General features: G+C 62.6%; 52 protein-coding genes (2 of these 52 running past the window's edge). 30 read left to right on the top strand and 22 right to left on the bottom strand.

From position 1 onward, the window contains the following. A protein-coding gene (locus AC57B1_RS29740) for an MFS transporter (protein WP_408294785.1) crosses the window boundary here: on the top strand, window positions 1-449 show its 3' portion. The gene continues 955 nt to the left of window position 1, outside the view; the window shows 449 of its 1,404 coding nt (coding positions 956-1,404); its start codon lies beyond the left edge, outside the window; the stop codon is at window positions 447-449. A 129-nt stretch (window positions 450-578) separates the two neighbouring features. Here the strand turns inward: AC57B1_RS29740 and AC57B1_RS29745 are convergent, their stop codons facing one another. From AC57B1_RS29745 to AC57B1_RS29770, 6 genes are all read right to left on the bottom strand, one after another. After that, window positions 579-2,285 carry a J domain-containing protein gene (locus AC57B1_RS29745; RefSeq protein ID WP_496419471.1) on the bottom strand — a complete coding sequence of 569 codons (1,707 nt, stop codon included), beginning with the start codon at window positions 2,283-2,285 and terminating at the stop codon, window positions 579-581. Between the two features lie 6 nt (window positions 2,286-2,291). Beyond that, window positions 2,292-4,001, bottom strand: a complete 1,710-nt coding sequence (locus tag AC57B1_RS29750; RefSeq protein WP_496419472.1) for an Hsp70 family protein — start codon at window positions 3,999-4,001, stop codon at window positions 2,292-2,294. Window positions 4,002-4,301: 300 nt separating this feature from the next. Continuing rightward, window positions 4,302-4,763, bottom strand: a complete 462-nt coding sequence (locus tag AC57B1_RS29755) for a GNAT family N-acetyltransferase (RefSeq protein WP_408350826.1) — start codon at window positions 4,761-4,763, stop codon at window positions 4,302-4,304. Between the two features lie 127 nt (window positions 4,764-4,890). After that, window positions 4,891-5,994, bottom strand: a complete 1,104-nt coding sequence (locus AC57B1_RS29760) for an NAD(P)/FAD-dependent oxidoreductase (RefSeq protein ID WP_496419473.1) — start codon at window positions 5,992-5,994, stop codon at window positions 4,891-4,893. Between the two features lie 135 nt (window positions 5,995-6,129). Further along, window positions 6,130-6,333 carry a DUF3562 domain-containing protein gene (locus AC57B1_RS29765; RefSeq protein WP_496419474.1) on the bottom strand — a complete coding sequence of 68 codons (204 nt, stop codon included), beginning with the start codon at window positions 6,331-6,333 and terminating at the stop codon, window positions 6,130-6,132. Between the two features lie 176 nt (window positions 6,334-6,509). Next, window positions 6,510-7,574, bottom strand: a complete 1,065-nt coding sequence (locus AC57B1_RS29770) for a DMT family transporter (protein WP_496419475.1) — start codon at window positions 7,572-7,574, stop codon at window positions 6,510-6,512. 160 nt (window positions 7,575-7,734) lie between these two features. On the opposite strand from AC57B1_RS29770, the gene AC57B1_RS29775 reads away from it, so the two are divergent. The 8 genes from AC57B1_RS29775 (at window position 7,735) to AC57B1_RS29810 (ending at window position 16,025) form a co-directional block, all read left to right on the top strand. Next, window positions 7,735-8,343: a lipocalin family protein gene (locus AC57B1_RS29775; RefSeq protein WP_496419476.1), complete on the top strand. Its 609-nt coding sequence runs from the start codon at window positions 7,735-7,737 to the stop codon at window positions 8,341-8,343. 70 nt (window positions 8,344-8,413) lie between these two features. Then, complete coding sequence (locus tag AC57B1_RS29780; protein WP_496419477.1) at window positions 8,414-9,190, top strand: DUF1295 domain-containing protein; 777 nt, start codon at window positions 8,414-8,416, stop codon at window positions 9,188-9,190. A gap of 69 nt (window positions 9,191-9,259) precedes the next feature. Continuing rightward, the gene (locus tag AC57B1_RS29785) at window positions 9,260-10,372 is read left to right on the top strand and encodes an SAM-dependent methyltransferase (RefSeq protein ID WP_496419478.1); all 1,113 of its coding nucleotides are present in this window, start codon (window positions 9,260-9,262) and stop codon (window positions 10,370-10,372) included. Window positions 10,373-10,669: 297 nt separating this feature from the next. After that, complete coding sequence (locus tag AC57B1_RS29790) at window positions 10,670-11,476, top strand: class I SAM-dependent methyltransferase (protein ID WP_496419479.1); 807 nt, start codon at window positions 10,670-10,672, stop codon at window positions 11,474-11,476. Between the two features lie 187 nt (window positions 11,477-11,663). Next, window positions 11,664-12,263, top strand: coding sequence for a cytochrome b (locus tag AC57B1_RS29795; protein WP_496419480.1), 600 nt, complete (start codon window positions 11,664-11,666; stop codon window positions 12,261-12,263). Window positions 12,264-12,311: 48 nt separating this feature from the next. Then, window positions 12,312-13,763 carry a glycosyltransferase family 2 protein gene (locus AC57B1_RS29800; protein WP_408350802.1) on the top strand — a complete coding sequence of 484 codons (1,452 nt, stop codon included), beginning with the start codon at window positions 12,312-12,314 and terminating at the stop codon, window positions 13,761-13,763. A 171-nt stretch (window positions 13,764-13,934) separates the two neighbouring features. Beyond that, the gene (locus AC57B1_RS29805; RefSeq protein WP_091805534.1) at window positions 13,935-15,155 is read left to right on the top strand and encodes a Rieske 2Fe-2S domain-containing protein; all 1,221 of its coding nucleotides are present in this window, start codon (window positions 13,935-13,937) and stop codon (window positions 15,153-15,155) included. Between the two features lie 453 nt (window positions 15,156-15,608). Then, window positions 15,609-16,025, top strand: a complete 417-nt coding sequence (locus AC57B1_RS29810) for a rubredoxin (RefSeq protein WP_408350799.1) — start codon at window positions 15,609-15,611, stop codon at window positions 16,023-16,025. Window positions 16,026-16,054: 29 nt separating this feature from the next. On the opposite strand, the gene AC57B1_RS29815 is transcribed toward AC57B1_RS29810, so the two are convergent. Next, entirely contained in the window at window positions 16,055-16,909 is an 855-nt protein-coding gene (locus tag AC57B1_RS29815; protein WP_496419481.1) for an oxidoreductase, read from the bottom strand. 175 nt (window positions 16,910-17,084) lie between these two features. Then, window positions 17,085-18,014, bottom strand: a complete 930-nt coding sequence (locus AC57B1_RS29820; RefSeq protein WP_091805544.1) for a LysR family transcriptional regulator — start codon at window positions 18,012-18,014, stop codon at window positions 17,085-17,087. Between the two features lie 112 nt (window positions 18,015-18,126). Between AC57B1_RS29820 and lysA the strand changes: the two genes are divergently transcribed. Continuing rightward, window positions 18,127-19,368 carry a diaminopimelate decarboxylase gene (gene lysA / locus AC57B1_RS29825; protein WP_496419482.1) on the top strand — a complete coding sequence of 414 codons (1,242 nt, stop codon included), beginning with the start codon at window positions 18,127-18,129 and terminating at the stop codon, window positions 19,366-19,368. A gap of 13 nt (window positions 19,369-19,381) precedes the next feature. Here the strand turns inward: lysA and AC57B1_RS29830 are convergent, their stop codons facing one another. Continuing rightward, window positions 19,382-20,302 carry a LysR substrate-binding domain-containing protein gene (locus AC57B1_RS29830; protein ID WP_408185903.1) on the bottom strand — a complete coding sequence of 307 codons (921 nt, stop codon included), beginning with the start codon at window positions 20,300-20,302 and terminating at the stop codon, window positions 19,382-19,384. A gap of 123 nt (window positions 20,303-20,425) precedes the next feature. Here AC57B1_RS29830 and AC57B1_RS29835 point away from each other — a divergent pair, with 123 nt between their 5' ends. Both AC57B1_RS29835 and AC57B1_RS29840 read left to right on the top strand, forming a co-directional pair. Then, window positions 20,426-21,193 (top strand): transporter substrate-binding domain-containing protein, encoded by a 768-nt coding sequence (locus tag AC57B1_RS29835; protein ID WP_496419483.1) that lies wholly within the window; start codon window positions 20,426-20,428, stop codon window positions 21,191-21,193. A 38-nt stretch (window positions 21,194-21,231) separates the two neighbouring features. After that, entirely contained in the window at window positions 21,232-22,347 is a 1,116-nt protein-coding gene (locus AC57B1_RS29840) for a succinylglutamate desuccinylase/aspartoacylase family protein (protein ID WP_408350787.1), read from the top strand. 43 nt (window positions 22,348-22,390) lie between these two features. Here the strand turns inward: AC57B1_RS29840 and AC57B1_RS29845 are convergent, their stop codons facing one another. From AC57B1_RS29845 to AC57B1_RS29855, 3 genes are all read right to left on the bottom strand, one after another. Then, window positions 22,391-22,660 carry a cupin domain-containing protein gene (locus AC57B1_RS29845; RefSeq protein WP_408294840.1) on the bottom strand — a complete coding sequence of 90 codons (270 nt, stop codon included), beginning with the start codon at window positions 22,658-22,660 and terminating at the stop codon, window positions 22,391-22,393. Window positions 22,661-22,806: 146 nt separating this feature from the next. After that, the gene (locus AC57B1_RS29850) at window positions 22,807-24,960 is read right to left on the bottom strand and encodes a phosphocholine-specific phospholipase C (RefSeq protein ID WP_496419484.1); all 2,154 of its coding nucleotides are present in this window, start codon (window positions 24,958-24,960) and stop codon (window positions 22,807-22,809) included. Between the two features lie 59 nt (window positions 24,961-25,019). Beyond that, window positions 25,020-25,358 carry a hypothetical protein gene (locus AC57B1_RS29855; protein ID WP_496419485.1) on the bottom strand — a complete coding sequence of 113 codons (339 nt, stop codon included), beginning with the start codon at window positions 25,356-25,358 and terminating at the stop codon, window positions 25,020-25,022. A gap of 211 nt (window positions 25,359-25,569) precedes the next feature. Between AC57B1_RS29855 and AC57B1_RS29860 the strand changes: the two genes are divergently transcribed. From AC57B1_RS29860 to AC57B1_RS29875, 4 genes are all read left to right on the top strand, one after another. Then, window positions 25,570-27,552, top strand: coding sequence for an amylo-alpha-1,6-glucosidase (locus AC57B1_RS29860; protein ID WP_496419486.1), 1,983 nt, complete (start codon window positions 25,570-25,572; stop codon window positions 27,550-27,552). 51 nt (window positions 27,553-27,603) lie between these two features. Further along, window positions 27,604-30,414, top strand: coding sequence for an MGH1-like glycoside hydrolase domain-containing protein (locus AC57B1_RS29865; RefSeq protein ID WP_496419487.1), 2,811 nt, complete (start codon window positions 27,604-27,606; stop codon window positions 30,412-30,414). A 160-nt stretch (window positions 30,415-30,574) separates the two neighbouring features. Further along, on the top strand, window positions 30,575-32,182 hold the full coding sequence (zwf, locus tag AC57B1_RS29870) for a glucose-6-phosphate dehydrogenase (protein ID WP_496419488.1): 1,608 nt from the start codon (window positions 30,575-30,577) through the stop codon (window positions 32,180-32,182). A 35-nt stretch (window positions 32,183-32,217) separates the two neighbouring features. Beyond that, the gene (locus tag AC57B1_RS29875; protein WP_496419489.1) at window positions 32,218-33,018 is read left to right on the top strand and encodes an ROK family protein; all 801 of its coding nucleotides are present in this window, start codon (window positions 32,218-32,220) and stop codon (window positions 33,016-33,018) included. Window positions 33,019-33,060: 42 nt separating this feature from the next. Here the strand turns inward: AC57B1_RS29875 and AC57B1_RS29880 are convergent, their stop codons facing one another. Then, on the bottom strand, window positions 33,061-34,056 hold the full coding sequence (locus AC57B1_RS29880) for an aldo/keto reductase (RefSeq protein ID WP_496419490.1): 996 nt from the start codon (window positions 34,054-34,056) through the stop codon (window positions 33,061-33,063). A 453-nt stretch (window positions 34,057-34,509) separates the two neighbouring features. Between AC57B1_RS29880 and AC57B1_RS29885 the strand changes: the two genes are divergently transcribed. The 6 genes from AC57B1_RS29885 (at window position 34,510) to AC57B1_RS29910 (ending at window position 44,622) form a co-directional block, all read left to right on the top strand. Next, the gene (locus tag AC57B1_RS29885; protein ID WP_496419491.1) at window positions 34,510-36,696 is read left to right on the top strand and encodes a TonB-dependent receptor; all 2,187 of its coding nucleotides are present in this window, start codon (window positions 34,510-34,512) and stop codon (window positions 36,694-36,696) included. Window positions 36,697-36,763: 67 nt separating this feature from the next. Further along, complete coding sequence (locus AC57B1_RS29890; RefSeq protein ID WP_496419492.1) at window positions 36,764-37,447, top strand: Fe2+-dependent dioxygenase; 684 nt, start codon at window positions 36,764-36,766, stop codon at window positions 37,445-37,447. Continuing rightward, on the top strand, window positions 37,444-38,166 hold the full coding sequence (locus AC57B1_RS29895) for a PepSY-associated TM helix domain-containing protein (protein WP_496419493.1): 723 nt from the start codon (window positions 37,444-37,446) through the stop codon (window positions 38,164-38,166). The genes AC57B1_RS29890 and AC57B1_RS29895 overlap by 4 nt, the downstream gene beginning before the upstream one ends. Window positions 38,167-38,482: 316 nt before the next feature. Beyond that, on the top strand, window positions 38,483-43,429 hold the full coding sequence (locus AC57B1_RS29900) for a response regulator (protein WP_496419494.1): 4,947 nt from the start codon (window positions 38,483-38,485) through the stop codon (window positions 43,427-43,429). A 121-nt stretch (window positions 43,430-43,550) separates the two neighbouring features. Continuing rightward, entirely contained in the window at window positions 43,551-44,240 is a 690-nt protein-coding gene (locus tag AC57B1_RS29905; protein WP_408294876.1) for a nitroreductase, read from the top strand. 70 nt (window positions 44,241-44,310) lie between these two features. Then, window positions 44,311-44,622, top strand: coding sequence for a high-potential iron-sulfur protein (locus AC57B1_RS29910; RefSeq protein ID WP_496419495.1), 312 nt, complete (start codon window positions 44,311-44,313; stop codon window positions 44,620-44,622). A 52-nt stretch (window positions 44,623-44,674) separates the two neighbouring features. Here AC57B1_RS29910 and AC57B1_RS29915 read toward each other — a convergent pair whose 3' ends face one another. Then, window positions 44,675-45,025, bottom strand: coding sequence for a DOPA 4,5-dioxygenase family protein (locus AC57B1_RS29915; RefSeq protein WP_496419496.1), 351 nt, complete (start codon window positions 45,023-45,025; stop codon window positions 44,675-44,677). 35 nt (window positions 45,026-45,060) lie between these two features. Beyond that, entirely contained in the window at window positions 45,061-45,534 is a 474-nt protein-coding gene (locus AC57B1_RS29920) for a GNAT family N-acetyltransferase (RefSeq protein WP_496419497.1), read from the bottom strand. 397 nt (window positions 45,535-45,931) lie between these two features. On the opposite strand from AC57B1_RS29920, the gene AC57B1_RS29925 reads away from it, so the two are divergent. The 7 genes from AC57B1_RS29925 to AC57B1_RS29955 all read left to right on the top strand — a co-directional run bounded on the left by AC57B1_RS29925 (window position 45,932) and on the right by AC57B1_RS29955 (window position 50,997). Then, window positions 45,932-46,267, top strand: a complete 336-nt coding sequence (locus tag AC57B1_RS29925) for a hypothetical protein (RefSeq protein WP_496419498.1) — start codon at window positions 45,932-45,934, stop codon at window positions 46,265-46,267. Window positions 46,268-46,381: 114 nt separating this feature from the next. Then, window positions 46,382-46,654 (top strand): DUF1488 family protein, encoded by a 273-nt coding sequence (locus AC57B1_RS29930; protein ID WP_091805600.1) that lies wholly within the window; start codon window positions 46,382-46,384, stop codon window positions 46,652-46,654. An 871-nt stretch (window positions 46,655-47,525) separates the two neighbouring features. Further along, window positions 47,526-47,999 carry a hypothetical protein gene (locus tag AC57B1_RS29935; protein ID WP_496419499.1) on the top strand — a complete coding sequence of 158 codons (474 nt, stop codon included), beginning with the start codon at window positions 47,526-47,528 and terminating at the stop codon, window positions 47,997-47,999. Window positions 48,000-48,269: 270 nt separating this feature from the next. Then, entirely contained in the window at window positions 48,270-48,623 is a 354-nt protein-coding gene (locus tag AC57B1_RS29940) for a YciI family protein (RefSeq protein WP_496419500.1), read from the top strand. A 148-nt stretch (window positions 48,624-48,771) separates the two neighbouring features. Further along, window positions 48,772-49,185 carry a YciI family protein gene (locus tag AC57B1_RS29945; RefSeq protein ID WP_408350738.1) on the top strand — a complete coding sequence of 138 codons (414 nt, stop codon included), beginning with the start codon at window positions 48,772-48,774 and terminating at the stop codon, window positions 49,183-49,185. A 126-nt stretch (window positions 49,186-49,311) separates the two neighbouring features. Continuing rightward, window positions 49,312-49,719 (top strand): VOC family protein, encoded by a 408-nt coding sequence (locus AC57B1_RS29950; RefSeq protein ID WP_091805612.1) that lies wholly within the window; start codon window positions 49,312-49,314, stop codon window positions 49,717-49,719. 3 nt (window positions 49,720-49,722) lie between these two features. Further along, the gene (locus AC57B1_RS29955) at window positions 49,723-50,997 is read left to right on the top strand and encodes an RNA polymerase sigma factor (protein ID WP_496419501.1); all 1,275 of its coding nucleotides are present in this window, start codon (window positions 49,723-49,725) and stop codon (window positions 50,995-50,997) included. A 36-nt stretch (window positions 50,998-51,033) separates the two neighbouring features. On the opposite strand, the gene AC57B1_RS29960 is transcribed toward AC57B1_RS29955, so the two are convergent. The 7 genes from AC57B1_RS29960 to AC57B1_RS29990 all read right to left on the bottom strand — a co-directional run bounded on the left by AC57B1_RS29960 (window position 51,034) and on the right by AC57B1_RS29990 (window position 56,712). Next, a complete protein-coding gene (locus AC57B1_RS29960) occupies window positions 51,034-51,726 on the bottom strand; it encodes a class I SAM-dependent methyltransferase (RefSeq protein WP_496419502.1) in 693 nt (230 codons plus the stop codon). Between the two features lie 188 nt (window positions 51,727-51,914). Beyond that, the gene (locus tag AC57B1_RS29965; protein ID WP_496419503.1) at window positions 51,915-52,532 is read right to left on the bottom strand and encodes a LysE family translocator; all 618 of its coding nucleotides are present in this window, start codon (window positions 52,530-52,532) and stop codon (window positions 51,915-51,917) included. Window positions 52,533-52,593: 61 nt separating this feature from the next. After that, window positions 52,594-53,172, bottom strand: coding sequence for a DUF4337 domain-containing protein (locus AC57B1_RS29970; RefSeq protein WP_091805624.1), 579 nt, complete (start codon window positions 53,170-53,172; stop codon window positions 52,594-52,596). Between the two features lie 192 nt (window positions 53,173-53,364). After that, the gene (locus AC57B1_RS29975) at window positions 53,365-53,541 is read right to left on the bottom strand and encodes a DUF1427 family protein (RefSeq protein ID WP_408185880.1); all 177 of its coding nucleotides are present in this window, start codon (window positions 53,539-53,541) and stop codon (window positions 53,365-53,367) included. 103 nt (window positions 53,542-53,644) lie between these two features. Next, a complete protein-coding gene (locus AC57B1_RS29980; RefSeq protein ID WP_496419504.1) occupies window positions 53,645-54,610 on the bottom strand; it encodes a quinone oxidoreductase family protein in 966 nt (321 codons plus the stop codon). A gap of 173 nt (window positions 54,611-54,783) precedes the next feature. Continuing rightward, a complete protein-coding gene (locus AC57B1_RS29985; protein WP_496419777.1) occupies window positions 54,784-55,644 on the bottom strand; it encodes an AraC family transcriptional regulator in 861 nt (286 codons plus the stop codon). A gap of 123 nt (window positions 55,645-55,767) precedes the next feature. Beyond that, window positions 55,768-56,712 carry an AEC family transporter gene (locus tag AC57B1_RS29990; RefSeq protein ID WP_496419505.1) on the bottom strand — a complete coding sequence of 315 codons (945 nt, stop codon included), beginning with the start codon at window positions 56,710-56,712 and terminating at the stop codon, window positions 55,768-55,770. Window positions 56,713-56,836: 124 nt separating this feature from the next. On the opposite strand from AC57B1_RS29990, the gene AC57B1_RS29995 reads away from it, so the two are divergent. Next, window positions 56,837-57,671: the 5' portion of a LysR family transcriptional regulator gene (locus tag AC57B1_RS29995; protein ID WP_408480858.1), read on the top strand. It continues 32 nt past the right edge of the window; only the first 835 of its 867 coding nucleotides appear in the window; the start codon lies at window positions 56,837-56,839; the stop codon falls past the right edge of the window.

Genomic DNA, 57,671 nt, shown 5'->3' on the forward strand with positions numbered 1-57,671 from the left:
TGGCGGCTTCGGTGCTCGGCGTGGTGGGGTCGCTGACTTGTGCGTTGCTGGTCGACAAGGTGGGGCGTAAGCCGATCATTAACCTGTCGTTCGTGGCATGCGCCATTTCATTGCTGCTGGCGGGTGTTTTCCACGATTCGTCGGTGTATGTGGTGGCCACGTTCTGTGCGCTTTCGCTGGGCTTCCTTGCATGCGGCTTCATCACGGCCTATGTGTACACGCCGGAACTTTATCCGACCAGCATCCGTGCGATGGGTTGCGGTGTCGGCGGCGCGTGGTTGAAGGTGGCGGCGATTTTTGCTCCCGCTATCGTGTCCAAGACGATGATCGGCGGCAATTTGCAGGTTGCGTTCTATATCCTCGCGGCCGTGCCGTTCCTCGCGGCGGTGGCGGTGCATTTTCTGGGTATTGAAACCAAGGGCAAGGTGCTGGAGCAGCTTGAGGCCTGAGGTGTGCCGATTCGAGTTTGCGGTGGGAATGAGTTTGGTGGGCGGTTGATGTTGTGTTACCGCGATAGCAGGAAGACGAAGGGCGCACTGGGTGGTGCGCCCTTTCGTTTTTGGGGTAGTTCCTTCCACCTACCCCACCCGCCGCCTGCACCCTTCAATCACCCACACACTCATCAACCCCGCGCCCACGCACGCGACGATATCCGGCTTATAAATCGCCAACGCCATCCACATGAGATTCGTATACCCGCGAAAAAACGACGGTATAGCCGCACGCAGATCGCTCCAACGCGTCGTCGCCAGTACGCCACCCGCCGCCGACATTACCGCAAACAAAGCCCACGCAAACTGTGTCGAGCGCGCTTCGCGCTGTACCAGCAACACGATCAACACTGCGAACCCGGCGAACCATACAGGCACACAAGCCCAAAACACAGGCGGCCGACGCCCAACCCATTCGCGCCATTCCGCCTGCGAAAACGAAATGAAGAACGCGAACAACACGCCGTGCGCATAAGGCATCAACCACGCATGCGAGTCCGTAGCGATCCAGTGGCCGGCAAAGCCCAGCGCCGTCGCACTGAAGGCCGCAAGTATCGCGAGTTCCTTGACAGGCGGCCACCCGTAAATCAACGCAGCCCAAATCGTGCAGACCCCTAGCGTGGCCATCGCGATCGAAGTCGATCTTCCGCTCCCGTCTTCGCACAGCGCAATGGTGGTCGCACCAAGCCACACAGGAACCCACCCATAGCGCAGCCAACCGATCGCGCGTAACGCCCGCAGTTTTTGTTGCTGGCCTTCGGACAGCAACACGGTGACGGCAGCGACCATCACCAAAGCAAGCATGAGTGTCGAAACAAGAATGCCCAATTGAGTCGGCGCCCACTGATCGAACCATCGGCCGCGACTGGAATTGAGCGAAGCGTCGGCAAACAGCAATCCGCACCACGCATTCAGCGCGAGCGCCGGACCAAGCAGGCGGCCCGCGCTAATGCGAAACTTGAGGCAGCGGCCCCAGAAATCGACCTTCTCGGCATCGAGCCTCAGCCGCACGACATTGGGATGGTAACGGCATAGCGCGATCAGCAGTTGCTCCATCTCGGCGCGCACGCCGGCACGAAGCAGCGCTCTGGCGCCGACCGTCATTTGAGGTATTGGCCCTTCGAGCAACGCCATCGCGTTGGGAAAGCGCAGGCGCAGCGCGTCATGGTCCTCGTCGGCGAACACGCGGTCGAGCGCGAGCGCCGCAATGGCCGCATTGCGCCGCCGCAGATGCGTCGCGTTGTCCCGCCAGCCGAGGACCGCACTTAGGTTCGTGCGCAACGTGGCCGGCGTGTCCTCGTTTAGACAATGGCACAGCGCCTGCCATTCGAGTTCGTCGCGTGTCGGAATGTTGATAACGCGGGCAAACAGATCTTGCAGCGTACGGCGCGACCCGAGGTCATCCGCGTGCGCGACGAAGTTTTGCCAGAGTTGGACTGCGGTTTCGAAAGCGTCCAGTTCGCGAGCGGCCTGACCTTCAGAGGTGTCGGCCGTAATGGACAGCATCGCGGGCACTTTTGTGGATATCTGCGTCGGTTCGGTCCACTCCGCGGTCGCGATGCCCTCCACATCCACCTGCGTGGGCGCCGTGGTCGATTCCTGTGCGGCCGTACCGCTCGCCATCTGCAACGCGGACTCATACGCATACCGCAAACGCTGAAACGCCTCGGCATCTTCGTCAGGACGCTGTTGCTTCAACAGCCGCGCATAGGCGCGACGCACCGCACGCTCGTCGGCATTCGACTCGATGCCGAGCACGTCCCAAGGCCAATGATTGTTCGCAATCGTGTTCATGGCCGCTCAATAGGTCACATGCACATCAAAGCGGTCGAGCAGCGCGCCCAGTTCGCCGCGCGCCTGCGCGATTTCATCGGCATTCTGATGCTCGATCAGCGCCTGGAAGCGAGCGATATGCGCGGCCAGATATTGCCGATGGTCGCCCAGCGTTTCTTCGTAGACACGGTCCGCGCGCGTCAACAACGTCCGGTTCTCGAGTTGGTCGCGTGGATGAATCTTCAGCGCGCTCAATGAAGCGAGGCGCTCGCGGATTTCTTCCGGTGTCATCACACCGGGGTTCTCTTCAATCACCATTGCGCGTTTCTTGCCGTCCGGAAACGCGGTGGCTTCCACTTCGAGCACACCGTTGATGTCGTAAGTGAAGCGCACATCCGCGCCTGCTTCGCCCGCTGGTTTGAGCGGCACTTCGAGCGTGAATTCGCCGAGCGATACGTTGTCCGCGGTCAGCCGCGCTTCGCCCTGAAACACCTTGAGGTTGAGTATCGGCTGACGGTCGCGCACGGTAAAGATGCGCTGCATGCGGCTCACCGGCACGATCGTATTGCGCTCGATGATCGGCAGAAAGTGACCCGGCACGAATTGGCCTGGACCGACTTGCATGGCCGTGTCGATGCCGAGGCTATACGGCGCGACATCGGTCAGCACCATTTCGTCGAGCCCGGCGTCGCGTCCAACGAGACCGGCCTGTACCGCAGCGCCGAGTGCGACCACCTCGTCTGGATTCAAATGTCCGGTGGGCAGGCGACCGAACATCTTCGAGACCAGCTTGCGGACCATCGGCATGCGCGAAGCACCACCCACGAGAATGATCTCGTCGAGCGCAGCCACGGCGATTTTCGAATCGCGCAAGGCGCGTTCCACCGGCTTACGCAGCCGTTCCAGCAAATGCTCGCAAGTGCGCTCCGCGGCGGCCGCGTCGAGTTGGAGCGTGTACTTGTGGTCACCGGCTGCGAGTTCGAGGGTGACGCTTTCAACGCCGCTCTGCGTAAGCTGACGCTTCGCACGTTCGGCCTGCTGATGCAGCCGCTGTGCGGCAACCGGCGTGAGCGATCTGACCTTGAGGCCGTTGCGCTGGCAAAACAGCTCGACCAGTGCCTCGGTGAAATCTTCACCGCCCAGAAAATTGTCGCCGGTGCTCGCGCGCACTTCCATCACGCCTTCGAAGAAGTCGAGCACGGAAACGTCGAAGGTGCCGCCGCCGAGATCGAAGATCAGAAACTTGCGCTCGCAATCGCGTTGATGAACGCCATACGCCAGCGAGGCCGCTGTCGGTTCGTTGACGAGACGCAGTACAGTGAGACCGGCCAGTTCCCCGGCGATGCGCGTGGCTTTGCGTTGTGCATCGCTGAAATAGGCGGGCACGGCGATCACCGCGTCGCTGATCGCTTCGCCGAGAAAAGCTTCGGCATCGGCCTTCAATGATTTGAGCACGAGAGAAGACAGCTCTTCGGGGCGCAGCGTTTGCGCGCCGAGCGACACGGTGCGGCTCGTGCCCATGTAGCGCTTGAAGTTTGCAGCGGTACGTTGCGGATGCGTATGCAGGCGATCGTGGGCGGGGCGGCCTATGAGGATCGAGCCGTCGTCGTCAATTGAAACGCACGAGGGCGTGAGCGTCTCGCCTAACGCGTTCGGGATGAGGACAGCGTGATTGTCGCGCCAGATTGCCGCGAGACTATGCGTGGTTCCAAGATCGATGCCGATGATCGAAGGCATGTACGGTTTCCGATTCGTTTGCGCCCCTCCGTGAGGAGACCGCCCAGGTTTTCGCTGATGCATTGCGTGGAGCCGGGTGTAGCTCCGTCCAATGGCGATAACGGCAGACCGCACGCAAACTTGAGCGGCGCGGACAAAAGGTCTCGGAGAGAATCGGATCGGGGGATGCGCTGCGCATGGCGGCCGGATGATCGGCCGGACATGCGAAAGCGGCGAGCCGTGCGTGGCACACGGCGTGGAGAGATGTACTCGCAGCGCGCTAGACGAGCGTGCTGCGCGATAGCGATCGCAACAGCGACATCACAGCGCTTTGCGATAAACCACGAAACCCGAGCGGTCCGCGACCTGGTCATACAGCTTCATCGCCGTCTGATTGGTTTCGTGTGTCTGCCAGTAAACGCGCTGCGAGCCATCGGCTTTGGCGCGTGCATATACCGCCTCGATCAACGCTCGGCCCACGCCTTTGCCGCGTTCGCTATCGAGCGTATAGAGGTCCTGCAGATAGCAGATGGGTCCCGCCATGGTCGTGTGACGGTGATACAGGAAATGCACGAGACCGAGCAACTGGCCGTTGCGTTCGGCGACCATGGCATGCATCGGCTCATAGCCGTCGAAGAAACGTGCCCAAGTGATTTTCGTGATTTCGCGCGGCAACGCTGTTTCCCCCGAGCGGCCATAGAACGCGTTGTAGGCGTCCCATAGCGGCAACCACGCGTCGAAATCGGCGGGTGCGACAGGGCGGATCTGAATCGGGCCTGACATGTTTGATTCCTCGCTAAGTGAAGACTCTCAAACCGTCAGCATAAGAAATTTGTCGCACCATTGTTAGCTCCACAAAGCGGCCAGAACTTGGAGCCACGCGCAGGTTGATCGCCTCCGCCATGGCGCGTTAGACCGTTTCCGCCTTGAGCCATCGCGTGAGCAACGCGTCGTCGCCGGTTTCCAGCGACTCAGCGATTCGGCGTCCTACCGCCGCGCCGAATTTATATCCGTGTCCGGAGCAAGCCGACACCACTAGCGTGTTGCCAATCCGCTTCGAAAAGAACCGCTTGTCCGCCGTGAAGGTGTACGCGCAGGTTTTTACTTCGGATACCGTATATTCGTCTATGCGGCTGAACGGCGGCGAAAACATCCGGCGCAAACGGTCGCCCTCGCCAGGCGCGGCAATGCGATTGGCGTCGGGGTCGAGCGCAAGCGTTTTATTGACACCCGCACCGAACTTCAGACCGACGCCGTCGATTGGCGGCAGCACATAGCCGTCATTCTTGCCGCCAATGTCGACGATCGCGGGTGCCGTCGACCATGCGTCCTCCAGATCCGCTGGCGGCTCCAGATAAGCGACGGTATTGCGATAAGTCATCAGGTTTTCGGCGAGCGCCGGGAACAGTTGCAACGTCCATGCGCCCGCGGCGACCACGAGCTTGTCGGCACGCACGAGAGTGTCGTCTTCGAGACGCACGGAAGCGGTGTGCGGATCGACCGCGAGCACCTTCGTTTGCATGCGAATATCGGCGCCGCGCATCTTGAGCCACGCTTTCATGTCGCGTGCAATACGTTCGCTGAACAGCGCACCACCGTCGCGATCGAAGTAAGCATAACGAAAGGTGTTGGGGTCGAGAAAAGGGAACCGCGCGGCGGCATCGCGTGGCTCAAGCCTTTCATACTCGAAATTCATGCGGTCGAGTCCGGCGCGGAACTGCTCGGCGCCGTCGCCCGCGAATTGTGAAATGCCGAGTACTCCGCAATTTGCATAGTGTGAAACGCCGAGGTCGTTCCACAGCAGGTCCCAGCTATCGAACGCCTCGTCGATGGTGTGCGCGTAGCCGTCCGTATCGCCGTAGGCACGGCGAATCATGCGATGCCGGTCGCCTGAAGCGGCGAGTGGATTGGGAATCGAGCCTTGCTCGATCAGTGTGATGTCGTGTCCCTGTTTTGAGAGCGACCACGCCGTGCTCAAGCCGGTAATGCCCGCGCCTACGATTGTTATCCGCATACCAACTCCCCCCAGTCAATGGTCCTGGGTCAGAGTCTAGCAGCGGGAAAAATAATCGGCGCGCGTCGCGTACATCCGCGCGCGAGTCTATTCAGACAAAACGTTCAGCGAGCAAGGTCTCCGCGCGCCGCTGTGTCAGTGTTTGCGGTCCGGGCTATGACGAAGCTGATTGCGGACTTTTTTCGCCGCAAAGAGCGGTACGTAATCGAATACACGCGCGTCCTGACGATAAACAGCCACGATGTCCGCGTACAGCTTCGAGACCGTTTCCGTTGGCGTGTCGGTTTCCTCGGCGATGCTTCTCACCAATTCGTCTACGTTGGGCTCGGGTTGAGACATGGGCTTCTCCAAGGATGCCAGGCAGGTTGGACGGACACAGCGCGCACAGCAGGAGTTTCATTAGAGGATGCGATGCACGGGCATGCCAATTGAATCGATCTATCACATGATTCAATTCACAGAGATTTTTGTCTTGCGGTGCAGCAAGTCACCGTGTGGCGCGGCTAGGCGGAAAATCAATGCGTATGCCGGTGGTGAATGTCCGGGAAATGCGCGTGCGCATGCGTGATCGGTGCATGTTGGTGCGGATGCGTGTGCGGCTCGGCGCCGTCCCACGCGAAGTCGTGCTCGTGCTGATGATGCGCGTCGTGCCGGTGACGGTGCGTATGTTCGAGCGGATCGTGAGTGTGAGGATGTTCGTGACGCTCGCGAATGTGCAGCCACACACCCAGCGTCATCAGCGCGGCGGCGATCCAGAACAGCGGCGGCGGCATTTCCGGCCAGAGCAGCCAAGACAAGGTCACGCCGAACAGCGGCGCGACGGAGAAGTAGGCGCCCGTTCGCGCCGTGCCGAGATTGCGCAACGCGACGACGAACAGCACGAGGCTGACGCCGTAGCCCGCAAAACCCGTGAGCATGGCGAGCGCGACGGTCGGCACGCTCGGCCATGCGGCACCGAGTACGAACGCGAGCGTCACGTTGACCGAACCGGCCACGAGCCCTTTTACGCAGGCGATGAACATGGCGTCGTGCGCCGACACCTTGCGCGTGAGGTTGTTGTCGACGGCCCAGCACGCGCACGCGCCAGCCAGCAGCAGCGTGCCGGGCGGCAGGCCCGCCGCGCCCGGCTGCCAGGAGAGCGCCACGCCGCCCGCGACGATCGCGGCCATGCCGAGGAACACCTGCACGTCGACATTTTCGCGAAACACGATCCAGGCGATCAGAGCGGTGAACACGCCTTCCAGATTGAGCAGCAGGGAACCGGTGGCGGCCGGCGTCGTTTTCAGGCCCAGCATCAATAAAGCGGGACCCACGACGCCGCCGGCCACGATCGCGCCGGCCAGCCACGGTACCTCGCGTAACGGGAAGCGGCTGTGGTCGGCCGGTTGCCCGGTGCGCCCGCCTTTGAGCCGGCGCGCCAGAATCAGGGCGGCAAGGCCCGCGCCGCTGCCGAGATAGAACAGCCCGGCAAGCAGGAACGGCGAGAGCGAGCCGAGCAGCGCTTTGGCGAGCGGGGTCGTCGCGCCGAACAGCGCTGCGGCGAGCAAGGCGGTAAACGCGGCATTGAAGCGGGAAGGCATGAGCGGGCGATTCAGGTAGGAGAGGGTGTTGCAGACACCTCAATGCTAACCGGATGGCGCGGCTTACGCTGCGCTGAACCGTCGTTTGGATGGAAACTCGCATCCATCCGGCCCCATCGAACGTAATACCTTTATATCCGCCACGTTCGAGGCCATTGCCATGCGCCGTGTTGTGCTTACCACCGTCGCCGCCGCTGCTGCGGCAGTTCTGCTGTTGTCGCTCGCGGGCTGCTCCAACGATCCGCCCAATCCCAACCCGCGCGCGAGCGAACCGCTCTCCACGGTGCCGGTCGACTTGCCGCGCTATATGGGCCGCTGGTACATCATCGCGAACATTCCCTATTTCGCCGAGCGCGACATGGTGGGGAGCCGCGCGGAATGGAAATTGCGCGACGACGGCAAGATTGAGGACTCGTACTACGGCCGCAAAAAGAGTTTCGACGCCGAGGAAAAGCACTATCAGTTTCTCGACACGCCCGTGCCGGGCAAAGACGGTGGCGAGTGGAGCGTGCAACTGTTCTGGCCGGTCCACGTGACGCAACTGACGCTCTATGTCGATCCGGACTATCGCTACACGATCCTCGGCTATCCCGGCAAAACCCTCGGCTGGATTTTTTCCCGCGAGCCGGACATGAGCGACGAAACGTATCGTGCCCTGCTTGGCCGGCTCGACGCGATGGGTTACGACACGTCGCGCTTCAGACGCGTGCCGCAGCGGCCGGATCAGTTGGGCAAAGCAGGCTTCGCCTCGCCGGGCGACAAGGACTAGCGGGCGCGCCGGACGCATCCGATCGCGCTTTCGAAGCGTATAACCCGCATCGCCTTTGAACGAGGAATCCATGCCAGCACTTGCCGCCGCCGTGATTGCCCTGATTGGGCTCGTCGTGATTTTCAGCGCGGTCTGGGCATGGCAGTTGAAAACCGAAAACGCCGGTATGGTCGATCCCATCTGGGCGTATTCGCTCGGTCTCGTGGCCGTGCTCTACGCGGTGCTCGGCACAGGCGACCCGGTCGCGCGCGCCCTGACCGCGCTAGGTGGGTTGATCTGGGGTGTTCGGCTCGGCACGCATCTGTGGAAGCGCAATGCCGGCAAGCCAGAAGACGCGCGCTATCGCCGCTTCCGCGAAGAATGGGGCGACAAGGCGGCGAGCAGGATGTTCTGGTTTTTCCAGTTGCAAGTCGTGATTTCGATGCTGCTTTCGATCGCGTTTCTGGTGCCGTCGTATCGCGGCACCGCGCCGGCCACGGGATGGATCGTACTGGCCGTGGTGTTGTGGATCGTCTCCGTGGCCGGCGAGGGTATAGCGGACCGCCAGTTGCGAGACTTCAAGGCCAATCTGGCGAATCGCCATACCGTGTGCCGCGTCGGCTTATGGCGTTACTCGCGTCATCCGAATTACTTCTTCGAATGCGTGCATTGGCTCGCGTATATCGCACTGTCGATTGGCACGCCGTGGGGCTGGTTCACGCTGCTGCCGCCGGTACTCATGGCGTTTCTATTGCTGAAGCTTTCCGGCATCCCGCTGCTCGAAGAAAGCATGGCAAAGCGGCGGCCCGGTTACGCCGATTACATGCGCACCACCAGCGCATTGATTCCGTGGCCGCCGCGGCATTGAATGCTCGCGCAGGGCGCCTGCACACCTTTCAAAATAAAAATCGCGAAACAACGATAGGGAGTCTGTTTCATGAGCCTTTCCACCACCGGTCACACCCTGCCGCCGTCACCCGCCGAGCCCGGCGATGGCTGGCTCATTCAGAGCTGCGAACGTGGCTGGCTGCCCGACGGCGTGATCCGTTTCGGCATGCGGCAGTTGATGCGCCAGCGCCTGCGCGACGAAGCGCTCAATAACGGCGAGGTGCGAGCGCAACGCCTCAACCGTCTGCTCGATGATCTGCGTGCGAGCCCGATCGCGATCGAAACGCAAGCCGCCAACACGCAGCATTACGAGGTCCCGGCTTCGTTCTTTCACGCGCATCTCGGGCCGCATCTGAAGTATTCGTGCTGCCTGTATCCGACCGGTAGCGAGACGCTTGCGCAAGCCGAGGCGGCCATGCTGCAACGCTACGCCGAGCGCGCGGAACTGGCCGACGGTCAGCGGATTCTCGATCTCGGCTGTGGCTGGGGTTCGTTGTCGTTATGGCTGGCGGCGCGCTATCCGAATTCGCGGATCGTCGCGCTATCGAACTCGCACGGGCAGCGCGCGTTCATTGAAGCACGCGCGGAGCAGGCGGGCTTGCGCAACCTCTCGGTGGTCACGGGCAACATTGTCGATTTCGAATTCAATGACGAACAGCTTGGCCGCGGCTTTGATCGCGTGGTGTCGATCGAGATGTTCGAGCACATGAAAAACTACGGCTTGCTGCTCGCGAAGATTGCGGGCTGGATGCGCGACGACGCCAAGCTGTTCGTGCACATCTTCGTACACCGCACGCTCGCGTATCACTTTCAGGTGCAGGACGGCAGCGACTGGATGTCGAAATATTTCTTCACCGGCGGCACCATGCCGTCCGAGGCGCTGCTGCTCAATTTCCAGGACGAGCTGCGCATGGAGCGGCAGTGGTGGGTGAGCGGCACGCATTACGAGCGCACGGCGAATCATTGGCTCGCCGCGCTCGACGCGGCACGTGACCGGGTAATGCCGATGCTCATCGATACCTACGGCGCGCGCGATGCGGCCGTGTGGCTGCAACGCTGGCGCATGTTCTATATGGCCGTGGCCGAGCTGTTCGGCTATGCAAACGGGAACGAGTGGGGCGTCGGTCACTATCGGTTTGTGAAGCGGTTTATGGAGCGTTGAGCAACGGCCGGCGAGGTTCTCCAACCCCCAAAGCGGGATACGGCGTGCCGGCCGCCTTTCATTGGGTTTGCGCGCGCGCCTTTCTGGGGGGCGCCATCTCGTAGAAGCAGCACTGACGATTTGTCGTGTTGCCGGAAACTGCGCAGCGATATGGGTATCCAATCAGAATCGATCCTGAAGTATCGACGCCCGATCTGATCGAATTGCATGGCAATGTCGGCGCAAATGTGCCGCAGCAACGACAATGGCGTTCTGTTCGCTTGCCTGTTGCCGCAACCCACCCGCCAGGAACTGCCGATGACCGCTCCGATTCCCTTCGTCCCCGACCGCTTCAAGACCAACGCCGCGCATTACCTGGCGGGGCGTCAACCGTATTCGCCGCGCTTGATTCGCCGCGTCGCTCAGTCCTGCGAGCTCGGCGGTTCGCACCGGCTGCTCGATCTCGGCTGCGGGCCGGGGCAGCTGTCGCTGGCGTTTTCCTCGTGGGTCGGTTCGGGTCTCGCGCTCGACCCCGAACCGGAAATGCTGCGCATCGCGGCAGGCCTGGGCGCTGGAATTGCTCCGAATATCGAATACCGCCAGGGCAGCTCTTATGACCTGTCGCCGGCATTCGGGCGCTTTCGGTTGGCTGTCATCGGCCGCGCGTTTCACTGGATGGACCGGCCCGACACGCTCGCGAGGCTGGACGCGCTGATTGAGCCGGAAGGCGCGCTCGCACTGTTCTCGACGGCGATGGTCACGGACGCGCCGATTGCCTGGCTCGCGCCCTATCAGGCGTTGCTCGAAGAATACGCGCAGAGCGACCCGGCACGCGTGCAGCGCAAGTCGGACGACTGGGAGAGTCACGACGCGGTGCTCGCAAAGTCGTCATTTTCGGCGCTGGAGCGCGTGTCGATTGTCGAAACACGGCGGACGTCGGTTGAATCGCTGATCGAGCGGCCCTTGTCGATGTCGAGTCTGTCGCGTGAGCGGCTCGGCGAGCGGCTGGACGAACTGCAAGCCCGCATCCGGCAGCTACTGGATGCGCATGCAACCAACGGCTGGGTCGAGGAGCGAATCGAGTCGATCGCGCTGATCGCACGGCGCGAGGCAACGCTCGGCTAGGCTGCAATGGCGGCTTTGCGCCGCGCGCGCGAAATAATCTGAAACATACTATTAAGCGTGTGGCGGAATAAAGCCGCACACTGGGGCGTTCTCCTACCGTGCTGCGGTGCCATGCGCCTGAATCCGCCTCGGCATGACGGGAATATCAAACAGCTTTCGCAGCAATGAATCTGCGGACGGAACAATCATGAACACGCACGCCGACTCTTTGACCGACTCGAGCGGCACGCCAGTGCCGTCCCGTTACACCCGCACGGCCATGGTGCTGCACTGGCTGATCGCGCTGCTGATGATCGGCAACGTGGTGCTCGGCCTGAGCGCGGATTCGCTGCCGGACGACTGGGTGCGCCCGGTGATCGACACCCACAAGTCGATCGGTATCACGGTGCTGGGTCTCGCGCTCATGCGCATCTTGTGGCGTGTGTCGCACAAGCCGCCGCCGTTGCCGCGCGAGTTTCCGTCGTGGGAGAAGATCGCCGCGCACGTCGCGCATTTTCTGCTGTATCTGCTGATGATTGCGCTGCCGCTGTCCGGCTGGCTGCACGATTCCGCATGGAAAGACGCGGCGACGCACCCCATGCGCCTGTTCAACCTGTTCCCCTGGCCGCGTATCGGCTATGTGATGAATCTCGATCCGACGCTCAAGGAAAGCTTGCACGACCGCTTCGGCGCGTTGCATACGTGGCTCGGCTACGCGCTCTATGCGCTGCTGGCAATGCATATCGGCGGGGCGTTGAAGCATCAGTGGATCGATCGCAAGTCGGTTCTGAAGCGCATGGTGCCGTAAGCGCCGCGTCCACTTATCAACCGCGGCACAGACTATCCGGCAGTCATTTTGAAGAAAACCCTGGAACAGGCTCTCGCGCTCGCGTCGCCGCGCATTGTGCCGCGTCGCTCGACGCCGTTGAGTACGTTCATTCACCTGAGCGTGGTCGTGCTGTGGCTGCTGCTGTTCGCGCGCGCCTTCTTTCTGCAGGGCGCGCTCGCGTGGTCGACGGGCATTGCCTATGTGGTGTACGACACCTTGCTGCTGGCGTTCGTCACCTGGAAGACGCTGCCCCTGTTGCGGCGTACGCCGCCGCTCGAGCCTGAGTTCGAGCGGCGCAGCTTGCCGAGCATGGGCGTGATCGTCGCGTCCCATAACGAAGCGGCGGTGCTGCCGGTGACGCTTGCCGCGCTGTTGCGGCAGACGCATGGGCCGGCGCAGATCGTCATTGCCGACGACGGCTCTACCGACTCGACGCGCGCGCTGCTGATCGAGCGCTTCGGCCTCACGGCGGCCGCTGACGGCGTGCTGAGCGCACCCAGCGCGCTGTATCCGAACCTGTTCTGGCTGCGCGTGCCGCACGGCGGCAAGGCGCGCGCGCTGAACGCCGCGATCACCGTGATGACCACGGAAACCGTCATGACGGTCGACGCCGACACCCTGCTCGACGACGACGCCACCTACGCCATGCGCGCCGCTTTCGCGAGCGAACCGAGGCTCGTCGCCGCTGCCGGCATTCTGGTGCCGGTATGCGGCAAGTCGGTGTCGGGGCGCGTGTTCGAGTGGTTCCAGACCTACGAGTACATGCGCAACTTCATCGCCCGTTTTGCGTGGATGCGCGCCGACAGCCTGCTGCTGATCTCGGGGGCCTTCGCGTCGTTCAGGCGCGACGCGCTGGTCGATGTGGGCGGCTTCGATCCGCAGTGCCTGGTTGAAGACTACGAACTGATTCACCGGCTGCGCCGCTATTCGGTCGACCACGGCCTCGACTGGGACGTGCGCGTGGTCGGCGAGGCGCATGCCCACACCGACGCACCGGACAATCTCGCCAGTTTTCTGCGTCAACGGCGCCGCTGGTTCGCGGGCTTCCTGCAAACGCAGTACTGGAACCGCGACATGACCGGCAATCCACGCTACGGCACGCTCGGTATGCTGATGCTGCCGGTCAAGGCGATCGACACCATGCAGCCGATCTACGGCTTGACCGCCTTTGCGCTGCTGCTCGCATTTCTGCTCGGTGGGCATGGCGCGATCGTCGTGTCGATCTTCAGCGTGATCGGCCTGAAAACGGCAATCGATCTCGCGTTCTATCTGTGGAGCATTCATCTGTATCGACGCTGGACCGGTGAGCGCACTGGCTCCAGTTTATGGATGGCGGTGTTCGCGGCGATTGCCGAGCCGTTCACGTTTCAACTGGTGCGGCACGTGGGCGCCACGCTCGGCTGGTTGCATTTCCTGCGTGGCGGTCGGTCGTGGGGCGTGCAGCGCCGCTCAGGGCTGGTGGCGCACGACGAGGGCTGACACGGTGCCTTTCTTCAAGGCGGTGTTCAGGGTGACGGGACGGTGCGCTTGCGCGGCAAGGCACGCGGTCCGCGAACCCATGTGGTGTCGGGTTCTAGTAGACTGGCGACGACGCCGCCCGCAACCTGCAGGGCGGCAACCTTCTATCCGCCCGTGCACGGAGACCCACCTATGCATGCTGTGCCCCCGCTAGAACAAGACACCGGCGATGCGACCGTCGATGTGTCGCCCCCCCAGACAGCATCGCAAAAAGCCGCTCACGCGCCCGGCCAGGCTGCCAACGACGCGCCGGTGCGCGATCTGCGCCGCGTCGGCATCCACCCAGACTACTGGTATCCGCTTGCGTGGTCGCATGAGGTGAAGCGGGGCAAGACGCATGGTGTCACGTTCGCGGGCGACCCGATCGTGCTGGCGCGCACGGAGGGCGGCAAGGTGTTCGCGCTCGAGGACCGCTGTGCGCATCGTCAGGTGCCATTGCATCAAGGCGTGGTGGATGGCGAATCGATTCGCTGCGGCTACCACGGCTGGACGTACGACTGCTCGGGCAAGTGCATCGACGTACCGTATCTGGGCCGCGACCGTCTGCCGAATGGCGTGCGCTCCTATCCGTGCCGCGAAGTCGAAGGCCTGATCTTCGTTTTCCCCGGCGACGCCGCTCTGGCCGAACAACGGCCCATGCCGGATCTCGGCTCGGTGTCGGACACGAAGTACAAGACGCGCCGTTTCGGCCGTCCGGTGAATTGCCATTACTCGTTCATGCACGAGAACCTGATGGACATGAACCATCAGTTTTTGCATCGCAAGCAGATGGGGCAGATGCGGGCGCGTTCGCTCGGCCGGCGCCGTGGCGAAGGCTGGGTCGAAGTCGATTACACCTTTGCGCGCATGGCCGGTCAGCAGCCGATCGGCGAAGCGATCGTGTTCGGCCAGAGCCGCAAAACCGGCGGCGACAACGACAAGGACGTGATGACGATCCGCACCGAATATCCGTATCAGACGCTGCAGATCCGCACGTCCGAGCAGACGTTGGTGATGAATCTATGGATCGTCTACGTGCCGCTCGATCGTGAGCAGCGTACCAACCGCACATTCGGGCTGCTGTCGATTCGCAAACCGGGCATTCCCGGCGTGCTGAATCTCGCGTGGCCGCTACTGGTGTGGTTCACCGAACGCATTTTCAAGGAAGACCGCGAAATCGTCGAAGCCGAACAGCGCGCCCATGACTCGCAAGGCGCGGACTGGAATCATGAGGTATTTCCGGTCATCAACGAACTGCGCGCGTTGCTGCGCGAGAGCGGCGCGCCGGATCAGGTCGTGGGCGCCGGCACGGGCGATACGGCGGTGATTCGCTTCTGGGATTCGCGTCAGGGCAGCCCGCTCGCGAAGAGCTGATAGGCCGGCCTCTTTGAAGCCGGACGCCTCGTGCCAGTGACGACATCGCGCGGATAATTCGTAAGAAAAACTTTCCCCTTCGTGGGGAATTAATCCATCTCCGGACGGTAGGGAATCCCGGGCGATCGAGCGGCGATAATGGCAGCTAATGCACGGCGGTTTGCGCTAATCGACATGCGCCGGCCGCGTACCCGTGTACCATTTCGCTTTTTCCGATCTTCAAGACTAGCCCGTGACTACGCAACACATCCCTACCGCAACCCGTAAATCCCTCACTCTGCTGCAATTGCTGGGCCTCATCGGCGCCGCCGGCCTGATCACCGCCATCGTGCTGAACCAGTTCGTCTAATCTCTGCGCGAAGTCTCGACGCAACGCTTCCGACCCCTGCCGGCACGTCCCGAAGAAAGTCTCTTTGGGGCGCGCTGCCGGCTTCATCGATATTCCGATTTGCCATGTACAAGAAGGGCGTAGCCGTAGAAATCCAGTTTTCCCCCGAGCGGCTCAACGACGGCGCCGGCGATCCCTACTGGATCGATCTGACGCAGGCCGAAGCAGAGCGGCTGCTCGAAAGCCTGCAGGCACGTCTCGCGGAAACCGGCGAGGGCACTGCCGCGCCGTTGGTGGTGAGCCTGGATGAAACGCCGGCGTCGCACGCGGCCGAAGCGCCGCAGGCGTCCGCCGACGGTGCGGCCTGCGCGGACGATTTCAAGCAGTGGGTCTGCGTGATCTGCGGCTGGGTCTATGACGAAGCGGCGGGCTTGCCGGACGAAGGCATTGCGCCGGGCACCCGCTGGGCGGACGTCCCGGCCGACTGGCGCTGCCCGCTTTGCGACGTGGGCAAGGAAGACTTCGCGCTGGTCGAGTTTTAACCCGGCCAACGGATAACTCGCGCGGCTGATTAACCCGCGCCCTCCGGAAAATCCGCGCCTGTCGTGGTGGCTTCCCATGCATCGAAATCGCCACGCATGAAGTCCAGCTTCTTGCGCGCCAGTTCGAGTGCGACTTTGCCGAGCAGCAAACGCAGCGGCGGTTTGTCCGACAGCGCGGCGTCGATGATTGCCTGCGCCGCGCGCACCGGGTCGCCCGCCTGCTTGCCGCTGCGCGCCTCGGTCTGCTTGCGGCGTTCGCCGGCCGTGGCCGCGTAGTCGTCGATCACTGTCGCCGACTGTTTGATCGACGGACCCGCCCAGTTGGTGCGGAACGGTCCGGGCTCGACGATCAACACGTCGATGCCGAGCGGTTTCACCTCCGTTGCCAGCGACTCGGAAAGACCCTCAACCGCGTATTTGGTGGCGTGGTAATAGCCCGTCGCGGCAAAGCTCGCAATGCCCCCAATCGACGACACATTGACGATCAAGCCGCTGTGCTGCTCACGCATGATCGGCAAGACGGCCTTGGTCATGTCGACCAGACCGAACACGTTGGTTTCGAACATGGCGCGGACTTCGTCGTCTTCGCCTTCCTCGATCGCGGCCAGATAACCATAGCCCGCGTTGTTGACGAGCGCATCGACGCGGCCAAAACGTTGCCTGGTTTGCGTGACCACGTCTTCGATCTGCTTGGGGTTCGTCACGTCGAGCGGCAGAACCAGTGCGCGATCGGCGTGGCCTTCCACGATATCTTTTACTTTCGACGGGTCGCGCGCGGTGACCACGGCGCGCCAGCCGCGTTCCAGCACCAGCTTTGCCAGCTCGCGGCCGAATCCGGTGGAACATCCTGTGATCAGCCAGACGGGATTGTCTCGATTCATCATTTGGGAAACTCCTGTTGATGTCTACGACATAAGAGGACTCCATGCGGCGCGAGCGCGCTGTGCGCCGTTCGCGTGCGCAATCGGTTTGCTGCAGTGCTTAGCTTGAAGCGTGCCCGGACTTTTTTTCGGTGGGTGCCGGCGGCCGTTCGCGTGCTTGGATGCGAGAACGACGCCGTTATTGCTGCTTGCGTCCGGTGTGGATTTTCAATTGTAGCCGGAGCGCGGCGGCTTCGCTTTGCAGCGCCTGAACGAACGCGCCGGCGAGCGGGTGGCCCGGACGATGTTCCGGATGAATCACGCTCACGCGAAACGGCAACGACACGGCGAGCGGCCGGATATGCAGGTTGCGGCCCGCGAAATCGAGAGCGGTTAGCGGATTGACGATCGCGACGCCAAGACCTTGCCGCACGAAACTGCACACCGAGACCGCCGTGGGCGTCTCGACGAGCTGGCGGCGCGCGATATTCGCTTGCGCGAAGGCTTCGTCGATCTGAATCCGGTACGGATCGTTTGACGACAGGCTGATGAAAGGCTGATTCGCGAAGTCTTTCAACGCGATCACGCGCTTGTTGAGCAACGGATGCCCGTCAGGCAGCACGCACACTTCATCCACTTCGAGCAATGGCGTGAGGCGCGTGCCCGCTGGCGGCGCGCCATGTTCGGTCAAGCCGAGGTCGTAGCGCTGGGCCGTCAGCCATTCTTCGAGAAACGGTGATTCCTGCGTTGCGATCGACAAACTCGCGCCGGGTTGGGCGTCGTGAAAGCGCTTCGCCGCGCCCGGCAGGATCGAATGCGAAAACGCGGGCAAAGCGATCACGGACAACTGGCCGCCCTGGAATTCACGCAGGCTGGCGGCGGTGGACGCCACGCGTTCGAGCCCGACATACGCGCGCTTGATCTCGTCGAACAACATGAGCGCGGACAGTGTGGGGCGCAGCCGGCCATTCGTGCGCTCGAACAAGGCAAAGCCGATGCTCTGTTCCATGCGCGCGAGTTCGCGGCTCACGGTGGGCTGCGAGGTGAAGAGCATCTCCGCCGCTTTGGTGACGCTGCCCGCTGTCATCAGCGCGCGGAAGACTTCGATATGCCGATGCGTGAGCGCCATGATGGGTATATCAGAACTGAATGGAGTTGCCAGGAATTGGTATTTTACTGAATGCCACGTTTTTAGCATGATGTCGTTGACACCAACGTTCTGACATCGAGAGACTGGGACCGTGACGCCATTCAATCCGCAACAATTCGTCGGACTCGCGCAAGAGCATGGCACGCCGCTTTGGGTCTACAACGCAGACCTGATCCGCGAGCGCATTGCCGAATTGCGCAGCTTCGACGTGATCCGCTACGCGCAGAAGGCGTGTTCGAACCTGCATATCCTCAAACTGATGCGCGACGAAGGCGTCATGGTCGACGCCGTCTCGTTGGGCGAAATCGGTCGTAGTCTTGCGGCGGGTTTTACACCAGAAGGCGATCCCGAAGGCGTCGTGTTCACGGCGGATCTGATCGATCATGCGACGCTTTCCACCGTGATCGAACACCGCATCACAGTCAACGCGGGTTCGCTCGATATGCTCGAGCGGATAGGACGCCATGCGCCCGAAGGCCATCGCGTCTGGCTGCGGATCAATCCAGGCTTCGGCCACGGGCACAGCAACAAGACGAACACGGGCGGCGAGCATAGCAAGCATGGCATCTGGCTCGACGATGTGCCGCGCGCGATTGAACTGGTCCGGCGTTATCGTCTGAAGCTGGTCGGGTTGCACATGCATATCGGCTCGGGCGTCGATTATGGGCATCTGTCGCGCGTCTGCGAGGCGATGGTCAAAGCTGTGAAGGGGCTGGGCCACGATATCGAAGCAATTTCCGCGGGCGGCGGTCTGTCGGTGCCGTACCGCGAAGGCGAGCCCGATATCGATGTCGCGCATTACTTCCGGCTCTGGGACGCGGCGCGGCGGCAGATCGAAGCGCACGTCGGGCATGGCGTGAGGCTGGAGATCGAACCGGGGCGCTTTCTGGTTGCGCAGGCGGGCGTGCTCGTGGCGGAAGTCCACGCATTGAACTCGCGCCCCAGGCAGCAGTTTGCTTTGGTGGATGCCGGATTCAACGACCTGGTGCGGCCGTCGTTTTACGGCAGCCATCATGAGATGACGGTGCTGAAACGCGACGGCTTGCTGAGTGACGCACCGGCTGATTCGTTCGCGGTGGCCGGGCCGCTGTGCGAAGCCGGCGACGTTTTCACCCAAGCGGAGGGTGGTGTCATGACGAGCCGCTCAATGCCGGCGCCCGAAGTGGGCGACTTCATCGTGTTTCACGATGCGGGTGCGTACGGCGCGTCGATGTCTTCGAACTACAACAGCCGGCCGCTCGCGCCCGAGGTGTTGCTGGAGTGTGGCAAACCTAGACTGATTCGTCGTCGTCAAACGCTCGATGAGTTGCTCGCGCTCGAAATAGCGGTGTGATTCCAGCGCCGCTTCAACGCGCCCGCACCGTGCGCGTGTAGGAAGCGATCATGGTGGCGAGTTCCTGCGCAGCGGGCGTAAGCGGAATGGCGGCGCGCTGCAACAGGCAGACGTTCTGCTCGACCGCGCGCTCGCGCACGGGAATCGAGGTGAGCGTGCTCGCAAATGGCCCACGCTTCACAACGATCGACGACTCCAGCGAGAGGCAATCCGTTGCGCCCACCAGATGCAGCGTCTCGTACAAGCCTTCCACCGTCGCGACGATTTTCGGCGGCGGCAAGCCGTGGCTCTCGAACAGATGGCTCAGTCGATTGATTTGCGGGTCGGCCGTGAGATTCGGCGAGCGCGTAGCGACCCACGTGCAATCGACCAGTTCGGCTAGCGACGTCGCGCCTGCTTTCGGATGCCCCTGGCGGCAGACGATCACCGGATCGGACGGATAAAGCGGCATGACCGAGAGATCGGCGGTATCCGTATGCTTCGATACCAGCGCAACCGCGAAATCCAGCGTGCCTTCGCGAATCCACGAAATCATCATGCGCGAGGTGCCGGTCCGCAGATGCACCGCGACCCGCTCGAAGCGCGTGCGAAATTCCATCAGCACCGGCGCGAACGCATCGACGAGCGGCTCGGTCGTCATGCCGAACGTGACCTCACCGACATAGTCGCCTTGTAGTTGCTGCACTTCCTGCTCCGCGCGTTCGCATTCGCCAATGATCGCGCCGGCCCGCTGCAACAGCCGCTGGCCGAGCGCGGTCAGCGCAATGCCCCGATTCGTGCGGGTGAAGAGCGTGGCGCCGAGCATGGATTCGAGGTTCTGCAATTGCTGCGTGATGCCACTCTGCGCAATGCCGAGCGCCCGTGAGGCCGCGCGGATGCTGCCGTGCTCGGCGACGGCGGTGAATGCCCGGAGTTGGGAGATCGTCAACGCCATGGAGGCTGCCATCCGGTGATCGGGAAAAGTGATCATGATAGTCCGATCGGGGCTTCTTTGAGGCGCGGGCGCCACATAGGATGGCACCGTAGTCAATCCGCCCACCTCACACTCCGTCCTCCCATGAAAATTTCGCTGATGATCTTGAGCGCCGCGCTGGCTTTCAGCAGTGTCGCGTTTGCCGCTGATTCCACCACGCTGCGCCTCGGCATCGATCCGACCTATCCGCCGATGGACTCCAAAGCGCCCGACGGCAGTTTCAAAGGCTTCGACGTCGATCTCGGCAATGAAATCTGCAAGCGCATTCACGCGCGCTGCCAGTGGGTGGAACTCGAATTCTCGGGGATGATTCCTGCGTTGCAGGCGCGCAAGATCGACGCGATCCTGTCTTCAATGGCGATCACGGAAAAGCGCGAACAGCAGATTCTGTTTTCGTCGAAACTGTTCCAGTTCAAATCTCGGCTGATCGCGCGGCAAGGCTCCGCGCTCGCGGGCGGCTTGAACGCGCTGGCCGGCAAGTCGATCGGCGTGCAGTCTGGCACGCAGTTCGAAGGGTATGCGCTGAAGAACTGGGCGCCGCTCGGCGTGCACGTGGTGGCGTACAAGAGCCAGGAAGAAGTCTTCGCCGACCTGGAGAACGGGCGACTCGACGGCGCGTTGCTCGGTTCGGTGGAGGCGGACTATGGATTCTTGCGCACGCCGGCGGGCAAGGGCTTTGCGTTCGTGGGCGAACCGCTCTCGATGGGCGATCGCGGCGTAGGCATCGGCTTGCGTAAGGACGAGACTGCGGTGCAGGCCTCGATCAACGAGGCGATCGCCTCGATGCGCAAGGACGGCACGTATGCGCAGATCGCGAAGAAGTACTTCGACTTCGATCCGTACGGAAACTGATTCTCCGACTCCCGACTTTCTTCTAAAGACTCACGCTCATGAACAGGCAATCGATTCCGCTTCTCTCGCCGGCTATCGGCACGCACCGTGAACTGGTGTCGTTTCACTTCGGACCCGCGAATAGCGGTCAGAAGATCTATATCCAGTCGTCGCTGCATGCCGATGAAACGCCCGCCATGCTGACGACGGTATTGCTCAAGCGCCGTTTGCTCGAACTGGAGAAGCAGGGTGCGCTGAACGCGGAAATCGTCCTGGTGCCGGTAGCGAATCCGGTCGGGCTCGGACAATATGTGCTCGGCCAGTTTCTTGGCCGCTTCGATCTGGGCAGCGGGAAGAACTTCAATCGCCACTTCCTGCAGTTTCCGAAGTTGGTGGCCCAAGCCAAAGAAGCGTTGGGTTCCGATGCCGCCGAGAATGTGCGGATTGTTCGCCAGCTGATTGGCGAAGAACTGGCCGCGCAGAAACCGTTGACGGAATTCGAATCGCTGCAACTGGCAATGTTGAAACTCTCGTTCGACGCGGATGTGATTATCGATTTGCACTGTTCGCTCGAAGCCGCGATGCATCTCTATACGAGCGAGGCCGCGTGGGCCGAGTTCGAGCCTTTGTCGCGCTATCTCGGGGCGCAGGCGTCGTTGCTCGCCACCAACTCGGGCGGCGAAGCATTCGACGAAACGCATAGCCTGTTGTGGTGGCAATTGCAGCAGGCGTTGCCGGCCGACAAGCCGGTGCCTAACGGTGCGATTGCCGTGACCGTGGAATGCCGCGGACAGCGCGACGTCTCCTACGAGGTCGCTCAGGAAGATGCCGACGCGCTGGTGGATTACCTCGTGTGGCGCAGAGCGATCCAGCTCGAAGCGAAGCCTTTGCCGGAATTGCTGGCGCCGGCCACGCCGCTGGCCGGCAGCGAACAGTTCTATGCGCCTGCGAGCGGAATCCTCATTCATCGCGCGAAGATTGGCGACACGATTCGCGTCGGGCAACCGCTATTCGATATCGTCGATCCGCTAACGGACGAGACGACAACCATCGTCAGCAAAACGGAAGGTGTGTTCTACATGCGACGCGCGATTCGCTTTGTGACGGCCGGCGCACCGCTCGGGCGCGTAACGGGCACGCGCCCTTTCAGGACCGGGGTATTGCTGGGCGCCTGACAGTTTTCTTTCTATGGGCGCGGACTGTCTACCAGGCCGCGCCTTACTGCTTCCTGCCCACCAGATACGTCACGCCGTTCGGGCCATAGCGCTCCGAATGAGGTTTGTTCGCAGGCACGTGGAAAACGTCGCCGACGTGATACGCGCGCTCTTCGTCGCCCACGCGTATATTCATTTCGCCTTCAAGGATCAGCGCCTTGGCTTCGAAGGGATGCTCGTGAACTTCCATTTCTACGTTCGCCTCGCGCGTGACAACCACGGCGTCGGGGAAGCCTTCTTTCGTCAGGCTTTCGGTGAATGCGTTACGGTCCATAGCGTGTGCCTCGGCAAAGCGATAGTGGAGCTTCACTTTAACGCCGCGCACGATTTTCTGCAGAGCGTGCTCGCGCAACTGGGCTTCGATCGAGCCTTCCAAACCAGCCACCTACCCGATTGAAGCCCAGCGCGCATGACCCGCTCTTAATTCGCCACCAACACCGGCGCGACCGCCGCCGGATCGCTAATGCTCGGCCGCCCATTCTCGACGTGACCCGCAAGGCGGCGCGAGAAGCTGGCGTCGTCGTTGCTCGTCACCGTCAAGTCGTACCAGTGATGGCTCGACGCCAGTACCCACGCTTCTTCGATATGGGCGCCTGCCGGCACCAGCACCGGACGAGCGCGCGCACCGTAGGCGTTGTCCGTCACCGTCAAACGCGCAATGCCGCCGCCCTTGTTGCTGAACTTGAGGAACACGTTACCGTTCGCGACGTCGTATTGCACCTTCACTTCCGGCTCCGCGCGCTTGTTGTTGCCGTGGCCGCCTGCGAACTGCGCGTTCTGCGCCGTCGCCTGCTGCGTGTTGCCCGCAAACTTGCGCACGAAACCATTCGGCCCGAACACTTCGAACGTGTATACGCCGTTGGTCACCGTCAGATCGAACGTTTCGTTGAGCGACTTGCCTGCTTCGACGGTGTAACGCCACGGGCCGTCCGTGCGATTGGTCGAGTACAGATAGAAATGCGCGCCCTGATCGCCGGTGTTACCGATCGAGATTTCGAACGTGTTCTTCTTCGCGTCTGCGTGCCCGTTCACATGCAACTCGTACGGCAACGCGCGCGCGAAACGAATCCCGCTTTCCTGCGGATCGATCGCGCCCGGCGTCGCGGGGACGGTCGGCTTCGGCTGCGTGGCGCACTGGTTGTCGGCGATGCTCTTGTAGTTGCTCGTGTCCGGCAGCGGCGGCACCTTCGAGTCCGGCGTGCGGAAGTCGAACGCCGTGGTCAGGTCGCCGCACACCGCGCGGCGCCATGCCGTGATGTTCGGCTCATACACGCCAAAGCGCGCTTCAATGAAGCGAATCACCGACGTGTGATCGAACACCTGCGAGCACACAAAGCCACCCTTGCTCCACGGCGACACGATGGTCATCGGCACGCGCGGGCCGAGGCCGTAGGGCAGGCCGTCGGCGGCGTAGCTGCCGCCCCGTAACGGATTCACCACGTTGTGAATTTCGCCTTCGGTGCTGACCGTCGACTTGCCTTGCGCGCCGGTCGTGGCCGGTTGCGGCGGCACGAGGTGATCGAAGAAGCCGTCGTTCTCGTCGTACATGATGAACAGCACGGTCTTGCTCCAGACTTCGGGATTCGACGTCAGCGCATCCAGAATCTGCGAGGTGTATTCCGCGCCGTATGCGGGCGTGTAGCTCGGGTGTTCCGAGTACGCAGCCGGCGGGCACAACCACGATACTTGCGGCAGCTTGTTGGCCAGCACGTCGGCCTTCAGGTCGGCGATGGTGCGCACGGTTTGCGCGCGCTCATACAACGGCGAACCCGGCTGCGCGTTGATGAAATTCGTGAAGTTCTGCAGGATGTTGGTGCCGTAGTTGCCGTTCAGCGGATCGGCGCCAGTCAGGCCTTGCTGGTAGACCTGCCACGAAATGCCCGCGGCTTGCAGACGCTCCGGATACGTGGTCCACGAGAGCAACTGGTAATTCGGCGGCCCGTCGCCGTCGACGAAATCGTTGTTGTCGAGCAGCGGACCACCCAGCGTGCCGGTCGGATCGACCATGCCGGTCATCAGATACGAGCGGTTCGGGTGCGTCGGTCCCGGCAGCGAGCAGAAGTACGCGTCGCAGATGGTGAACGCGTCGGCCAGCGCGTAATGGAACGGAATGTCGCTGCGCAGGTGATAACCCATTGTCATGTCGGTCTTGGTGGCCGGCCATTGGTCGTAGCGGCCGCCGTCGATTGCGGCATGGGTCTTGTACCAGGAGTGATCCAGATCGCCGACGCATTGCGCGCTGGTGGTCGCCGTGTTCAGATGGAACGGCAGGACCGGCTGGGTCGGATCTTCCTTCGACGGCTGATACCACACCGGCTTGCCGTTGGGCAGCGGAATCGGGAAGCGGTCGTTGTAGCCACGCACACCGCGCAGGTGGCCGAAGTAGTGGTCGAACGAGCGGTTCTCCTGCATGAACACGACGATGTGCTCGACATCGCGGATCGTGCCGGTGCGCGAAAACGCGGGAACGGCAAGTGCGTTGCGAATCGACTCGGGCAGTGCGGTCAGTGCGGCAGCAGCGCCCGCGGATGAAGCCACGGTCTGCAGGAAACGGCGACGGCTAGTTGATGTCATCGAATATCACCTTCTGCGTGGGAAAAGAATAGCGCGGCTCGCGCGCCGGTGGAATCGGGTCAGTTGCTGCTGCCGCTGTCGCCGGGCGCGTAATGCATGACGGGTGCGACTTGCTGGTTGTCCGCGGCGAGACTGGCTTGCATGTTCTGCGTGATCGGATCGGAGGCCGCGGTTGGGTTTGCGGCAAGCGTTGAAGATGCGTTGAGGATCGGCGTGGCGGGCGATATCGCCGCACCGGGCGCGGCATCGTTGCCGGCAACGGCTTGCGATGAAGACGCTGCGGAAGGCTCGGAATCATCCGCACCGCAACCGCTCAACGCTAAAGTTGCAAGCGCAACCAAAGCGGCAAGCCGAGCGGCAATCCAGGCGTCACTCGTGAGGCCTTTGTCTCTTCTCATGTTTTGCATCCAGTTTCGTGAAAGCGGATGCAGTCTCCAACCCTTTCAAGAAATAATTGTGAAACGTTTGCGAGTGGTAAAACTTGCGTCCGCGAGTCGGTTTTTCGAAAGGAAGCGGAAAGTGATAAGTAGGAGAATGGTCACCGCAGCGCCATGTGCCTGTCGTCCAGGCACACCGAATGATTGACGGCTTTGTTCAACCGGTAAGTTCATGACACACATCGAACGACCTTTCGACATCACGCGTCTCGAAGACGAATGGCTGGAAGCGGATGGCTTCGGCGGGTTCGCGTCAGGTACGGTCAGCATGCTGCGCACGCGCCGTTATCACGCGCTGCTGCTCTCGGCTACGCGTGCGCCAGGCGGGCGTGTCGTGCTTGTCAACGGCGTGGAGGCGTGGCTGGAGGCGAATGGCAAGCGTTATCCGTTGAGCATGCAGCGATACGTGCCGGATCTGATCTATCCGGACCTGACAGCGAGTCTGGTTACGTTCGACACCGCGCCGTGGCCGACGTGGCGTATGCAACTCGACACGCATCTCGTGCTGAGCGCCGATGTGTTCGTTAGCAAGGCGACCCGCGAAACGGTTTTGCGCTGGCGTCTGGAGGGTGTCGGAAACAAAGCTGCAGCAAACCCTCTCACATTGAACGTCAGGCCGCTGCTATCGGGCCGCGACTACCACGCACTGCATCATGAAAACGCCGCGTTCAATTTCAATGCGCAGACGAGCGACGATCGGGCCAGCGTGAACTGGCAACCCTACGGCGATCTGCCGGTGATCCAGTGTGCGACGAACGGCGTCTACGCCCACGCGCCGGATTGGTATCGCAACTTCTGCTACGTTCGCGAGCGGGAACGTGGGCTCGATTTCAGCGAGGATCTCGCGACGCCCGGCGTGTTCACCTTCAATCTCGCCGATGGTGAAGCCGTGATGATTCTCAGCGCTTCTCACACTGCGAGCGCAACGCAATCTCCAGGCGCAATGCCGGCAGCCGCGCATGCGACAGAACTCGCGCGCATCGAACAACGGCGCCGCGACGCCCTTGGCTCTCGCCTGCAACGTTCTGCCGATGCCTACGTGGTCGGACGCAACGAAGGCCGCACGATCCTCGCGGGTTTTCCATGGTTCACCGATTGGGGGCGCGACACCTTCATCGCAATGCGCGGCTTGCTGATCGCATCGGGCCGGCTCGACGACGCTGAAGCGATCCTGCTCGAATGGTCAGGCACGCTATCCGAAGGCATGCTGCCAAATCGCTTCCCCGACTATGGCGACACGCCGGAATACAACTCGGTGGATGCGTCGCTGTGGTTCATCGTCGCCGTGCACGACTATCTCGCGACCCATCACGCTAGCCTTGCGACGCAGCAGCGTCTGCAACAGGCGAGCGAATCCATCCTCGCGGGCTACACGAAAGGCACGCGCTTCAACATCCAGGCATCCGCCGACGACGGCCTGCTCAGCGCCGGCGTACCCGGCGTGCAACTCACGTGGATGGATGCGAAAGTCGGCGACTGGGTGGTGACGCCGCGCATCGGCAAGCCGGTCGAGGTGCAGGCGCTCTGGATCAACGCATTGCGCATTGCAGCAACGTGGAATTCGCAGTGGCAGAGTGCCGCCGACCGAGCGTTGCAAGCGTTTCATGAACGCTTCATCGATCCAGCCACCCAAGCGCTCTTCGACAACGTCGATGTCGATCACGTCAAAGGCGCGATCGACCGCTCGATCCGCCCCAACCAGATCTTCGCCATAGGCGGACTGCCGTTTCCCTTGCTGCAAGGCGCGGCGGCGCGTGCGGTGCTCGATCAGGTCGAAGCGCAGTTGCTCACGCCGCTGGGGCTGAGGACGCTCGCACCGTCCGACCCTGCTTATCGCGGACACTACGGCGGGCCTCCATTGGAGCGCGATGGCGCCTATCATCAAGGAACCGCGTGGCCGTGGCTGCTCGGTCCGTTTGTCGAAGCGTGGCTGCGGATCCACGGCGGCGAGGCGGACGCCCGCATGCAAGCGAAAACGCGCTTTCTCGACCCGCTCTACGCGCATCTCGATCATGCCGGCCTCGATCATCTCTCTGAAATCGCCGATGGCGACGCGCCGCACGCACCAGCCGGCACGCCCTTTCAGGCCTGGTCGCTGGGTGAGTTGCTGCGCATGGAAACGCTGCTTGCCCGGTTGCCGACCGCCGGCGCCTAAACCGCGCTACGATGTGTGTCACACCGCCAAGCCTGATGCAAGGACGTAGTCATGCCACCGCTGCGCGCTGCCAATCTGCTCGCCACCATTGAGGGTTCACGGCTCCATTCGGCCGACTGTGCGCATTGGCAGCGCTGGGGACCGTATCTCAGCGAGCGTCAATGGGGCACCGTGCGCGAGGATTACAGCGCGGACGGTACAGCGTGGGACTCGTTTCCGCACGACCATGCGCGCAGCCGCGCTTACCGCTGGGGCGAAGACGGCATTGCCGGATTCGGCGACGACAAGCTGAGCTGGTGCATTTCGCTCGCGCTCTGGAATCGCAAGGACGCGATCCTGAAGGAGCGCCTGTTCGGTCTCACGAATGCTCAAGGCAATCACGGCGAAGATGTGAAAGAGCTGTACTTTTACGTCGACGGCACGCCGACGCATTCGTACATGCGCATGCTCTACAAATACCCGCATGCCGCCTATCCCTACGAAGACCTCGTGCAGGAAAACGCGCGACGCGGCGGCGACATGCCGGAGTACGAAATTCTCGACACGGGCGTGTTCGACGATTTGCGCTACTTCGACGTGCAGGTGGAATACGCGAAACACGCGCCGGACGATATCCTCATGCGCGTGACCATCGAGAATCGCGCGGACCAGGCGGCCTCACTGGATGTGCTGCCGCAAATCTGGGCGCGCAATTCGTGGTCGTGGAAGGAGAACAAGGACAAGCCCTCGCTCGTTGCCGGCAATGACCACAATGGCGAGGCGCATGTGGTCGGGCATCAGCATGGCCAGGAGCCGATCGTCGTCACGGCATGGTCGAAAGACGCGCCGGTGACATGGCTCTTCTGCGAGAACGACACCAACGTCAAGCGTCTCTTCAATATGGACGGCGCGGGTCCGTTCAAAGACGGTTTCAACGATTATCTCGTGCACGGCGATGAACACGCGATTCGCCGAAATGCAGGCACCAAGGCCGGCGCGCATGCTGCGATCGAGCTCGAACCCCGTGGACGTGCGGTCGTGTACATGCGCTGGCGTCCGCAGTCGAGTCCCGACGACGTGCAACTCGACGCCGACGCGATATTCGCGCACCGCATTGCCGAGGCCGACGAGTTCTATGGCGCGTTGCAGCACGATATTACCGACCCCGACGCGCGCCTCGTGCAGCGTCAGGCGCTCGCCGGCATGCTGTGGTCGAAGCAGTACTACCAGTACGACGTGCAACGCTGGCTCGAGGGCGACCCGCTTCAGCCTGCGCCGCCTGCGAGCCGCAAGCATGGCCGCAATATGGACTGGCGGCACTTGTGCAACGCGGACATCGTGTCGATGCCCGACAAGTGGGAATACCCGTGGTATGCGTCGTGGGACCTGGCGTTTCATGCCGCCGCGTTCGCGCTGATCGACCCGGCGTTCGCGAAGCGGCAATTGCTGTTGCTGGTGAAGGACCGCTATCAGCATCCGAACGGCCAGATTCCTGCGTATGAGTGGGCGCTCGGCGACGCCAATCCGCCGGTGCATGCGTGGGCCGCGTGGCGCGTGTACGAAATCGACCGCGCGCTCACGGGCAAGGGCGATCGCGATTTTCTCGAACTCGTTTTCCACAAGCTGCTGCTGAACTTCTCCTGGTGGGTAAACCGTAAGGACGCCGACGGCCACAACATTTTTCAGGGCGGCTTTCTTGGGCTGGACAACGTCGGTATTTTCGACCGCTCGTCGCCGCTGCCGACCGGCGGCCACATCGACCAGGCCGACGGTACCGCATGGATGGCCGCGTACGCGCTCGACCTGATGCGTATCGCGCTGGAACTCGCGTACGCCAATCATGTTTTCGTCGACATCGGCGTGAAGTTCTTCGAGCACTTTCTGTATATCGCGCAAGCCGTGAGTTGCGACGACGGCTGCGATACCGGCTTGTGGGACAGCGAGGACGAGTTCTTCTACGACAAGCTGCGTTTGCCGGACGGCAGCAGCGTTCCCATGCGCCTGCGCTCGATCGTGGGGCTGATTCCGCTGTTTGCCGTGCATGTGCTCGAAGAGCGTCTGCATGGCGGCTTGCCGTGTTTGCGTGAGCGGCTTGTCTGGTTCCTCGAACATCGGCCCGATTTGGCGAAGCTGGTTTCGCGCTGGAACGAGCCGGGCAAGGGTAACTCGCTGTTGCTCTCGCTATTGCGCGGGCATCGGATGAAAGCATTGCTGCGCCGTGCGCTCGACGAAAGCGAATTTCTCTCCGATCACGGCGTGCGGGCGCTCTCGCGCGTTCATCGCGATCAGCCGTTCGTGTTCAATCACAACGGCGACAGTTTTACCGTGAAGTATTTGCCGGCCGAATCCGATACGCGCGTGTTCGGCGGTAATTCGAACTGGCGCGGTCCGGTCTGGATGCCGGTGAACTATTTGCTGATCGAATCGCTGTATGAATTTCATCGCTACTATGGCGACGATTTCAAAGTCGAGTATCCGACCGGCTCGGGCCAGGCGTTCACGCTGAGCGAAATTGCAGACGAGCTGGCGCGCCGGTGTACCACGCTGTTTCTCAAGAACAAGGACGGCGAGCGTCCGGTCATGGGCGCGTATCCGTTATTGCAGACCGACCCGCGCTCGCGCGACCTGATCCTGTTCCATGAGTATTTTCATGGCGATACCGGGCGCGGCGTGGGCGCTTCGCATCAAACCGGCTGGACCGGTCTGGTCGCCTTGTTATTGCAGCCGCGCGTGATGGGCGCATCGGGCAACGTGCCGTTGCCGGGCGAAACGGACCGGGAGCCTGTGGCGGCTTCATCGTCGGCGCAAGCCACAGCGGCGGCGCGGTCGCTCGAGCCCGCGCCGGCATCCGCACCCGAGCCCGCGCACGCATCGGCGAAGTAGTGCGCGGCGGCGCCGAGTCTATGAGGTGAGTGAGGTTACATAAGCCCTACAACATCGCACGGCGAAAAGGGGCGCGCGGCGGTTTTTGAACTGTGTGGGTTCAAGCGTGGTCTTTCATGTATCACCACGTTCGTTCCATTGGTTTCCAAAAGTGAATCCCATGTCGACTACACCGAATAACCGAACATCCGCTCGCCCCGCCGCCAGTCAACAGCCGAGTTGCAAAGTCAGCGCGAGCCCGCAGCAAGCGCCGGCTTCTCCGGCTGGCAAGCGGCCCGCGCCACCTTGTACGCTGGTGATCTTCGGCGCGGGCGGCGACCTGACGAAACGGCTCCTCATGCCGGCGCTCTACAACCTGGCGGTGGACAGCCTGCTCGACGGCGGGATGAAAATCATCGGGGTGAATCATGGCGAACGCGAGACGAGCGAGTGGCGCGAAGACCTGCACAAGTCGCTCGAACAGTTTGCCGCAGATAAAGCCAGTACCTTCCACGCCGGCAAGCTCGACGACCAGGCGTGGGACTGGGTTGCGCAACGGCTCGAATACATGGCCGGCGAATTCGAAACCGACGATGTCTTCGCGAAGCTCAAGCAAAAGATCGAGCAAGCGCCGGGCGCTAACGTGATCTTCTATCTCGCGGTCAGCTCGCGGTTTTTTAAACCGATCGTCGAGCGTCTCGGCAATGCTGGCCTGCTGAAAGAGGGTGACAGCGGCGGCTTCCGCCGGCTTGTGATCGAAAAACCGTTCGGCACCGATCTCGCTTCGGCACGCGATCTGAACGCGCATATCCTGTCGTACGCAAAGGAATCGCAGGTCTATCGCATCGATCACTTTCTCGGCAAGGACACCGTGCAGAGCATTCTCGCGGTGCGCTTCGCCAATGCGCTGTTCGAACCGATGTGGCGGCGCGAATATATCGACTGTGTGCAGATCACCGCCGCGGAGACGATCGGCGTGGAGGGGCGCGGCAAATTCTACGAACAGACCGGTGCGTTCCGCGACATGGTGCCGAACCATCTGTTCCAGTTGCTCGGCATGGTCGCCATGGAGCCGCCCAATTCGTTCGACGCCGAAGCCGTGCGCGACAAGAAGGCCGAGATCTTCGACGCTATCCAGCCGCTGACTCCGGACGACGTCGTGTTCGGTCAATATGCAAAGGGCCCGGCAGGTGTCGGCTACCGCGAGGAGCCGGACGTCGCGCCGGACAGCACGACGGAAACCTACGCAGCGGCACGCGTGTTCGTCGAGAACTGGCGTTGGGCCGGCGTGCCGTTCTATCTGCGCACCGGCAAGCGCTTGGCCGCGCGTCGCACGGAAATCTCGGTGCAACTGAAACCGGTGCCGTTCCGCCTGTTTCGTGACACTCCAGTGGACGCACTTACGCCTAACGTGCTGACCTTGCGCATCGATCCCGCGCATGGCACGAGCTTCGACTTCAACGTGAAGACGCCGGGGCCGGTCATGCACATCGGCCCAGTGCAGTCCTCGTTCGACTACGGCGACTTTTTCGCGGAGCGGGCGAACGTCGGCTACGAGACCTTGCTCTACGACTGCATGCTCGGCGATGAGACGTTATTTCAGCGTGCCGACAGTATCGAAACGAGCTGGTGCGCGGTGGACGACGTGCTGCATCCGAAATCGGGCGGTGCGATGCCGGTGCATGGTTATGCGGCCGGCAGCGAAGGTCCCGCGGAAGCAGACGCGCTATTGGCGCGCGACGGTCACGCATGGCGGCCGTTGAAACAGGACGCCGTTCAGAAGAAGTAATCCGACGAGCCGCACCAACACAATCGGGGGACACCGTGGCGACACGTAAGACGAAAGTGACAAGCAGTACCGAGCGAATTCTGGCGATCGACGTTGGTGGCACGGGTTTGAAAGCCGCGATCATCGACGCGGACGGCAAGATGAAAACGGAGCGCGTGCGAGTGGCGACACCGCATCCGTGTACGCCGGATCAACTCGTGGACGTGCTGGCGACGCTGGTCGCGCCGCTCGTCGAGCAGGAGCCACCTACGCTGATGTCGATCGGCTTTCCGGGCGTGGTGCGTAACAACCGTATTCTGACCGCGCCGCACTTTGGCGTCGAAGGCTGGCACGATATTCCGCTGGCTGATTCACTGGCACAGCGCCTGGGCGGATTGCCGGTTCGTATGATCAACGACGCCGAGATGCAGGGTTTCGCCGCGATCCAGGGCCAAGGCCTCGAATTCGTGCTGACGCTCGGCACGGGCGCGGGGACGGCGATGTTCCGCGACGGTGAGCTGATGCCCCATCTGGAGCTTGCGCATCACCCGGTCAGCAAGAAGGGCGTGGCTTACGACGAATACATCGGCGAGGGGGCGCGTGAGAAAGTCGGAAACAAACGCTGGAACCGGCGCGTTCAGAAGGTGATCGGGATCCTGAGCGCGCTGGTGAACTACGACAAACTGTGGATTGGTGGCGGCAACGCCGCGCGGCTCAAGTTCGATCTGCCGGCAAACGTGACGACCGTTTCAAACGATGCCGGCATTGAAGGCGGCGCGCGTCTATGGCATGCAAAGTCTATGCGTGAATCGCGGCAATTGCCGGAAGCCAATCAACGGACGGGCCGCTTCAAGTGATCTTCGCGCGGCGCCTGCCGCCCTCGCGGCAGGCGGTTGCGCTTAACGCGCCGCGTCGCCCCAACGATATTCCACGCTCGCTTCGTCGAGTTGCGTCTTGATCTGCGAATCGAGCACCAACTCGGACGCCGCGAGCGTATCGCTCAATTGCTCGGCGCGGCTCGCACCGATAATCGCGGATGTGACGAGCGGGTTCGCCAGCACCCAGGCGAGCGAAATCCGCGTCAGCGATTCTCCGGTCGGCGCCGCGATGGCTTTCAATTGCTCGATCGTCTCGAACTCGCGTTTGTGCCAATACCGCTGCTGATACATCGCGCCGGCCTTGCCGACGGTTTCGGTGAAACGGCCGGACGTCGGCGTCGCATCCAGTTGATGCTTGCCCGTGAGCAGTCCACCCGCGAGCGGGTTGTATGGCATCACGGCCAGTTGCTCTTCATCTGCGAGAGGCAGCAACTCGCGCTCGATCTGCCGGAACAGCAAGTTATAGCGAGGCTGAACGGAGACGAAGCGCGCCACCCGCAGAACATCGGCGCGGCCCAAGGCGCGGGCGAGCCGATACGCGAGAAAATTCGACACGCCGATATAGCGCGCCTTGCCTGATCGCACGATCACGTCCAGCGCTTCGAGGGTTTCGTCGAGCGGCGTATTCGCGTCGTCGGAGTGAAGCTGGTAGAGGTCGACGTAATCGGTGCCGAGGCGTTGCAACGAGGCGTCGATGGCGTCCAGCAGATGTTTGCGCGATGCCCCTTGGTCCCACGCCGCCGGTCCCATCTTGCCGACCGCTTTCGTCGCCAGAATGAAGCGGTCTCGTTTGCCCTTCAGCCAGCGCCCGACGATCTCCTCCGTGCGACCGGCAATACTCTCGCCGCCGCCGAGCGGATACACGTTGGCCGTATCGATGAAGTTCACGCCGGCATCCGCCGCCGTGTCGAGAATGCGATGCGAGTCATCTTCTTCGGTCTGCAGGCCGAAGGTCATCGTACCGAGACACAGGCGCGAAACGGTCAGGCCGGTGCGGCCGAATTTGCGGTATTGCATGGTCAACTCCGGGGGATGAACGGAACAGTTCAATATGCAGTGTTGCAAAAAGGATAAACCGTGTCGGGAATTGGTGCCGACTGTGATCGCTGTAAACCGTTAGTAAGTTGAAAGCTTAGGTTCGGTGTGTTTTGGACTTACAAGCCAGAAAGCCTTTTATTTCAATGCAAGTAACATTACTGAATCGTAATATTCTGGCGCGGCTCGGACGCTATAAATTACGTTTGCCTTTCGTTCGTAAAAAATAGAAACAATTCCGTTACGAGGGGTAAGCAACGCTGCGATTGATGCGGTTTTATGCATGTGGAATGATAGCGATTCTCATTTAACAGCAGCCAGCCATCCCGTCATCGGTGCCGTGCACACGAGACCGGCAGCCAGCCAATTGCGAATTTGTCATTGATTCCATCTCAGGTATGCGAATCGGGCAAGCGCATCTCTGACGGGATTTCCATGTTCAACCACACGCCGCTTGCGACAGCGTTAGCGCTAGCTTTTGCCGTTCCTTTTGCGACTCCGGCGGTCGCGCAGACCGCTCCGCAAACCGCGTCGCCAGCCGCCTCGCCGGCCGCGACGACCACCGCCGACAGCCATACCTTGCCGACCATCGGCGTCTCGGCGCAGGCTGAACAACAGGACTTCCAGGCAGAGCGTTCGACGGTCGGTGCAAAGACGCCCACGGCGCTGCGCGATATTCCGCAGACCGTCACGGTCATCAACAAGGCCGTGCTGCAATCGCAAGGCGCGACCTCGTTCCAGGACGCGCTGCGCAACGCGCCGGGCGTGACGATCGGCGCGGCCGAAGGCGGTCAGATCGGCAACAACATCAACCTGCGCGGCTTCACCGCACAGAACGACATCTATCTGGACGGTTTCCGCGATCGCAACCAGTACTATCGCGACACGTTCGACCTCGAAGAGATCGAAGTGCTGTACGGTCCTTCGTCGATGCTGTTCGGCCGCGGTTCGACGGGTGGCGTGATCAACCAGGTCAGCAAGAAGGCGAACCTGAAGGACTTGGCGGAAGTCACGGGCATGATCGGCACCGACGCCAAATATCGCAGCACCGTCGACGTGAACCATAAGCTGACGGAGACCTCGGCGATTCGCCTGAACGCATTCGGCCAAAGCCTCGGTTCGACGCGCGACGAGATGAAGAACAAAGACTACGGCATCGCGCCGGAAGTGCGCTTCGGGATCGGCACGCCGACCGAAGTCACGATCTCCGCGCTGATCCAGCACAACTACGACATGCCTGACTACGGCGTGCAGGCGTTGAACGGTCACCCGTCGCCGGTGCCGAAGAACACCTTCTACGGCTTGACCACCGACCGCACGATTCAGGACGTGCAGACGGTCACGGCCGCGCTCAAGCACAAGTTTTCGGACAACCTGATCCTGACCAACCAGACGCAGTTCTCGCACTCGATGACCGACGCGCGCGAAACCGCGCCGCAAGCGGTGTTGACGGGGCCGCTCGCCAGCAGCACCGCGTTGACCAACGGCAATTACACGACGTTGTCGCCGTCGCAACTGTTCATCAAGTTGCAAAGCCACGACCGTGTGATCGAGAACCACTCGCTGTACAACGACACGATGCTGCAATACAAATTCGTGACCGGCCCGATCAAGCACGACCTGATCGCCGGTGTCAGCCTCGGTCACGACAGCTATTCGAACCAGGCGTACACGCGTAACAATCTGCCGGTCGTTTCGATGGTGAATCCCGCGTATCTGTCCACGCCCGCAGGTGTGACGACGACGGTCGGCAATTACGCGGACTCCGGATCGAACGAAATCGGCGCCTACCTGAACGACACCGTATCGATCGGCCAGCAATGGAAGGTGATTGGCGGCTTGCGTTGGGATCGCTTCCAGGCGCAGATCCACAACACGATCAGCCTGCCGGGCTACGCCACGCAAACCAATTTCTTCACCAGCGTGCGCGCCGGGGTGATCTATCAGCCGACCGACTGGCAGTCGTACTACGTCTCTTACGGCACGTCGTTCAATCCGTCGCTCGAAGCGCTGACGGTGACCAACCTTACGCAGAACCTCGCGCCCGAGTCGACCAGATCGTACGAAGTCGGCGCGAAATGGGATCTGCTCGGCGGCAATCTCTCGGTGACGTCGTCATTCTTCCGCCAGGAAAAAACCAACGCGCGCACCCAGGTGTCGCCGACGGAATACGAGCTGGACGGCGACGTTCGCGTCGACGGATTCCAGGCCGGGGTGACGGGCCACATCACGGACAAATGGCAAGTGTTCGGCGGCTACACGTACATGGACGCGATCATCCTGAAGGCGCGCGACGGCACGCAAGGTCACGTGCCGGCCAACACGCCGCGTAACACGCTGACGTTCTGGACCACCTATGCGTTCACGCCGCATTGGGAAATCGGCGGCGGTCCGACGTATATGTCGCCGCGTTACGCATCGAACACGAATTACGTGCAGGTGCCGGGCTACACGCGCTGGGACGCGACCGCGGCGTATCACGCGAAGAAATACGACGTCCGCCTGAACCTGCTGAACCTGACCAACAAGACGTACTACGACGCGTTGATTCCGTCGGACGGCGGCCGTTCCGTACCGGGTATCGGACGCACGTTGCTGGCGACGTTCGATTACCGCTTTTGATACACGTTGAACGGGTGCGTTAGGCTTGCCGTTTTCGAAGACGGCAAGTCGACGCAAAGGAACCATCATGTTGCTGCACATTCCGAATGTACTGAGCGCCGAGCAGTTGCGCGTCGTGCGCGAGCGGCTCGACAACGCAGGCGACGCGTGGGTCGACGGCCGCGCGACCGCGGGCTATCAGGGCGCACCGGTCAAGCGTAACCAGCAGATTGCCGAACACACGCCCATTGCGCGCCAACTCGGCGACGTGATTCTCGCGTCGATCGAACGCAATCCGCTGTTCATCAGCTCGGTGCTGCCGAACCAGGTGTATCCGCCGCTCTTCAATCGTTACGAAGGCGGCATGCAGTTCGGCAGTCATGTCGACGGCGCCGTGCGAGTGCTGCCCAACGGCGTGAAGCTGCGCACCGACGTCTCCGTGACGCTGTTCATTTCAGACCCGGCCGACTACGACGGCGGTGAACTCATGATCGAAGACACGTACGGCGTGCAGCAGGTCAAGCTGCCGGCGGGCGACATGATCGTCTATCCGGCGACGAGTTTGCATCAGGTCACGCCGGTCACGCGCGGCGTGCGCGTCGCGAGTTTCTTCTGGGTGCAAAGCCTCGTGCGCAGCGATACGCAGCGCGCGATGTTGTTCGACATGGACACCGCCATTCAACGGCTCAATGCCACCAACGCCGACGACGCCGCACGCCGCAGCCTCGTCGGCATCTATCACAACCTGTTGCGTAACTGGAGCGAACCGTGAGCGTACCCGAGGCAATCGACATTCAAGCGCCCGAGGGCATCGACCACGCGGCCCGCGAGCCGCACCGCCTTGACGGCGGCGAGTTGAAGGCGCGCCAGCAGCGCTCGCGCCGCGCCACCTTCATCAAGTGGCTGCGCAAGGTGCATGGCTGGGTCGGTTTGTGGGGCGCGGCGCTGGGTTTGCTGTTCGGCACCACGGGGTTTCTGCTGAATCATCGCGGCGGTCCGCTCAAGGTATCGACCGGCGAGCCGCAGGTCGCGGTGTTGCAGGTGCCGTTGCCGCAACCGGCGCCCGAGACGCCACGCGACTTGGGCAAATGGCTCAAGCATGAACTGAAACTGGCGGGCACGCCGGGGCGCGTTCAGAAAGAGCCGGCGCATCCGGTCGCGTGGGGCGAGCGCCGCATGGTCCAGCCGGAACACTGGCAGCTCAATTTCGCGTCGCCCCGAGAGAATACGTCCGCCGAATATTGGGTGGGCAACGGTTACGTGACGGTCAAGCGCAGCGAGAACACGTTCCTCGCGATGCTGACGAATCTGCACAAGGGGGTTGGCTTGAGTGTCGGCTGGGTGCTGCTGATCGACACGCTGGCCGGTAGCATCATTCTCTTGTCCCTGACCGGCGTTCTGCTCTGGACTGAGTTGAACAAACGCAAGACCGTCGGCGCGGTGTTGGTGTTGGGATCGATCGTCGCCGCGGTCTGCGTCGGGTTGCTGTAAATGCCGCTGCGGGCAGGGCGTAATCCCGGAGAAATCCGCCGCCTTGCCTGACTCGCGCTCGGGAAGATCGCCTTTCCCGAGCGTTGCACCGAGGTACGTTTTACCGGTATTTCAAGCTCCCCTCGCAGTATCCCTTCCGGCTGCCAGCGTCCCGCTCGGCACACGCTCTCCGGCGCGGCGAAGGGCTCGCTCCGCGCGTCGTCTCAACTTCCTCCGGCATCCGTCTACGTGCGAGAATCGCGCTACATCAATTGCGCGTTAACGTTGGCTATCCATTGGATCAGGCACCGCTTTTGCAACCGCGGTCCGCACGACTATGAGCCACCGCGTCGAGGAGATCGCGTTGAACGAGCCGGACCGCTTCTTATCGGATGCCTTGCCCGCCGACCTCGCCGCGCCTTCGTTCCTTGCCGGCGGCGGCGAACTGGGCGCGCTCATCCGCGCCTACGACTGGACGCAGACGGCGCTCGGCGCGCCCGACACCTGGCCGCAAGGGCTGAAGATCGCGATCCGCATCATGCTCACATCGCGCCAGCCGATCTGGATTGGTTGGGGCGACGAGCTGATCTATTTTTACAACGACCCGTACAAATCGATCATCGGCGGCAAGCATCCGGTCGCGCTTGGTCAACCGACCAAGGTCGTCTGGCGCGAAATCTGGACCGATATCGAGCCGCTTCTGAATACCGCGCTGGCCGGCGCGGAAGGCATCTTCGTCGAACAGAAGCTGCTTATCATGGAGCGCAACGGCTTTCCCGAAGAGACGTATTACACCTTCTCGTACAGCCCCATTCCCGGCGATGACGGCGAACCCGGCGGCATTATCTGCGCCAACAGCGACGGCACCGCACAGGTGGTTGGAGAGCGTCAGTTGGCGCTGCTGAAGGAACTCGCGGCGGTCAGCCCCGACGGCCGCGACTGGCGCGAAGCGTGCGAGCTCAGCGCGCGTGCATTGCGGTCCAATCCGCAAGATCTTCCATTCGCCTTGCTGTACGCCGCCGAACCCGGCGGCGACACGGCCACGCTGGTCGGTTCGAGCGGCATCGAGCCGGATCACCCGGCGGCGCCGCGGACAATCAAGCTCGGCGGCGACTCGCTCTGGCCGGTCGGCGACGTGATGGCGATCCAGGCGCCGCAGCTGGTGCGTGATTTGACGCAGCGATTCGGCATCGAGATGCCGCGCGGGCCGTGGCATCTCGCCCCGCAGCAGGCGGTAATTCTGCCGGTGTCGGCCGGCGGCGAGGCGACGCAAGCCGTGGTTCTGATCGCCGGCCTGAATCCTTGCCGCCTTTTCGACGACGCCTATCGCAGCTTCCTGAATCTGAGCGCCGCCCAGATCGGCGCGGCGATCGGCTACGCGTGCGCTTATGAGGAAGAGCGGCGGCGCGCGGAGGCGCTGGCCGAAATCGACCGCGCGAAAACCACGTTCTTTTCCAACATTAGCCACGAATTCCGTACGCCGTTGACGCTGATGCTCGGCCCGCTCGAAGAACTGCTCGCCAAGCCGCAACTTGCCGCGAGCGGCGCCAACGCGCGGGTGGGCAGCGATATCGAGGACCGCGCGCTGATCGAGATCACGCATCGCAACGGCTTGCGGCTGCTCAAGCTCGTCAACGCGCTGCTGGATTTTTCGCGCATCGAAGCGGGCCGCATGCAGAGCCATCCGCAACCCACGGATATCGCGTCCTTCACGGCCGAACTCGCGTCGCTGTTCCAGTCCGCGATCGAAACAGCGGGCCTGCGGCTCGAGGTCGAGATTCCGGCCGCGGCCGTGGTCGTGCAACTCGATCGCGAGATGTGGGAAAAGGTCGTGATGAACCTGCTGTCCAACGCCTACAAGTTCACGTTCTTCGGCACGATTCGTGTCGCGGTTCGCGAGGTCGTTGGCGGTGGCGTCGAGGTTAGCGTGACGGATAGCGGGATCGGTATTGCCGAAGAAGAAGTGCCGCGCCTCTTCGAGCGCTTTCATCGCGTGGCGGGCGCGCCCGGACGCTCGGTCGAAGGCAGTGGCATTGGGCTCGCGATGGTGCAGGAACTGGTGAAGCTGCACGGCGGTACGGTGCGGGTCGACAGTGTGCTGGGCCAGGGGGCGCGCTTCACCGTCTCTCTGCCGCGTGGCGCCATGCAGTCCCAGTCGGAAGACTCAGCCGTGCATGCCGCCATGAGCAAACACGCGCGCACGTATGTCGATGCCGCGTTGCGGTGGAGTCCGGAGAACGAAATCCTCGCCGATGCGCCAATCGATGCGACGCCAGCCGGCGAGGAGTCGCCCGACGCTGCGCCAGTCGCTGCCGCTCGGCTGCTGGTCGTCGACGACAATGCGGACTTGCGTGATTACATGAGCCGCATTCTGCGCGCGGCAGGGCACGACGTGCGTCTTGCGACCGACGGCCAAGCCGCGCTCGAAGCCGCGCGCGAGGAGCGTCCCGATCTGGTGCTCTCCGACGTGATGATGCCGCGCCTCGACGGCTTTGGCCTGCTGCGCGCGCTGCGCGCCGATCCGGACCTGCGCGACACGCCGGTGCTGATGCTGTCCGCCCGCGCGGGCGAGGAAGCACGCGTGGACGGGATCGAGCACGGGGCCGACGACTATCTGACCAAGCCCTTCTCGGCGCGCGAACTGCTGGCCCGCGTGTCGGGCAACCTACAACTCGCCCGCTTGCGCCGCGAGACCGAGATGAAGCTGCGCGAGGAATCGCGCACGCTGGAGATTCTCAATCGCGTGGGCTCGACGGTGGCGGCCGAACTCGATCTGAACCGCGCGGTGCAGATCGTGACGGACGCGGCCACCGAACTGACCGGCGCCGCGTTCGGTTCCTTCTTCTATAACGTGCTCGACGACAAGGGCGGCAGCTACATGCTGTACACGCTGTCCGGTGTGCCGAAGGAAGCGTTCGAGGGCTTTCCGATGCCGCGCAACACGGCGGTGTTCGCACCGACGTTCAAGGGCGAAGGCATTGTTCGCGTCGACGATATCACTCAGGATCCGCGCTACGGCCACAACGTACCGCATCGTGGCATGCCGGAAGGCCATCTGAAGGTGCGCAGTTATCTGGCCACACCCGTGCAGTCGCGTAGCGGGGAGGTGGTCGGCGGCCTGTTCTTCGGCCATCCGGAGCCTGGCGTATTTACCGAACGCGCCGAGCGGATCGTGGCCGGTATCGCCGCGCAAGCGGCCATTGCCATCGACAACGCGCGTCTGTATCAGGCCGCGCAAAGCGAAATCGCCGAGCGCGCCAAAGCGCAAAGCGCGCTGCACGATCTGAACGAAACGCTGGAGCGCCGGGTGATCGAGACGGTGGCGGACCGCGACCGTCTGTGGGAGTTGAGCGAAGATCTGCTGGTGGTGGCCGATATCGAAGGCCGCTTGCAGCGCGTGAGTCCGTCGTGGAGCAATGCGCTCGGCCATAACATGCACTGGCTGATGTCGCGTTCCTACGTCGACCTGGTTCACCCGGATGATGTCGCGGTCGTCAGCACGCATCTGGCCGAATTGCGTCGCACGGGCGTGCCGGTGCGCTATGAAAACCGCTTCAAGCGGATCGACGGTACGTGGCGCTGGGTCGCGTGGACACTCGCGCTCGATCCCGACACGGCGCGCATTCACGGCGTGGGCCGCGACGTCACCGCCGACAAGGAAACCACCGAGGCGCTGCGTCACGCCGAAGAAGCGCTGCGCATGGCGCAGAAGATGGAAGCGATCGGCAAGCTCACGGGCGGCGTCGCGCACGACTTCAACAATCTGCTGCAGGTGATAGGCGGCAATCTGCAACTACTGGCGAAAGACGTCGCCGGTTCCGAGAAGCCCGAGCAGCGCGTGCGCAATGCGCTGGCGGGCGTGGCCCGCGGCGCGAACCTCGCCTCGCAGTTGCTGGCGTTCGGGCGGCGTCAGCCGCTCGCGCCGAAGGTCGTCAATCTCGGCCGCTTCGTGCGCGGGCTCGACGACATGTTGCGACGCGCGCTCGGCGACGGCGTCGAAATCGAAACGATCGTGTCGGGCGGCTTGTGGAATACGCTGGTCGATCCCTTCCAGGTCGAGAACGCGCTGCTGAACCTCGCGATCAATGCGCGCGACGCGATGAACGGCCACGGCAAGCTCACGATCGAAGCCGGCAACGCCGCGCTCGACGACGCCTACGCCAAGCGCAACGCGGAGGTCACGCCGGGCCAGTACGTGATGCTGGCCGTCACCGACACGGGCGCAGGGATGCCGCCGGAAGTCCGTGAGCGCGTGTTCGAGCCGTTCTTCACGACCAAGCCCGAAGGTCAGGGCACCGGCCTCGGCTTGAGCATGGTGTATGGCTTCGTCAAGCAGTCGGGCGGGCATGTGAAGATCTACAGCGAGGAGGGGCACGGTACGACGATTCGCATCTATCTGCCGCGGGTGCGCCAGCAGGAAGACCTCGAAACGAATATCGACGCCGGTCCCGCGAAGGGCGGCGCGGAAACGGTTCTGGTGGTGGAGGACGACGAGGAAGTGCGCACGACGGTGGTCGAAATGCTGTCCGATCTCGGCTATCGCGTGCTGAAAGCGAAAGACGCGCAAAGCGCGCTCGCGATCGTCGAAAGCGGCGTGCCGATCGACTTGCTGTTCACCGATGTGGTAATGCCCGGCCCGCTGCGCAGCACCGAACTCGCCCGCAAGGCGCGCGAACGGTTGCCCGCGATCGCGGTGCTGTTCACGTCGGGCTATACGGACAACGCGATCGTGCATTCCGGGCGGCTCGATGAAGGCATCGAATTGCTCAGCAAGCCCTACACGCACGAAGCATTGGCGCGCAAAGTCCGCTATGTGCTGCAAACGCAGAATCCACTGGCGGCCGAAATCGCCGAGGCCGAGCAGCATCTTCTGGAGGTCGATCCGCCTGCCATGCCGGATAGCGCCGGCAGTTTCGCGGCTCAGACGCGGCTAAGGATTCTGCTGGTGGAAGACGACGAACTGATTCGCGCGAGCACCGCCGAATTGCTGCGCACGTTCGACTTCGACATTCTGGAGGCCGAAGGCGAGCACGACGCCAGGCAGATTCTCAGCGAACATGCGATCAGCGTGATGCTCACCGACGTAGGGCTGGCGGGCAAGTCGGGCATCGATCTGGCGCTGGAGGTGTGTAGCGAGCGGCCCGATCTGCGCGTGATCTTTCTGACCGGCTACGACCTCGTGCTGACGCCGGAGCAGCGCAAGGTCTTGCCGCACGCCATCTTGTTGCGCAAGCCCTACGATCTGCTCGATCTCATCGATGCGCTGAAAACGCCGCTCGGCTGAGGCCGCCGCGTTGAACCTGTTGAAGCAGGCCGGCAGTTGCCGGCCTGTCAGCGGAGAAGGCGGCGCTCGCGCTAGAATTCCCGCAGACCGCCACAACCGTTGGCACTGCCGGAATTCGCCGATGACCACATCCGATAACGCCGTCGACACCGCGCTCATCACGCGGCGTTCCATTCGCGCCTTTCTGCCTACACCGGTGCCACGCGGCGAGATCGAAGCCATTCTCGAAGCCGCCAGCCGCGCGCCTTCGGGTACCAACACGCAACCGTGGAAAGTCTATGTGGTAACGGGCGAGTCGCTCGCGCGCCTCTCGCGGGCCTTGCTCGCCGCCCACGACGACCCGCAGCGCGACGCGCTGTACCAGGAAGAGTATCCGTACTACCCGCATCAATGGGTGTCCCCGTACATCGACCGGCGCCGCAAAATCGGCTGGGATCTGTATGGCCTGCTCGGCATCGGAAAGGGCGACAAGGCGCGCATGCATGAGCAGCATGCGCAGAACTACCGCTTCTTCGGCGCACCGGTGGGCTTGTTCTTCACCATCGACCGGGTATTGGAGCGCGGCAGCTGGCTCGACTATGGCATGTTCCTGCAGGCGATCATGACGGCCGCGCGCGGACGTGGTCTCGATACCTGTCCGCAGGCCGCCTTTACGCCGTTTCATCGCGTGATTGCGGCACATCTCGGCCTGCCGCCCGAAGAACAACTGGTGTGCGGCATGTCCCTCGGCTTTGCTGACGAAAGCGCGCTGGTCAACACGTTGCGCACCGAGCGTGAACCGGTTGAGCGGTTCACGCGATTTCTCGATTGACGGCGCTTGATTGCACTTGATCGCGCTTGATCGCGATCGAGGCACGCCTCCCACTTTCCATCGGACCCATATGAAAACATCGCGCCGCCATTTTCTGCTGCTGGGCGTGAGCGCGGGCTCAGCGCTCGCACTCGCCCGTACCGCTTTCGCCGAGACCGCGAATACGCTCAGCGAAGCCGATCCGAAGGCGCAAGCCGTCGGCTATAAGGAGGACGCCTCCAGGGTCGACAAGGCGAAATTCCCCGGCTACACCGCCGGACAGAATTGCGGCAATTGCTCGCTGTTCCAGGGTAAAGCCACCGATGCATACGGCGGCTGCACGCTGTTCGGCGACAAACAGGTCGCCGCGCGCGGCTGGTGCAGTTCGTATTCGAATATGTGAACCGCAAGCGGCGGCGCGCGGTTCGATTCGCTGCGCGCCGCGTTCGAAGCCGTTAGCCCAGCGCGCTCAGCACCAGTTCGTGCGAATGGCCGATCCATACGGCCGCGTCGCGGTGATCGCGTAGTGCGTCGCCGGTGTTGGGGTGCAGGAAGATATCCAGCGAGCCGTGATTCAGCGTGAGCCAGCCGACCAGGTCGGCGAACTGGTCCTGCGTAAATGCAAGCTGATACGACCACATGGGATGCGGTCCGACCGGGCGCTCGTGAAAGCGGCCCATTTGCAGCTTGCCGCTCCAGTGCGTTTCGATCTGCTCGCGGAAGGTCCACGCTGCGTCGCGGGTACTCGCATCGAAATACACATGGGCGTGCCAGCTAGCGATGGTGGAAGTGTCGCGAAAGGTCATGGCATGTCCGTTACGTATCAGTCTTTATCCGACATTCATTCTGCTTCAATTTCCGCCGACGCGCGCGGCGCGCGCCTCATGTAAAACTGTTTCTCATCTTTGCCGACGATCTCGAAGCCGAGCCGCTCGTAGAGCCGCATCGCGGGATTGCCTTTGAGCACCTTGAGGGTGACCGGCAATGCGTCGGCCTGCGCGGCGCGCAACACCCAATGCAGCGCGCGTTCGCCGATGCCGCGCCCCTGAAGTGCCGGCGTGATCTGCAATTGCACGACGACCCATTCGGCGCCGGTGCGATGCGCCTTGAGCAAACCGGCCGGTTCGCCGTCGATGCAAATGACGCGCGCCGTGTCATAACGATGCAGCAGACGGGCGCGATGCTCGGTATCGTCCGACGGTTCGCCAACGCGCGCGAGGTGCTCAGTCATGGTCGCCTTGCGCAGTTCGAACAGGAAGGGTATATCCGAGTCCAGCGCCGGGCGCAGGGTGAAGCCGGGTTCTTGAGCGGGCATGTTGGTCACGTTGCCGGTGTGCCGGCGGCTAGTAAGAATGGTCGTGAATTGTCGCGCCAGCAGCGCTTTTTTACCACGCGGTATGTGTGTGCCTCTCGATTTTGCCGTGCGCCAGTCGCGCCGATGCCGCCAGTTGGCGGTCCGCGCCGCCGCGCAATCGCATGCTGTCGCGTGGCTCGCCTCAGGCGCGATCGGCATTTGCGGCGCGCCAGAGGCACGCTGTCGTCAGGTTGCGTTGCAGTCGCCACGGTTCACGCGAAGCGTTGTGCCCTCATTGGCATGCGCTTTGCTTTTGCCTCATGCGCGAATTGCTGGCGCGGGCGGCCTCGAAGCCGGACCGTCAACAAAAATACGCCAACCTGGCATAACAACGAAAATGCTGAATACGAAACCACACATGGTCACGCACGGGGTCGACGGCGACGCGATGACGCTCGTCTTTTATCCCGACACCGGTTGCCTGCGCTTTGTCGATGCGCGCGGCATTTGCCACGAGCTTCGGCCGCCGCATTCCTGGTTTGCGATTTCGTCCGCATCGCGCGGCGTGCGCCGTAGCACGCAAGCCATGACGGAAGGGTTGAATGCACTGCTGCATGAGTTCTGCGCGAAACGTCCGCGCTGGTTGATCGGTTCGGCGCGCCGACCGTCGCATATGCCGTTGACGCTGTCGACGCATGCGCCGGTTCACGCGACAATGGCTCAGCTCACAACGAACGAGGCCGTGGCGCGGTAGGGTGCATTTGATCAGTCGAAAAACTCAGCGCGTGGCTTTGCGTGTGTATTCAGTTTCTTTCGGTGTCGTTCGTTCAACTCGGCGAGCGGCTTAACGAACTTTGCGAGGTGGGCTATGGAGATTATCGAGCTTGAGCCAAGCGTCTCGGCAGACGGACGCGCGGTGATTTTCCAGCTTTCGACGCGAGGACGGGACCTTGAGTGCGCCGTCACGCGTGAGGCCTTGGAGCAGCATTTCTGGCTGCAACGCGACGCCGGCGAGGAGCGCGTATTGAAGACTTTCGCGGACGGGCGCAAACGCATTACCGCCGTGGCGGAGAGAAAGATGCTGGCGCGGCCGGGCGAAAAAGTGCTGCTGACGATCAGCGACTTCGTCGCTCGGGGTTGATGACCCGGCCCGATGCGAGCGCGAGAGTTGTCCGCGCGGTGTCGCGTCGGTTAATCGCACCCACTCGAAAATGAATGAGCGACGGCGAAGGCGCCGTCGCTCATGTCTGAGGAAATCGGCCTGTTACGCCGATTCGCCAAACTGGCCTGCCAATTCCCCTCGCTTCGCGCAATTGCATTCGCAAGTGCCGGCATACACTGTTTTCCATGGCGCGACAAATCACCGAGCCCATCGACGCGGTCTTCCCCCGCGTTGTTTTGAACCGTACCGTTGATGGCAGTTTGCCGCGGTTGTGGTACGCGGCAGGGCAGTAAAGCAGTAGGTAAGAGAAGCAATGCAAACGGCGCGCGATCCATGAAGTAGCGCGTGAATCAGCAGGGGGTTGCAGGTAGGTGATGTTGAAGGCGAAGGACCCGGCTGTGATGCAGCAGTAGTTCAAGAAACAACAGCTTTTCGCAGATGTAGTTCAAGTAGCAACTCTGTTAGTTTGTGGTGGGTAAAGGTCGGCAAGCATCCACGCGCGAGTACGACTGTTCCATCCTGTCAGACCCTGTTCCTTCGCGGGAACAGGGTTTTTTTTCGTATCGTTGCGCGGCAAGGCTTGCAATTGGCGGGTTCGAACCGATATGCCGGTGTTGCATTGCGTTTTTTGCTGCGGCGCCGGACAAGCGGCCGGCTGCGCGCTGTGAGGCACGCTGCATCTAAACAGGACTTGAGGTCGTTTAAGTCTGTCTTAATAGTTGATTGCCATGATGGCCACACAGACTCGCTTCGGGCCTGTCGAGCCGCCGGCGTATCGGCGGCGATTGCCACCGTTGAACGCAAGAATCCGGTGGCAAAGCCGAGAGTTAGAGAAGGAGGTTGAACCGATATGTCCAGTAAATCGCGAGTCCGCAAGCACAACCAGCCGGCCATGTCCCCGCTGCTACGTGCGCTGACCTATAGCCGCACCGCTCACGAGCCGGTCACCGCGGCGATGCTTCTGCAGTGCTACACCGCCCTCGATGCATTCCGCCACGGCCACGGCTCGCGGAATCTGCACATGACTTTGAGCCGGCATTTACTGGTGTCGCAAGAGCTTGCGCGGCTCGGTCTCGGCGAGGACGCGCTGGCCGACATTGAAAGCGCACATGCCGCGATGGTTCAGCTCGACGCGCGTGAACTCGGCGAAGGCGCATGGGTTTTGGAAGACGGCGAATACACCCGCTTGTGCACGGCGCTGGAGATTCTCGACGCGCAACTGTCCGTGGCATCGTTGAGCGAGATTGCGAGCGCGGAAGCGAAAATGATTGAAGGACTGATGAGGTCCGCGCAGGTTCAGGCGATTGCAGAAGCTGCTGCCTGAGGAGCAGGGTGGCCTGGTTAGGCTCTTTTCTTTCTGGTTCGCGCAAATGAAACGCCCCCATGGGGCGTTTTTTTTCAAACCTCGCATCGACGTGCGGATATTACGAGTCTCCGTAAGGCGCCCTTTGCGCAGCCATGACAGCGCCGCAACTGGTTTGCTGGAGTCATCCGCGCTTGTTAGACTGCCTCTCGCAAACCGGCCGTGAGCGCGATTTCTCCCTCTTACGCTTCCAGGGCGTTCACGTTTGCGACGCGATCAATCGGAGACGCCATGTCTTATATGCTGCTCATCGTCGAACCCCCGAATCAACGCATTGAACGCGGTGAAACTGCGGGCCGCGAAGTCTACGACCAGATGGTCCGTTTCGCCGCCGATCTGAAAGAGCGCGGCAAACTGGTCGCAGTCGAGTCGCTCACGTCCTCTAGCGACGCGGTCCGCGTGCAGGTCCGCGACGGCCAGCCGAAACTGCTCGACGGCCCGTTCGCCGAGGCCAAAGAGATGATCGGCGGGTTCTTCCTCCTCAACTGCGATACCCGTGAAGAAGCCGTGGCTATCGCCCAAGCTTGCCCGGCGGCCACGTGGTGCACCGTCGAAGTCCGCAAGCTCGGACCTTGTTTCGCCTAGGCGATTTCGCGCATCGACAGCGTTGTGTCGGGGTTTTCCCTGGTGGATCGGCAGGCGTGTCGATCCGGGCGCGCGTTGCTCGTCGTGTGAGTAAGAAGCCCGCGTATGTGTGCGGCTTTCCCTCGTACAACGAATTGGAGTAACGGCGATGCGATTCATGATCCTTGTAAAAGCGACGGCCGCGAGCGAAGCCGGCGAGATGCCGGAAGCGTCCCTCATGGCCGCAATGGGCGCGTACCACGAAGAGCTGGCCAAAGCCGGCGTGCTGCTCGACGCCACCGGTCTGCAACCGAGTTCGAAAGGCTGGCGCATACGCTACAGCGGCGGCAAGCGTTCGGTGGTCGATGGCCCGTTTGCGGAAACCAAGGAACTGCTTGCCGGCTACACGCTGATCCAGGTGCGCTCGCGTGAAGAAGCCATGGAATGGGCGCGGCGCTTTCCGGCGCCGTTCGGCGAGCAAGCCGACGGCGAAATCGAAGTGCGTCAGTTGTTCGAGCTCGACGACTTCGAGCCCAGCCCCGAGCTGGACCGCTTCCGCGAACTGGAAGCCGGCAAGCGCTGAGGCGGGAACGGAAACGCGCTGAACGCGGCGCAGGGCTGCTGACGCGGCGCAACTGGCGCAACGTGCGCACTGAGCGTAGTGCGTGGTGAGAGCCGTGCGACCGCAACCTCATCAATGGACTCCATCATGCATAAGCAGATCTACGTCAATCTCGCGGTGAATGACCTCGAACGGTCGAAAGCCTTTTTCAGCGCGATCGGCTTGAGGTTCGAGCCGCAATTCACGAACGAGCAGGCGGCCTGTCTGATCCTCGGCGAAAACATCTACGCGATGTTGCTGGTCAAGGACCTGTTCAAGTCGTTCACGCGCAAATCGCTGTGCGACCCGAAGGAGAGCACGGAGGCGCTGGTGGGCCTGTCGTGTGAAAGCCGGGAAGAGGTGGATGCGATGGTCGCGCGAGCGCTCGCCGCGGGCGGCGCGATACCGCGCGCGCCGCAGGATTATGGTTTCATGTACGGGCATGGCTTCGAAGATATCGACGGCCACATCTGGGAGCTCATCTACATGGACCCGAACGCCAAGGCGGCGGGCTGACGCGTGACGACGGCAGCCACCCACCGTGCCATCGAGGCAGTCTGGCGGATCGAATCCGCCAAGGTCATCGCCCACGTCGCGCGAATCGTGCGTGACGTGGGGCTCGCCGAAGAACTGGCGCAAGACGCCCTGGTGGCCGCGCTCGAACATTGGCCCGACGCGGGCGTGCCCGACAATCCGGGAGCATGGCTGATGGCGACCGCAAAGAACCGCGCCCTCGACCGCTTGCGGCAGGAAGCGCTGCATGCCCGCAAGCATCAGGAGCTGGGGCACGATCTCGACGCGCTGGAGGCTCATCTCGTGCCCGATTTCGTCGATGCCCTCGATGCCGCTCGCGCCGACGATATCGGCGACGACCTGCTGCGGCTGGTGTTCACCGCGTGCCATCCGGTGCTCTCCACCGACGCGCGCGTCGCGCTCACCCTGCGGCTGCTCGGCGGCCTCACCACGGACGAAATCGCGCGCGCGTTTCTCGTGCCGGAGCCGACCATCGCACAGCGTATCGTGCGCGCCAAGCGCACGCTCTCGGCCGCCAAGGTGCCGTTCGAAGTGCCCCAGGCGGACGCGCGCGCGCCGCGGCTCGCCTCGGTGCTGCAAGTCATCTATCTGATCTTCAACGAAGGCTATTCGGCCACTGCCGGCGACGACTGGATGCGTCCTGCGCTATGCGAGGAAGCGCTGCGGCTTGGCCGTGTGCTGAGCGGTCTCGTACCGGATGAGAGCGAAGTGCATGGCCTTGTCGCGCTGATGGAGATTCAGGCGTCGCGCATGCATGCACGCACGGATGCGCGAGGCCGCCCCGTGCTGCTGCTCGATCAGGACCGCAGCCGCTGGGATCCACTGCTGATCCGTCGCGGGCTCGCCGCGCTCGACAGCGCGCATGCGTTGGGCGGCGCGAGCGGCCCCTACGCGCTGCAGGCGGCGCTTGCAGCGTGTCATGCGCGTGCGCGTCGCGCGGACGATACCGACTGGGTGCAGATCGTCGCGTTGTATGACGCGCTGTCACAGGTGGCGCCGTCGCCGGTGGTCGAGTTGAATCGGGCGGTGGCGGTCGGCATGGCGTTCGGCCCGGCTGCGGGACTGGAGATCGTCGATGTGCTGGCCACCGATGCCGCGCTCGCGAACTACCACTGGTTGCCGAGCGTGCGTGGCGATCTGCTGGCGAAACTCGGCCGCGTGGATGAGGCGCGTGCCGAATTCGAACGTGCGGCCGGTATGACGCGCAATGCGCGTGAGCGCGAATTGTTGCTCGAGCGTGCGCGCGGCATTGCACATTGAGTCTTGCCGCGTAAAGCGCCGATGCAAGCCGCCGTATCAGACGGCGCACGCCCTAAGCAGATAGAACTCCCGCGGGCCATACTGCTGCGGCGGGTCGCTGAGCGGTTCGACGAAGCGGGTGATGCCGATCCGATCGAAACCCGCTGCCACGCAGGCGGCCTCCAGCGCCGTTGCGTCATGCACCGTAAAGCCGTACTCGGCAAAGGGCATCTCAATCGCGGCACCCGGCGTGATGGCCGCGATCACCAGCGTGGCGTCCACTTGCAACACGCGGCGAATCTCCGCCAGGCCGGCGGTCACGTCGGGCCAGAAGTACGTACTGTTGATCGTGACTGCCTTGTCGAACGAAGCGGCGGCGAACGGCATGGCGGCGACGTCGGCGGTTTCGAGCCTGACCTGGCCGTCGCGCACGAAAGCCGCGTTGCGGCAACGAGCGACGGCGATCATGGTAGGCGATAGATCGAGACCGGTGAAACGCAGCCTCGCGGCCTGATCGAGCACGTAGGCGATATGCCCGCCGTTGCCGAGGCCAACTTCGAGCACGCGCTCGTTTGCGTGCAGATCGAGCAGATCGAATGCCGTTTCGATAACCGCGCGATTCGAGCGTTCCAGCATGTCGCCGACCGCTATGCCGATCTTGCCTGCCGGGCAGCCGAGCTGGGGAAGCAAAATGCTTGCTTCGAGGTTGGCGGTCGTCACCTCGTCTGACGGATCAATAGTTTCTCTCACAGCGAATCCTCCATGACAGATCGTGCCGGATGCGGTGTTCGCTGCAGGGGCGCGAACAGTAATACGGCATCCTTAATTTATGTCATGAAGCTGCGCCGTGCTTATCTCTTTATTGCTCGCGCTGATGGAGGCGAGACTGCGTGCAAAACAGTATTTAACACGCGTCTCGAGATTAGGGACTGCTGAAGCTACCGTATCAATTGACGCACACCCAACGCGACGATCAGGCCGCCGCAAACGCGGTCGATCCATGCCTTGCAGCGGCGATAGGCGCTGGCAATCCGCGCATGCGACAAGGTGAGCGCAACGAACCCGTACCAGCTGCTTGCCACCACGCACACCATGCCGAGCATCGCGGCAAACGTGCCGACGCTGACGTGGGCCGGCATGGCGGAGGAGAACACCGCGGCGAAGAACGCCATCGACTTCGGATTCGCGATGTTGGTGGCAAAGCCTTGCGCGAATGCCTGACGGAAACCACCGGTCGCCGCATGCATGCTGCCAGCCGGCCTGCCCGCCGATGCATTGACGATCAGACGTCCGCCGAACCAGATCAGGTAGCCGGCGCCGGCCACCTTGACTGCCAGCGCGAGCCACGGAAAAGCCGTGAACACAATGCCGACGCCGAGAATCGCGCAGCTTGCCCAGAACAGATTGACCAGCACGATGCCGGCGACCATCGCGAGCGCTTCGACTCGCGTCGCCGATGCGGCCTTATGCGCGACCGCGACGAAGTTCGGGCCGGGGATCACCACGCCGGCCACATACACCGAAAAAACGCCTAGAACGGCGGACCCATCAATCACGCTTCACCCCCTTCATTTGCGCCGCGCCGCCAACCACGGCGGCTGTGCGGCCCTTGATCCATCAAGCCGAGAAAAACGCCAGGGCGCCGGTGATCACGCCCGCTCCCGCCACCACGAACGAGAGATTGCGCAGCCACTTCTTGCGGGTCAGCAACGTGATGGCGCACAGGGCGATCGCCACCTGGATCAGCGTGGTGGCCTGTGCCCAACGATGATGGCCGTGCAGGAGCGTTTCACTCTTCACGTCGTTATCGACGACTTCCTTTTCTATGGCTTCGGCCTTCGCGCGGATCGGCTCTTTCTGCTGCTTGTATTTATCGACGTCGGCGAGGAATTTCGCATGCGCGTCGGTATTGGCGGCGGAGAGCGCCGCGCCGAGTTCGGCGAGGTTCTGCTTCTCGCCCTTCGCCTGGTAATAGTTCCACTGGTTCGACGCTTCGGTCTTTTTGATCGCGGCTTCGTTCTTGTAATACAGCGCGAGGTTTTCGCTGTTGCCGCTCTGATAGGCGCACAGCGCACCAATCGTTGCGAGGATGGCCGTGATCACGGCCATGCGGCTTGCGAACGGGTCCGCGTCGTGATGGCCGGCGTGTTCCACGGCATGGTCGTGCGGACCATGTACTTCGTATTCTTCAGGCATCTGATTCTCCGAGGCGAAGCTTTTCCTGTCATATCCGGGCAGCGCACGGGCCCGTCGGGCCTCAATCTTAGCGTGTGACGCACAGTGACGGAAAAGGGGATGGCCTGCAGAGCCTGAAGAAGTGTCCGAGTTGGCTGGACTCGATCGATGCGCTGACTTCAGCGCAAGCAACGCGCGGCGGCTGGAAGCAGGTCAGTGAACGCCCGCGGCCAGCCAGGTGCGGACGAACGGAATCACATGTTCGCCGCCCAGCATGCCGAGCAGTCCGACGAGCGCGACGGTGGGCGGCGCGGGCGACTTCACTTCCATTACGCTGTAGAGGAGGCCGACCACCGCTCCGGCGGCCAGCGAGATCAAATACGCTTTCATGACTGTTGTACCCAGGTGAGAAGCCGCGTGACAGATCAATCGAAAAGCCACGTAAAAAGCCACGTGAAAAGCGGGTCGCCACGCCCGCCGGCCGCTACGGCGATTACATCGTGATGACGACGCGGCCGCGCGTGCCGCTGGCGACGGCTTCGTACGCCTCGCGTGCGCGCTCGAGCGGGAAGGCCTGCGCAATCACCGGCCCGGTCAGCTTGCCGGTTTCGAAACCCTCGACCAGCGCTGTCATCAACGGCGCCGAGTCGGCGACGCCGAGCTTCGCGCTATCCACACCGAGCAACTGAGTCTCGTTGTGATAGAAGTCGATCAGATCGAACTCGACGCGGCGCTTGGCCGTCGCGCTGATTTCCAGCACCCGGCCGCGTCGCTTGACGAGGGTCAATGCGGTCTCGAAGGCCACACCGCCGACCGTGTCGTACACCACGTCCGCGCCCACGCCGCCGGTCAGCGCTCTCAAGCGATCGGTGACGTTTTCGTCGAGCGGCACGTAGTCGCCGATCAGGCGGCCCGCCGGCGTATCCGCGTCGAGTGGATGACGGTCCACGGCGATCACCCGCGCGTCGTGTGCTTTCGCGATCTGCACCACCGCGCCGCCCACGCCGCCACCGGCGCCGATCACCGCGATGATTTCGCCCGCTTGCAAATGCGCGTACTCGACCGTGCCGAGCCATGCGACCACGAAGTTCACGCCGATGGCGGACGCTTCGGCGTGGCTCAGTGTTTTGGGTTTGCGCGAAAGCGCCGCGAGCGGCACCTTGATAAATTCGGCGTGCGTGCCGTCGCGCGTGAAGCCGATATCGCCGCCGGTGCCCCACACTTCGGCGCCGAGCCAGTTTTGCGGACCGTCCACCACCACGCCGCTGAAGTCACGCCCTGGCGTACGGGGCAAAACCGTGTGCCCGAAATGTCCGGAGACGTTCTTAACGTCGCTCGGATTCACCGAGGCCGCCTTGACCTGCACGACGACGTTGTCCGCATCGGCTTGCGGCGTGGGCAGATCGACGTATTCGAGCACTTCGGGGCTGCCGAAGGATTTGAACTGGACGGCTTTCATCGTGCGTCGCTCCATGCAAGAGGGGTGCTGCTGGATTCCGCGCTATTTCGCGCAGCAGATTGAACGTAGTCTAGATGACCGGCATAAAGGCGTTGAGACAAAGACTTTCGAATATCGGACAAGGCGTTGGATCAGCTTGGACACCATGCGCAGAAGACAAGCGCGACGAGTAATCAGCCGGGACGTGTCTTCGCCGGTTCGGGTTCGGGTTGGGGTTCGGATTCGCGTGCGGGTGAGACAGCAGAAGCCGCTTCGCTCAATGTGCCGCTCGGATCGAAGCCAGTGGGCGGCGCGCCGAGTTCGCGGCGGAACATGTCGCTGAAGCTGCTCGGCTGGAAACCGAGAGAGCGCGCGACGCTGCTGACCGGCCGCCCTTCGGCGAGCCAGGAGACGGCCACCGCCAGTTGCACCTGGCGGCGCCATTCGGCAAAGCCGATACCCAGTTCCCGCGTGAAGAGCCGCGCCAGCGTCCGCACGCTCGCTCCGACCGAAGCCGCATGCTGCTCAAAACTGATGGCGATCGACGGGTTGTCGATCACCGCGCGGCATAGCGCCTCGAGCCGCCGGTCCGAAGCATCGGGCAGCGCGATGCGCAGCGACGAGCGCGGCGCGTGTGCGAGTTCCAGCATGGCGAGACGGTACGCGGCGTCGAGATAGGTTTGATCGCGTGCGCCGGTGCCCTCGTGTTCCGCGATCGAGGTGATCAGTTCGCGCAGCAGGCCGTTCACTTCGAACACGTCGCTGCGCCGGCTCAGGTGACCGACGTTGCGCTCGTGAAGGTAGAGGTTGCGCATCTCCACTTCGCTCATCATGTGGATGGAATGCAGCGTGCCGGCCGGCAGCCAGACCGCCCGTTGCGGCGGCACGACCAGTGCTTCGCGGCCGACTTCCACCCACATCACGCCCGATACCGCGTACAGCACCTGCGCCCACGTGTGCGAGTGCGGGTCGATGCGCAGCCCGCGCGGATAGTGCCGCGCGAGCGAACGGGCGTCGGCGTCGTCATGCAGTTCGGGTGGGCGGGCTTTCGGCACGGCGGGGCGGTTCGGGTCGGCTTCGCGCAAGCGGATCGCGGACCGAGGCGGTCCGTGTTCGAAGCATAACGCGAGGCGCGGGCCTACGTATGTTTGCGTGCCGGCCGGCGCGTTCAGCTGCGCTTAGGTCCGATGGCCCATCAACATCAACAGCAACGACAGGGTCGCGACGGAGCCAACGGTGGACAGCAGGATTGTCCGTGAGGTGATGTGCGCTTCACGTTCGTAGAACTCGGCGAGCATGAACGGGCCGGTGCCGGTGGGCAGCGCGGCCAGCACGACGGCCATCTCGACCAGCGTGGGCGAGAGTCCGAACACGCGCGCCGCGAACCACCACGTCAGCGCTGGCTGCACCAGCAGCTTGATCCCGGTCAGTAACCAGGAAATGCCGCGTGTGCCGGCCTCGGATGGGCGCTTTTCCGCGAGGAACAAGCCGAGGCTCACCAGCGCGCACGGGCTCGCCGCGCCGCCCAATAGTTTCAGGAAGGTCTCGACGCTTGCCGGCAACGCGACATGCAGGCTGGCGAACAGCACGCCCACAATCGGCGACACGATCAGCGGATTGCGCGCCAGCGAGCCCAGCACTTTCAACGCCAGCCTATGCGGCGTGCGCTCGCTCTGCAGCCCCACCTCGATCAGCACGATCGCAAGTGCGAACAGCACACAGGCGACGAGGATCGTGGCGATCGTGGTCGGCGTCTGGCTGGCCGGGCCGAACGCGATCAGTCCCAGGGGGAAGCCGATGTAACCGGTGTTCGGATACGACGCCGCGATTGCATCGACGCTTGCATCGGCGAGATGCCGGCCGCTCAGCAAGCGTATCGCGAGAATCAGCACGAACACGCTGACGCACGCAATCGAAAAAGTAGCGACGAAGGCCGGCTGATAGAGCTGCTGCCAGGTCGCGTGCGCCATGATGTCGAACAGCAACGCCGGCAGCGCCAGCCAGACCACGAAGCGGTTCAGTTCCGAGGCCGAGTTCGGCCCGAGCACGTTGCGCCGGCGACATGCAAAACCCGCGAAAATCAGTCCGAAGACGGGAAGCAGGATTTCGAGGGTGGCTAACATCGGCGAAAAAATCTCGGGAAGACATGGCGATCCGCCAGCGTAGTGGCTAGCGTTGATACAATCCAATACCGTTTATTGTGCCCGACAATACCTTTTTTGCATTGTCATTTCGCGCGAGAGCATCGTGATCGATATCAAGCCGCTGCGCTACTTCGTGACGCTTGCCGAAACGCGCCATTTTGGCCGGGCGGCGGCGCGTCTGAACCTGTCGCAGCCGCCGTTGAGCCGGCAACTGGCGGCGCTGGAGGCGAGCCTCGGCGTCACGCTGGTGGAGCGCAGTCCGCGCAGCGTCACTTTGACCGCCGCGGGCGAGCGTTTTTACGCCGACGCGAAGGCGATCCTCGCCGCCGTGGAGCAAGCCGTCAGCAACGCACAAGCTGCCGCGCAGGGCGATGCGGGCAAGCTCGCTATCGGCTTCACGATGTGCGCGGCCTATAACGTCGTGCCCGGCTATGCGCGGGCTTTTGGTGCGGCATTTCCCGAGGTCGCGCTGCACCTGCGTGAAGTCGTCTCGAACGACCTCGCCGAGCAGGTGCTCGCCGGCCATATCGACGCGGCCATCATGTTCCCGACTATCCCGGACAAGGGGCTCGCCACACGCACGATTCTCAGCGAGCCTTTGTGCGTTGCGCTGTCGCGCAGTCATCCACGAGCGCGCGCGCGGCGTCTGAAGATCGCGCAACTGGCGGGCGAGCCGTTCGTGCTCGCGTCCGAGGACGTGGCGCCCACTTTGCGCGCGACGATCGTCGAGCATTGCCGCTCTGGCGGCTTCGAACCCGACATACGCTTCGAAGTGCAGTTGCAGCAAACAGTGCTGAGCCTCGTCGACGAAGGGGTGGGCGTGGCGCTGGTGCCGGCTTCGATGCGCAAGGCGCAACTCGCGGGTGTGGTGTTCCGGCCGCTGGTCGATGCGCCGCTGATCGAACAGGTGTTGGCGTGGTCGCCGGCCAATCGCAATC

It is taken from the genome of Paraburkholderia sp. BGA-UO-ETr-F21 (genome assembly GCF_059567925.1).

Coding starts and splice junctions, on each gene's coding strand:
- AC57B1_RS29855 (WP_496419485.1), bottom strand. CDS start 25,358: ATGAGAAGAGACAAAGGCCTCACGAGTGACGCCTGGATTGCCGCTCGG.
- AC57B1_RS29890 (WP_496419492.1), top strand. CDS start 36,764: ATGTTGCTGCACATTCCGAATGTACTGAGCGCCGAGCAGTTGCGCGTC.
- AC57B1_RS29940 (WP_496419500.1), top strand. CDS start 48,270: ATGTCTTATATGCTGCTCATCGTCGAACCCCCGAATCAACGCATTGAA.
- AC57B1_RS29795 (WP_496419480.1), top strand. CDS start 11,664: ATGAACACGCACGCCGACTCTTTGACCGACTCGAGCGGCACGCCAGTG.
- AC57B1_RS29865 (WP_496419487.1), top strand. CDS start 27,604: ATGCCACCGCTGCGCGCTGCCAATCTGCTCGCCACCATTGAGGGTTCA.
- AC57B1_RS29815 (WP_496419481.1), bottom strand. CDS start 16,909: ATGATGAATCGAGACAATCCCGTCTGGCTGATCACAGGATGTTCCACC.
- AC57B1_RS29750 (WP_496419472.1), bottom strand. CDS start 4,001: ATGCCTTCGATCATCGGCATCGATCTTGGAACCACGCATAGTCTCGCG.
- AC57B1_RS29860 (WP_496419486.1), top strand. CDS start 25,570: ATGACACACATCGAACGACCTTTCGACATCACGCGTCTCGAAGACGAA.
- AC57B1_RS29990 (WP_496419505.1), bottom strand. CDS start 56,712: ATGTTAGCCACCCTCGAAATCCTGCTTCCCGTCTTCGGACTGATTTTC.
- AC57B1_RS29790 (WP_496419479.1), top strand. CDS start 10,670: ATGACCGCTCCGATTCCCTTCGTCCCCGACCGCTTCAAGACCAACGCC.
- AC57B1_RS29900 (WP_496419494.1), top strand. CDS start 38,483: ATGAGCCACCGCGTCGAGGAGATCGCGTTGAACGAGCCGGACCGCTTC.
- AC57B1_RS29945 (WP_408350738.1), top strand. CDS start 48,772: ATGCGATTCATGATCCTTGTAAAAGCGACGGCCGCGAGCGAAGCCGGC.
- zwf (WP_496419488.1), top strand. CDS start 30,575: ATGTCGACTACACCGAATAACCGAACATCCGCTCGCCCCGCCGCCAGT.
- AC57B1_RS29845 (WP_408294840.1), bottom strand. CDS start 22,660: ATGGACCGTAACGCATTCACCGAAAGCCTGACGAAAGAAGGCTTCCCC.
- AC57B1_RS29920 (WP_496419497.1), bottom strand. CDS start 45,534: ATGCCCGCTCAAGAACCCGGCTTCACCCTGCGCCCGGCGCTGGACTCG.
- AC57B1_RS29830 (WP_408185903.1), bottom strand. CDS start 20,302: ATGGCGTTGACGATCTCCCAACTCCGGGCATTCACCGCCGTCGCCGAG.
- AC57B1_RS29775 (WP_496419476.1), top strand. CDS start 7,735: ATGCGCCGTGTTGTGCTTACCACCGTCGCCGCCGCTGCTGCGGCAGTT.
- AC57B1_RS29980 (WP_496419504.1), bottom strand. CDS start 54,610: ATGAAAGCCGTCCAGTTCAAATCCTTCGGCAGCCCCGAAGTGCTCGAA.
- AC57B1_RS29840 (WP_408350787.1), top strand. CDS start 21,232: ATGAACAGGCAATCGATTCCGCTTCTCTCGCCGGCTATCGGCACGCAC.
- AC57B1_RS29765 (WP_496419474.1), bottom strand. CDS start 6,333: ATGTCTCAACCCGAGCCCAACGTAGACGAATTGGTGAGAAGCATCGCC.
- AC57B1_RS29850 (WP_496419484.1), bottom strand. CDS start 24,960: ATGACATCAACTAGCCGTCGCCGTTTCCTGCAGACCGTGGCTTCATCC.
- AC57B1_RS29925 (WP_496419498.1), top strand. CDS start 45,932: ATGGTCACGCACGGGGTCGACGGCGACGCGATGACGCTCGTCTTTTAT.
- AC57B1_RS29905 (WP_408294876.1), top strand. CDS start 43,551: ATGACCACATCCGATAACGCCGTCGACACCGCGCTCATCACGCGGCGT.
- AC57B1_RS29970 (WP_091805624.1), bottom strand. CDS start 53,172: ATGCCTGAAGAATACGAAGTACATGGTCCGCACGACCATGCCGTGGAA.
- AC57B1_RS29820 (WP_091805544.1), bottom strand. CDS start 18,014: ATGGCGCTCACGCATCGGCATATCGAAGTCTTCCGCGCGCTGATGACA.
- AC57B1_RS29885 (WP_496419491.1), top strand. CDS start 34,510: ATGTTCAACCACACGCCGCTTGCGACAGCGTTAGCGCTAGCTTTTGCC.
- AC57B1_RS29930 (WP_091805600.1), top strand. CDS start 46,382: ATGGAGATTATCGAGCTTGAGCCAAGCGTCTCGGCAGACGGACGCGCG.
- AC57B1_RS29760 (WP_496419473.1), bottom strand. CDS start 5,994: ATGCGGATAACAATCGTAGGCGCGGGCATTACCGGCTTGAGCACGGCG.
- AC57B1_RS29880 (WP_496419490.1), bottom strand. CDS start 34,056: ATGCAATACCGCAAATTCGGCCGCACCGGCCTGACCGTTTCGCGCCTG.
- AC57B1_RS29755 (WP_408350826.1), bottom strand. CDS start 4,763: ATGTCAGGCCCGATTCAGATCCGCCCTGTCGCACCCGCCGATTTCGAC.
- AC57B1_RS29910 (WP_496419495.1), top strand. CDS start 44,311: ATGAAAACATCGCGCCGCCATTTTCTGCTGCTGGGCGTGAGCGCGGGC.
- AC57B1_RS29805 (WP_091805534.1), top strand. CDS start 13,935: ATGCATGCTGTGCCCCCGCTAGAACAAGACACCGGCGATGCGACCGTC.
- AC57B1_RS29810 (WP_408350799.1), top strand. CDS start 15,609: ATGTACAAGAAGGGCGTAGCCGTAGAAATCCAGTTTTCCCCCGAGCGG.
- AC57B1_RS29935 (WP_496419499.1), top strand. CDS start 47,526: ATGTCCAGTAAATCGCGAGTCCGCAAGCACAACCAGCCGGCCATGTCC.
- AC57B1_RS29915 (WP_496419496.1), bottom strand. CDS start 45,025: ATGACCTTTCGCGACACTTCCACCATCGCTAGCTGGCACGCCCATGTG.
- AC57B1_RS29785 (WP_496419478.1), top strand. CDS start 9,260: ATGAGCCTTTCCACCACCGGTCACACCCTGCCGCCGTCACCCGCCGAG.
- AC57B1_RS29950 (WP_091805612.1), top strand. CDS start 49,312: ATGCATAAGCAGATCTACGTCAATCTCGCGGTGAATGACCTCGAACGG.
- AC57B1_RS29835 (WP_496419483.1), top strand. CDS start 20,426: ATGAAAATTTCGCTGATGATCTTGAGCGCCGCGCTGGCTTTCAGCAGT.
- AC57B1_RS29745 (WP_496419471.1), bottom strand. CDS start 2,285: ATGAACACGATTGCGAACAATCATTGGCCTTGGGACGTGCTCGGCATC.
- AC57B1_RS29975 (WP_408185880.1), bottom strand. CDS start 53,541: ATGAAAGCGTATTTGATCTCGCTGGCCGCCGGAGCGGTGGTCGGCCTC.
- AC57B1_RS29780 (WP_496419477.1), top strand. CDS start 8,414: ATGCCAGCACTTGCCGCCGCCGTGATTGCCCTGATTGGGCTCGTCGTG.
- AC57B1_RS29770 (WP_496419475.1), bottom strand. CDS start 7,574: ATGCCTTCCCGCTTCAATGCCGCGTTTACCGCCTTGCTCGCCGCAGCG.